The following is a 55415-nucleotide window of genomic DNA, read 5'->3' on the forward strand; positions in this document are numbered from 1 at the left end:
GCTGGCCCGTTCGTTGAAGGCTGACGGCGGGTACTTTGGTTAGCGGCGCTATTGCGTTTTTTTTTGACGATTCCATGGCGGTTTCCCAACACATCTGGCATTGCGGCGCGGGCTTGCCCGGAGACGTGCTGATCGCGGACTTGCGCGCCTATCGCTACGCGCCGCATTTCCACGACGCCTGGTCCATCGGTGCTGTCGAACACGGCCGCTGCGCGTTCACCGTGCATGGCGTGGCGCATTCGGCTGCCGCGGGCGATCTAGTGGTGATCGCGCCTGGTCAGGTGCACACGGGCGGCACGTCGGACGCGCCCTTGGCCTACCGCATGGCGTACATCGACGCCGCCTGGTTCGACGACCACGCGCGGGCCTGGTTTGGCGCCGCCGCGCGCTTGGCCGCGCCGGTCATCACGGCGCCCGCGCTGTGCGCACAATGGCTGGCCGCGCTGACGCCAGCCGCTATCCCCGATAGCGAACGCCGCGAACGCATTTCGGCTGCGTTGTTCGGGCTCTTGGCCGAGCATGGCAACCCCGCCAGCGCGGAGCATATTGGCGGGGCTGATGGTGCTGATGGGGCCGGCAGGACGGACGGGAAGAACGAGGCGGACGTCTGCGCCTTGCTGCGCGAGCGCATGGCCGCCGACCCGGCTTGCGCGCCGGACCTGGAAGCGCTGGCGCGCGCACAGGACCGCCATCGCACCACGCTGGTCAAGCAGTTTGCGCGCCGCTACGGTCTGCCGCCGCAGGCTTGGTTGCGCAACTGGCGGGTGGCACGGGCGCGGGTGTTGTTGCGCGCCGGCCTGCCCTTGGCGCAGGCGGCCCAGGCCGTGGGCTTTGCGGATCAGGCCCACCTGACCCGTGTGTTCAAGCAGGTTTACGGCAGCACGCCGGGCGCGCTGCTGCGCGCGGATTCCCAGACGTTGCGAGCGCGCGGCGTTTCGATCCGGTAATCCGAGTATTTCCGGCTGAAGAACGTGGCGCCCAGTTGCTCGGCCGCCCGCAAGGGCTCACGTGGGTCGGCCGCGATTTCTCCGCGCAGGTTGCCGGCGCCATGCACAAACCCCACGAAATCCGAGTGCGTGTAGCGCGCGTATTCCTGCACCTGGTGCACGATGCCCAGTGCCGCGCCGGGGTAGGTTTCTTCAGACGCCACGGCCAGGCCCAGCCGCTTGCCGGTCATGCGCGCCTTGACCCTTTCTGGTTCCGGCCCGCTGCCCGCGTAGTGCGTGAACGAGCGGTCAAAGAACGCCTTGGTCTGCGCCGACATGCCGTACCAATAGATAGGCGTGCAGATCAGGGCGCCGTCGGCCGGCAGGAAATGCTCAAGGAACAGCTCTGGATAGCGGTCTTCGGGCGCGGGCTGGTGCCGCAGGTCCGACAGGAAGCCGTTGAGGTAGTCGTCAAGAAAGAGCAGCGTGGTGGCAATCCCGGCGGCGTTCGCGCCGCGTTGCGCGGCCGCGCCCAGCGCCGCGCTATTACCGTCGCGGCGGGGGCTGCCCACCAGAATAAGCAAGCGTTGAGTAGGATGATTTGAGTTCATGGAGAGTCCTTCGGGTAGATTCAAAATCAATGCATTACTGTAGGTATCACTCCATCCAGCGACAAATGACGAATCCTTGATTAAGATGAATTCAATTCATCTGAAGGAATGTTCGAATCCATGTTTGCGACCCTGCCCGTCACCGCGCTGCGCACCTTCGAGGCGGCTGCTCGGCTGCGCAGTTTCAAGCTGGCCTCGGCGGAACTGGCCGTGACGCCCACGGCGGTGTCGCACCAGATCAAATTGCTGGAACGCCAAGTGGGCGTGGCGCTGTTTGACCGCGTGCCGCGTGGCGTGCGCTTGACCGACAGCGGCGCGCGCCTGTTCGCCAGCGTGCATGGCGCCTTGCTGGAAATTGCGCAAACGCTGGACGCCTTGCGTCCCGAACCGGCATCGGGCGCGCTGACGCTGTCCACCACGCATTCCTTCGCGGCGCTATGGCTGGTGCCGCGCCTGGGACGCTTTCACCAGGCCTATCCGCAATATCAGTTGAACCTGCAAACCGGCGCGGACGCGGTGGACCTGTTGCAAGACGCCAGCGTGGACGTGGCGGTGCGCTACAGCCGCCAACCGTATCCCGCCTTGCATACGGCGGCTACGTTGCCGGAATGGTTCGGCGTCTACGGTGCGCCGACGCAAATTGCCCAGTTGGAAAAGCGCACGCAACAACGCACGCAAAAGCGCACTGAGAATCGCTCGGAAAATCCGTCGAAAAAACGCACACCGCCGCCCGCGTCCCCACCCAGTCCGGCGTTGGTTACCGTGCGCTGGCGGGATTCCGATCTGTACGACCAAGGCTGGCGGGCGTGGTGCCAGGCGGCGGGTTTGCCGGCATGGCGGGAGCCGTCGGCGGTACATGCCTATGAAGAAGAACACTACGCGTTGCAGGCCGCCATCGCCGGACAAGGATTGGTGCTGGCCAGTTCCGTGATGGTGTCCGACAGCGTGCGCGCCGGCACACTGGCCTCCTACCGGCCTCAGGTACGGGTGCCGGGTGCGGCCTACCAGGCGTTGTGCGCGCCGGGGCGCGAACGCCATCCGCCGGTCAAGGCTTTCCTGGCGTGGCTGACGCAGGAATTCCAGGCATGACATCGGCAGTCTGGCGGCGGGCCGGGCGCGGCAACAAGGGCAGCGCCGCCAGCATCAGCGCACCCGCCAGCACCCAGGCGGCGGGCCATGAACTGGCCGCGACCACGTGCGGAATCGCAAGCGGCGTCAGGAACAAGCCCAGGTAGACACAGCTATTGGCCATGCCCAGCGCCGTGCCGGTGCGCGTGGCGCCCGCCAGCGTGGCCAGTTCGGTATACGCCACGCCGTGCCAGGCGGACGCGCATATGCCTGCCACCGCCAGCAGGCCCGCCATGGCAAACACCGCGCCCGCCGCCGTGGGCGCGCCGCTAACCGCCCACGCCACCGCGCCCAGCGCCGCAAACAGCAGAAAGCTGTATTGCGCGCAGCGGCGCAGATAGGCGCGCCGATTGCCGTGGCGATCGGTCCACCGGCCGCTGGCAATGCGCGCCACCATGGCACCCAGTTGCACCGTCACCATCACCGCGGTCAGTGTGCCGATGCCGGCATGGCCGACGTCGTGCAGGAACACCGTGGCGAAGGTCAGCACGGCGAATTGCGGACAGCACATCAGGCCAATGGCCGCGGCCGCGCGCCAGACGCGCGCGTCGCGCAGGGGCGAGAGGCCGACGCTTTGGTCCTTGGCCGGCAAGCGGTGGCCGGGTATGGCAGGTTGGCTACGCTTGGCCGGCTCGCGCAGCCAACAAGCGGCGAGCAGCGCCGCCACTGCGCACATCAGCGCCAGCACGCCGAACACCGCCGCAAAGCCCGCGTGCGCCGCCAGCCAGGGCAGCAGCAGCGCGCCCAACCCGCCGCCCAAGGGCACGGCGGTCTGGCGGATGCTCATGGCCAGGCCGCGCTCGCCTTCGTCAAACCAGGCCATCACCGCCCGGCCGCTGGCGCCGTTGACACTGCCCCCCAGCATGCCGACCAGCACCAGGCCCACCGCCAACAGCCACAGGCTGGGTACGGTGGCGCCATCCGGCGAGGCGAAGCCGCTCATCCAGGCCAGCGCCGCAGCGGTCGCGCCCAGGCCGGTCAACAGTACCGGGCGGTCGCCCCAGCGATCGGTCAGCAAGCCCCAGGGCAGTTCGAACAGGGCCACGCCCAAGCCCATCAAACCCAGCGCCAAGCCCAACTGATCGTTGTTCAGGCGGTAGCCGGCGCGCATGAACACCGCCGTGGTGGGCAAGCCCGCCGCCGCGGCGGAAAAGGCGGCGTTGGCGGCCACGCCCACTGCCAGCACTTTCCAGCGATGGGTGGGGCGGGGCGCTGGGTCGTGCGCTGAATGGGGCGCCGAGCGAGGCGCGGACTGGGGCAAAGGGGGCAAAGGGGGCACAGACGGCACTGACATGCAGAACTCCAAGATCAGGTAACCAGGACCCATCCAGTTTGCGCATCTGCTATCGTTTTGAAAATCAGGAAATATTGCGTCAATTGTTTTGAAAAACGGGACTATAAAATGCGGCCTGTCACCTTTGACCTGGATGTGCTGCGCAGCTTTGTCGCGGGCGTGGACCTGGGCAGCTTTGGCCGTGCGGCCGACCGCCTGGGCCGCTCGACATCGGCCATCAGCGCGCAGATGAAAAAGCTGGAGGAACAGGCCGGCGTGCCGCTGCTGCGCAAAGCCGGGCGCGGGCTGGCGCTGACCGAGGCCGGCGAGACCATGCTGGCCTATGGTCGCCGCCTGTTGGAATTGAACGACCAGGCCGCGCGCGCCGTGCAGGGCGGCGAGCTTTCCGGCCGGGTGCGGCTGGGCATGCAGGAAGATTTTGGCGAAATGGTATTGCCGCAGGTGCTGGGCCAATTCGCCAGGGCGCATCCCAACGTGCGGATCGAAGCGCGGGTCGCGCGCAATGCCGAATTGCTGGAACGGCTGGCGGTGGGGCAGTTGGACCTGGTCCTGGCCTGGGACCACGACGCGCGTGTGCCGCATGCGCAGCGCTTGCTGGATCTGCCCATGCGCTGGATCGGCCCCGCTCAGGAGGCGCGCGCGGGCACTGGCACTGATGATGGCAATCGCAATCGCGATGGCGATGTGCCCTTGGTGGCGTTCGAGGCGCCGTGCCTGTTTCGCACCTGCGCCACCGACGCTCTGGACCGCGCCGGCCTGCATTGGCTGCCCGCGTTCACCAGCCCCAGCCTGGCCGGGCTGTGGGCGGCGGTGTCCGCGGGCTTGGGGCTGGCCGTGCGCACGCCCTTGGGCCTGCCCGCCGGCGTGCGCGCGTTGGCGCCGGGCGAACAGGGCCTGCCGGCATTGCCGTCGATTGCGCTGTCGCTGTATCTTGCCCAGGCGCAACCCGATCCCGTGACCGCCGCCTTGGGCGATATCGTGCGGCAATGCATCCAGGACAGCGCCGCGGCCTGGGCGGCCCCATCCACTTCCTCCTTCCCATCTTCCCCCTCCGCCTCTCCCTCGTCCTCCCCATTCAACGCCCCGCGCGCCAAGGTCCAGCCATGAATCGCTTTCACGAAATGTCGGTGTTCCTGGCGGTGGCCGAGGCGCAGAGCTTTGCCGCCGCCGCGCGGCGCCTGGACATGTCCGCACCCACCGTGACGCGCAGCGTCGCCGCGCTGGAGCGGCGGCTGGGCGCCTTGCTGTTGGTGCGCACCACGCGCAGTCTGCGCCTGACCGAAGCCGGCCAGCGCTACGCCGCCGATTGCCGGCGCATTCTTGAAGAGGTTGAACAGGCCGACGACGCCGCTGCCGGCGTGATGGCCGTGCCGCGCGGCGCGCTGCATGTCACCGCGCCCGCCTTTTTTGGCGAACTGCACGTGATGCCGGTGGTGCTGGGATATCTGCGCGCCCACCGTGAAGTCTCGCTGCGCACGCTGTTGGTGGACCGCGTGGTCAACCTGCTGGACGAAGGCGTGGACGTTGCGGTGCGCATCGGCGCCTTGCCGGATTCCACCCTGACGGCGGTGCCCGTTGGGCATGTGCGCCGCGTGGTGTGCGCCGCGCCCGCGTTCTTGCAGGAACACGGTGCGCCCGAGCATCCCGATGCGCTGGCGCGTTTTTGCACCATCACCGCGGCAATGGAAGGGCGCAGCGCGCAGTGGCGCTTCATGCAGGACGGGGAGCCGCGGCGGATGAACGTGTCATCGCAATTGACCGTCACGTCGTTCCAGGCCGCCGTGCTGGCCGCGTGCGAAGGGTGGGGGCTGACGCAGGTGGTGTCGTACCAGGTGGCCCGCCACCTGAAAAGCGGCGCCTTGCAGGTGGTGCTGCGCGACTTCGAATTGCCGCCGATGCCGGTGCACGTGGTGTACCCCGAGGGCCGCCGCAGTTCGGCCAAGGTGCGCAGCTTTGTGGAATTCTGCGTGGAGGCCTTGCGCCGCGATCTGGAGGCGCTGCCGGTCTGAGCCGCCGCGCACGGGCGGCGCCGGGGTTTCCCCGTTTTCCTCGCTGTCCTTTCATTTTCGGCAATAGTGTCTTGTTGCGGCTGGCCGTTCACGCGGCGGGCGGGGAGGGCCAACATGGAGCCCTCGTTCACCCACTCTGGAAATCTCCATGTCCGCCGCCCCGTTGACCTTCTATAGCTTCCCCCTGTCTGGCCATGCCCACCGCGTCGCCTTGATGCTGTCGTTGCTGAACGTGCCGCATCAGCGTGTTGACGTCGACCTGCGCGGCGGGGAACAGAAGCGGCCGGCATTCCTGGCGCTGAATGCGTTCGGCCAGGTGCCGGTGATTGATGACAACGGCACGGTGGTGGCCGACTCGAATGCCATCCTGGTTTACCTGGCCACGCGCTACGGCGGCCAGGCCTGGTTGCCCAGCGATCCGGCCGGCGCGGCCGCCGTGCAACGCTGGCTATCGGTGGCGGCGGGGCCCTTGGCCTACGGCCCGGCGACGGCGCGCCTGATCACGGTGTTTGGCGCGACCCACGACGCGGACACCACCATGGCGCGCGCGCATGCCTTGTTGAAGGTCATGAACGGCGAGCTGAGCGACCGCGATTTCCTGACGGGATCCACGCCGACGATCGCGGATGTGGCTTGCTATGCCTATGTGTCGCATGCGCCGGAAGGCAACGTGTCTTTGGCGGATTATCCGCATGTGCGCGCGTGGTTGGACCGTATCGAAAACCTGCCCGGCTTCGTGCCCATGGCGCGTACGGCTGCGGGCCTGCAAGCGGCTTGAAACCGGCAACACCCCCACCGCAAGGACCAGATCATGACGAACGCTGACGCTACGCCGCACAATGCATCCCCCTGGCATGAAGGCGAACGCCTGCTGCAAACGCGCATCGGCGTGGCCGAGCGCATGGCGCAGATCGGCCCCAAAGTCATCCGCGACTACATGCCGGACCAGCACCGGGCGTTCTTCGCGCAGTTGCCCTTTGTGGTGATGGGCACGGTGGACCCGCAGGGCGACCCCTGGGCCGGCGTGCTGGAAGGCGAACCGGGCTTTGCCATATCGCCCGACCCGCACACGCTAAGCGTGGCCGCCGCGCCCGATGCCGACGACCCGCTGCGCGCGGGGCTGGGCCTGGGCCAGTCGGTGGGCCTGTTGGGGATTGAATTGCACACGCGCCGTCGCAACCGCATGAACGGTCACATTGCCGCGTGGGATGGTCAGCGCTTTGACGTGGCGGTCACGCAGTCGTTCGGCAATTGCCCGCAATACATCCAGGCCCGCGACTTCAGTTTTTCGCGTCCGCCGTCGTTGCGCGTGGCCACGGCGCAAGCCGAAACCAGCCAGTTGGACGACGCGGCGCGCGCGCTGATACGCGCGTCCGATACGTTTTTCGTGGCGTCGTATGTGGACGCTCCGGATGTGGGCAGCCGGGCGGTGGATGTCTCGCACCGGGGCGGCAAGCCCGGGTTCGTGCGGGTGGACGGCAATGTGCTGACCATTCCCGACTTTTCCGGGAATCGCTTTTTCAACACCCTGGGCAATTTGACGGCCAACCCGCGCGCCGGACTGGTGTTCATCGACTTTGAACAGGGCGACGTGTTGCAGGTGTCCGGCCGGGCGGAGGTGGTGTTGGACAGCCCTGAAATTCAGACCTTCGCGGGCGCGGAACGGCTGTGGCGCGTGCACGTGCGGCGCGTGGTGCGCCGCCCCGGCGCCTTGGCGCTGCGGTGGCGGTTCCACGACTACGCCCCGACCGCGCTGGCCACGGGGCAGTGGCCGGCTTAGGAGGTGGCGGGCGGCGAGGTCTTCTGCACGACTGTGTCGTCGGGTTCCAGCAGGCGGCCGTCTTGCGCGCGGATTTCCAGGCGCCGCACGGCCTGGCCGCGCTTGCGGTCGATCAGCGTGGAATGGGCTTCGCCGGGGCCGTAGTAGTGGTCTTCGCCCCATTGGCGCAAGCCGACGATCACGGGAAACAAGGCGCGGCCTTTGTCCGTCAGCACATATTCCTGGTAGGCGCTGCCGTCCGATGCGGGGGCCACGGCAAGAATGCCGTGGGCGACCAGCGTGCGCAGCCGGTCGCTAAGAATGTTCTTCGCCACGCCCAGGCTTTTCTGGAATTCGCCAAACCGCCGGATGCCGTCAAACGCATCCCGCACGATCAGCAGCGACCACCAGTCGCCGATGGCATCTAACGAGCGCGCCACCGGACAGGCGGCGCCTTCAAGGCTGGTGCGTTTGACCATGTCGGGTCCTCAAGCAAAGGGATGGGCGTAGGGACGGCGGGAACGACACACGATAGAACGGTTGCATTATAAAACCTAAAGACCTAGCATTCTGGTTTCGTAATAAAACTAGATAAATCCCATGCCAGATCGTTCCCATCCCCCTGCCATGCCCGCTGGCTCAGCGGATTCCGTACCCAACCCCATGCCGACCTCGCTGGTCATGCTGCTGGCCGTTGCCTGCGCCTTGAGCGTGGCCAACGTGTATTACGCGCAGCCCTTGCTGGACGCGATCGGCCGCGAGTTCGCGCTGGACCAGGCGGCGGTGGGCGTGGTGGTCACGGCCACCCAATTGGGCTGCGCGGTGGCGCTGCTATTGGTGGTGCCGCTGGGCGACCTGCTGGACCGGCGCCACTTGATGCTGGGCCAGTTGGGCCTCTTGATGCTGGCTCTGGTAGCGGTGGCGCTATCCGCCAACACGCCGTGGCTGCTGGCAGGCATGGTGGCGCTGGGCCTGCTGGGCACGGCGATGACGCAGGGCTTGCTGGCCTTGTCCGCCGCCCTGGCCGCGCCCGGCGAACGCGGCCGAGTGGTGGGTGCGGCGCAGGGCGGGGTGGTGATCGGCCTGCTGCTGGCGCGCACGGTGGCCGGCGTGGTGTCCGATGCCTGGGGATGGCGCGCCGTATACGGGGTGTCGGCGGTGGTGGCTGCCGTGCTGGCGCTGGTGCTCATGCATCGCTTGCCCCGACGCCGGCTGCCCACGGCAAACCTGTCTTATCTTGCCCTGCTGCGTTCCATGGCGACGCTGCTGGCCACGGAACCCGTGCTGCGTGTGCGCGGCATGATCGCCTTGCTGATGTTCGCGGCCATCAGCGCGTTCTGGACGGCGCTGGTGTTGCCGCTGAGCGCGCCGCCGCATTCCTTGTCGCACACGGCGGTGGGTGCGTTCGGCTTGGTCGGGGTGTTGGGCGTACTGATGGCGGCGCGTGCCGGCCTCTGGGCCGATCGCGGCTTGGGCCAGCGCACCACCGGCGCAGGCCTGCTGTTGCTGTGCCTGGCGTGGGCGCCCATTGCGTTGCTGGACCACAGCCTGTGGGCCCTGGCGCTGGGCGTGCTGGTGCTGGACGTGGCGCTGCAAGCCCTGCACGTGACCAATCAGACGATGATCTTCAGCATCAGCACGCAGGCGCATAGCCGGCTGGTCGGGGGCTACATGATGTTCTACGCCGTGGGCAGCGGCCTGGGGGCGATCGCGTCCACGGCGGTGTATGCCCGCGCGGGCTGGTTGGGCGTCTGCGCGCTGGGCGCGGCCATCAGCGTGACGGCGCTGTTGTTCTGGGTGGCGACGCTGCCCGCCAAGGCGGCGCCGCCACCTTCCGGTCAGGGCTGTACCGCGTAGTCCTTGGACCCCAGCACCACGGCCGCCAGGCCGGGCGCCTGCGTCAGCTTATGCAGGGCATAGGTCTGCACCGTGGCGATCTTGGCTTGATGGAATTCAGGGTCTACACCCTGGTGTTCCAGGCTGGCCAGCAGCGCGCGCGCCATCTGCCAACCCGCCAAGGTGGTGCCGGCCAGCAGCAGATAAGGCACGGCCGAGCCGAACACGGCGTTCGGCGCGCTAGCTGCATTGGCCAGCACGAAGTCCACCACGTTGGCCAGCGCCAGACGGGCCTGCCGCAGCGGTTTGAGCACCAGGCCAGCGGCGGGTTCGCTGCGCGATTCCAGTTCCGTTTCGGTCTGGCGGATGGCTTCCAGCAGGCCTTGCGCCACCGCGCCGCCGTCGCGCAGGGTCTTGCGGCCGACCAGGTCATTGGCCTGGATGGCGGTGGTGCCTTCGTAGATGGTCAGGATGCGGGCATCGCGGTAGTACTGCGCCGCGCCGGTTTCTTCAATGAAGCCCATGCCGCCATGCACCTGCACGCCCAGGCTGGCGACGTCGATGGACATTTCGGTGCACCAGCCCTTGACGATGGGCACCAGGAATTCCTGGATGGCCAGATGGCGTTTGCGCTCGTCGGCGTCGGGGCTGGCATGGGCCAGGTCGGCGTGTCCGGCGGTCACGTAAGCCAGCGCGCGGCCGGCCTCGGTCAAGGCGCGCATGGTGCCCAGCATGCGGCGCACGTCGGGGTGATGAATGATGGTCACGGCCTCGCGCGCGGACCCGTCCACCGGACGGCTTTGCACGCGGTCGGCGGCATAGGCCAGCGCGTGCTGGTAGGCGCGGTCGGCAATGGCGATGCCCTGCACGCCCACCGCGTAGCGCGCGGCGTTCATCATGATGAACATGGCGTCCAGCCCACGGTTTTCCTGGCCGACCAGATAGCCCAGCGCGCCGCCCGCGTCGCCGAATTGCAGCGTGGCGGTAGGGCTGGCCTTGATGCCCAGCTTGTGCTCGATGGACACGCAGGTGACGTCGTTGCGCGCGCCCAGCGAGCCGTCTTCGTTGACCAGGAACTTGGGCACCAGGAACAGGGAAATGCCCTTCACGCCCTCGGGCGCGTCCGGCAAGCGCGCCAGCACCAGGTGCAGGATGTTCTCGGTCAGGTCGTGGTCGCCATAGGTGATGAAGATCTTGGTGCCGGACAGGCGGTACGTGCCGTCGCTCACCGGTTGTGCGCGCGTACGGATCATGGCCAGATCGGACCCGGCTTGCGGCTCGGTCAGGTTCATGGTGCCGGTCCACTGGCCGGAAATCATCGGCCCGATGAAGCGCGTTTTCAGCTCAGGCGAACCGGCCGTCAGCAGCGCCTCGATGGCGCCGTTGGTCAGCAAGGGGCACAGCGCGAAAGACAGGTTGGCGGCATTCAGCATTTCAGAGCAGGGCGAGCCGATCAGGCCGGGCAGGCCCTGGCCACCGTATTCCTGCGGATGCGACATGCCTTGCCAGCCGGCTTCGGTGTATTGCCGAAAAGCCTGCTTGAAGCCGGGCGAGGTGGTGACAGCCCCGTCGCGCCACGCGCTGGGTTCGCGGTCGGCCGGGTGGTTCAGGGGGGCCAGCACCTCGGCGGCGAAGTGGGCGGATTCTTCCAGCACGGCTTGGGCGGTGTCAGGCGTGGCCTCCTCGAAACCGGGCAGGGCGGCAACTTGCGGCAGGCCGGCCAGATGGTTCAACACAAACAGCATGTCTTTCACGGGGGCTTGGTACGTCATGGCCGAAAAACTCCTGGATGAAGGTGGCTGGGGCGCCGGCGTTCAGGCGGCTTTGTTGGGGTTGTCTTGGGCAGGGGCGGCGTCGGCTGAAGCGTCGACCGCACTATCGGCCGACGGGCCGGCCAGATCGATAGCCTGGGTCGCGCCGATGGCGGCGCGCAGTTCAAACTTCTGGATCTTGCCGGTAGAGGTTTTGGGCAGTTCGCCGAAGCGAACCGCGCGCGGCACCTTGAAGCCCGCCAGCAGCAGCTTGCAATGCGCAATGATCTCTTCGGCGGTGGCGGTGCTGCCGGCCTTTAGTTCGACAAAGGCGCAAGGCGTTTCGCCCCACTTCGGGTCGGGCATGGCCACCACGGCCACGGCCGCCACGGCGGGGTGGCGATAGAGCGCGTCTTCGACTTCGATGCTGGAAATGTTTTCGCCGCCCGAGATGATGATGTCCTTGCTGCGGTCCTTGATGCGCACATACCCGTCCGGCGTCATCACGCCCAGGTCTCCGGTGTGGAACCAGCCGCCCGCGAAGGCCTCGTCGGTGGCGCGTTCGTTTTTCAGATAGCCCTTCATGCAGATGTTGCCGCGGAACATGATCTCGCCCACGGTCTGCTCATCGGCGGGCACTTCCTGCATGGTGTCGGGGTTGCGCACGGACACGCCCGCCTGCAAGTGGTAGCGCACGCCCTGGCGCGCGGTCAGCATGGCGCGGCGTTCGTCGTCCAGCGCGTCCCAGGCGTCCTGGCGGGCGCAGACGGCGGCCGGCCCGTAGACCTCGGTCAGGCCATACACGTGTGTCAGTTCAAAGCCGATCTCGCGCATCTTGGCGATGACGGCCGGTGCTGGCGCGGCGCCCGCCACCATGGTGCGCACGGTGTGCGTGATGCCGGCGCGCAGTTCGACCGGCGCATTGGCCAGCGCGCTTTGCACGATGGGCGCGCCGCAGTAGTGGGTGACGCCTTCGGCGCGGATCAGGTCGAATACCGTCTTGGGGTCGAACTTGCGCAGACAGACGTTCACGCCCGCGCGCGCGGCGACGGTCCAGGGAAAGCACCAGCCGTTGCAATGGAACATGGGCAGCGTCCACAGATAGACCGCGTGCTTGGGCATGTCCCATTCAAGAATGTTGCTGACGGCGTTCATATAGGCGCCGCGATAGTGATAGACCACGCCTTTCGGGTCGCCGGTGGTGCCCGACGTGTAGTTCAGCGCAATGGCGTCCCATTCATCGGCGGGCGGCTTCCAGTCGTAGCGGGCGGGGGCGTCGGCCAGAAAGGCTTCGTAGTCGATGGCGCCGGGCAGAGTGGCGGGCGCGCCGTCCAGGTCGTGGACCGAGATGACGGTCAGGTGGGGGAATTCGGCCCGGGCGCGTTGGGCGATGTCGGCGTATTCGGTGTCGATGATCAGCGCGCGGGCTTCGCCGTGGCCCAGCATGAACAGCACGCTGGGCGCATCCAGCCGGGTGTTCAGCGTGTTGAGCACGGCGCCCAGCATCGGCACGCCGAAGTGGGCTTCGACCATGGCGGGAATGTTGGGCAGCATGACGGCGACGGTGTCGCCCCGTTTGATGCCGGCCCGTTCCAGCGCATTGGCCAACCGCTGCGCGCGTTCGTAGGTCTGGCCCCAGGTGCGCCGCACCTGGCCGTGCACCACGGCCAGCCGGTGTCCATAGACTTCCGCCGCGCGCGCGATGAAGTCCACGGGCGTCATGGGGGTGTAGTTGGCGTCGCGGCGCCCCAAACCATGGTCGAACATGCTGCTCATGCCTAGTCTCCGAATGGGGCTCGTCGTGCGGCCCCTGTCTTGTTCGAGGTGTGCTGATGGCGGGAAGCTTGATTCCCGTCGCTTGCGTGAGCTTAGGGGCGGCCGGAAAATACTGTCTGTCGCCTGCATGACAGACCGCCGGCCACCCCCGCAAACTTCCAGTTTTACACGGTTCCGCCCATGTCCGACGTTTCAAACATTGTTTCCGATGCCGAGCTGGCCAGCCTGTTCCGGGCTTGCTCCTGGTTTGGCGCGCTGGAAGCCCGGCACCAGGATCTGGTGCTGGCGACGTCGCGGGCGGAACACGTGGCGAACGGGGCCTGGATTGCGCGGCGCAACGCACCCTCGGACGACTGGCTGGGCGTGCATACGGGGCTGCTGAAGCTGGCCATCTATAACGAATCGGGGCGCAGTTGCACGTTTTCCGGCGTGCCGCGCGGGGGCTGGTTTGGCGAAGGCAGCGTCATCAAGCGCGAACTGCGCAAATACGATGTGGTGGCGATTCAGCCGTCGCTGGTGATGCGGGTGCCGGCCGCGACCTTTCACGCGCTGCTTGCCGCCAGCCTGCCGTTTTCGCATTTCGTCATTGGCCAGTTGAATGACCGCATGGGCGAATTCATTGCGTCCATCCAGAACCATCGTCTGCTGGACGCCGATGCGCGCGTGGCGCAGTCCCTGGCGCAGTTGTTCAACCCGCGCTTGTATCCATCCACCGACCTGACGCTGGCCATCTCGCAGGAAGAGCTGGGCTTTCTGACGGGCCTGTCGCGCCAGCGCGTGAACCAGGCCTTGCAGACCCTGGCGGACGCCGAAATCCTGGCGCTGGCGTACCACCAGATCAAGGTGCTGGACCTGGACCGCCTGCGGCAGTTCGGGCTGGACCAGATCTAGACGCGCTCAGCGCGGCGCCAGGGCACGGGTCAACGCCGCGCGAGCCAGGATGCGGGTGGAATCCAGCGTGGGCAGGGCGCAATTGCCGTCGTTCAGCACCAGCGGCAATTCGGTGCAGCCCAGCACCACGGCGTCGCAGCCGGCATCGCGCAGGCGCTCAACAATGCCTTGCAGCCGCGCCACGGATTCGGGCTTGAATTCGCCATAGACCAGTTCGTCCATGATGATGCGGCCCAGCGTGATGCGGTCTGCGTCGGCGGGGCGCAGATAATCCAGCCCCTGCGCGCCTAGCTTGTCCGGGTAGACGCTGCTGTCGACCAGCCAGCGCGTGCCCAGGATGCCGATGCGCCGGTAGCCGCGCGCACGCGCCTCGGCCGCGACTTCTTCGGCGATATGCAGCCAGGGCAGCGGGGAATCCGGCAGCACGTGGCCCAGCGCCTGGTGGATGGTGTTGTCGGGGCAGATCAAAAAGTCGGCGCCCGCGCGCGCCAGCTTGCCGGCCGACGACAGCATCAACGCGCCCACGCCGGGCAGGTCCTTGTTGTCGAGGCAAACCACGTAGTCCGCCAGCGAATGCGTGTGCAGCGAGATTTCGGGGTGCGCGTGCGGCCCCATGCGCTGCGCGCCTTCCGCGCATAGCGTGCGATAGCACAGCGCAGCGCCCTCGGCGGAGCAGGCGACGATACCGATGTGCAGGGGGGGGCTATTCATGGTGCGGGTTCCTGGTTCATGGCCCGCACGTGGCGGGCGATGTCGACAAAGCTCTTGGCCATGGCGGCTTGTTGCGCGGCCGGCAATCGGGACAGGAACAGCTCGTCGATGGCGGGGCCGTACACCTTCCACATCTCGCGCCGCAGGGCACGGCCCTTGGGCGTCAGGCGGGCATAGGTCGCGCGCCGATCCTCGTCGGAACGAAAGCGTTCGACCAGGCCAGCCGCTTCGATGCGGTCCATCAGGCGCGTGAGGTTGTAGCGCGCGATCACCATGCGCTCGGCCATTTCAAACATGCGCGCCGTGCCCTCCGGCGCGCGCTCCAACGCCCACAGCGCGTCGTACCACGCCAGCGGCGGCAGGTCGGCGGCCGACAGCCGCTTTTCTATTTCTTCCACCACCAGCGCGTGCGCGGTCAGGAAGAGGCTCCATGCGTCGGGCTTGCCCGTGGCCATTCGGTCGTTCCTTTTGATATCGGGAATGCAGCCGCGATTGTAAGAGCGGCTTGGCGGGATGCGTGATCGGAGCGGCACACACTAAGCAAAGATAGTTGCACTTGCAATTGTTATGGCGCCGCCATACGATTGCAATTGCACATGATGCAATTGCAACTCACGATGTGAAACGCAGGTGCCGACGTCTTGCGGCTTGGCGCTGCCCCACCACCAAAGGAACCCATCCATGGACACCCCGATCGATTCAACCGACGCCGACCCGCAAGAAACCCAGGAATGGCTGGAAGCCATGCAGGCCGTGTTGGCCCACGAAGGCCGGCCGCGCACGCATTACCTGCTGGACCAGTTGATCCAGCAGGATCGCGCGGACAATGGGCGCTATGCGGCGCCGGGCGTCACCCCCTACGTGAACACGATCAGCGCCGCGTGCCAGCCCGCCTTTCCGGGCGATATCGGCATCGAGCAGCGGCTGGACGCCTACCTGCGCTGGAATGCCATGGCCATGGTGTTGCGAGCCGGCAAGACTTCGGGCGTGGGCGGCCACATCGCCACCTATGCGTCGGCCACGACGCTGTACGAAACGGGCTACCGCCATTTCTTTCGCGCCGCCACGCCCGACTTCCTGGGAGACTTGCTCTATATCCAGGGGCATTCCGCGCCAGGCATCTACGCGCGCGCCTATCTGGAAGGCCGAATTTCCGAAGCGCAGTTGGACGGCTTTCGCCGCGAAATCGGCGGGGGCGGGCTGGCATCCTATCCGCACCCGCGCACCATGCCGGCCTTCTGGCAATTTCCGACGGTGTCGATGGGCCTGGGGCCGCTGATGGCGGCCTACCAGGCGCGCTACATGCGTTATCTGGAAGACCGCGGCTTGATCCCGGCGCAGGGCCGCAAGGTGTGGGGCTTTCTGGGCGACGGCGAACAGGACCAACCCGAAACGCTGGCCGCCGTGGCGATGGCCGGCCGTGAAAAGCTGGACAACCTGATCTTCGTGGTCAATTGCAACCTGCAACGGCTGGACGGACCGGTGCGAGGCAACGCCAAGATCATCCAGGAACTGGAAAGCGTCTATCGCGGCGCGGGCTGGAATGTGATCAAGGTGGTCTGGGGCGCCGGCTGGGACGCGCTGCTGGCGCAGGACCACGACGGCCGCCTGCGCCGGCGCATGATGCAATGCGTGGACGGTGAATACCAGGTGTTCAAGTCGCGAGGCGGCGCCTACGTGCGCGAGCATTTCTTTGGGGTGGACGAGGTGTTGCTGGAACGCGTGGCCCATCTGTCGGACGAGGAGATCGGCGCGCTGAACCGTGGCGGCCACGACCCCGCCAAAGTGCATGCCGCCTATGCGGCGGCCGTGGCGCATCGGGGCCAGCCCACCGTCATCCTGGCCAAGACCGTCAAGGGCTACGGCATGGGCGCCGCGGGCGAGGCCGCCAACACCAACCACCAACAAAAGAAGATGGCGGACCCGGCCGTACGCGCGTTTCGCGACCGGTTCGCCATTGCCGTGCCAGACGATCAGCTTGAGCAAATTCCCTATATCAAGCCCACGCCCGGTAGCGCCGAACACAACTACTTCCAGGCGGCCATCGCGCGTGCTGGGGGCCATTTGCCGAACCGTTCGGCGGGACCGGGACCCTTGGCCACGCCGCCGCTTGCCGCGTTCGCCGCGCATCTGAAGGGCAGCGATGGCCGTGAATTTTCAAGCACGATGGCGTTTGTGCGCGTGTTGGCGCAGTTGCTTAAAGACCCGGAGATCGGCCTGCGCGTCATCCCCATCGTGCCCGACGAGTCGCGCACCTTCGGCATGGACGGCATGTTCCGCCAGGTGGGCATCTATTCGCACGTCGGCCAGCTTTATACGCCGCAGGACGCGGACCAGCTCAGCGTCTACCGCGAGGATCGCAAGGGCCAGATCCTGCAGGAAGGCATCAACGAATCCGGCGCGATGTCGTCGTGGATCGCGGCGGGCACGGCGCACAGCACGCATGGGCTGGCCACGATTCCCTTCTACATCTTCTATTCCATGTTCGGCTTTCAGCGCGTGGGCGACCTGGCCTGGGCCGCGGGCGACATCCGCGCGCGCGGCTTTCTGCTGGGCGCCACCTCGGGGCGGACCACGCTGGAAGGCGAGGGCCTGCAGCACGACGACGGCCATAGCCACGTGCTGGCGTCGGTCATTCCGTCCTGCCGCGCCTATGACCCCGCCTACGCCTATGAAATCGCGGTGATCGTGCAGGACGGGCTGCGCCGGATGTACCAGGACGGCGAAGACGTTTTCTATTACCTGACGCTGGTCAACGAGAAGACCGCGCATCCGCCCATGCCCGACGACGCACAGGCCGGCATCCTGCAAGGCATGTATCGCCTGCGCCAGGGCGAGCCGGGCGAATTGCGCGTGCAACTGCTGGGTAGCGGCGCGATTCTTGCCGAGACGCTGGCCGCCGCCGATCTCTTGCGGCAGGACTTCGGCGTGTCGGCGGATGTCTGGAGCGTGACAAGCTATTCCGAACTGATGCGTGATGGCCAGGAGGTCGAACGTTGGAACCGCTTGCATCCGCAGGCCCAGGCGCGGCGCGGCCATGCCGAAACTGCCTTGGCCGCCAGTGTGGGTCCGGTGGTGGCCGCGACCGACTATATGAAGACGGTGCCCGAGCAGATCCGTCCCTTCGTGGCGGGGCGGCGCTACGTCACGCTGGGCACCGACGGGTTCGGCCGTTCGGATACGCGGCATGCGCTGCGTTCGTTCTTCGGCGTGGACCGCCATCACATCGCGCTGGCGGCGCTAAAGGCCCTGGCGGATGAGGGGCGGATAGACCCGGCCCAGGCCGCCCTGGCCATCGCCCGATACGGCATCGACGCCGAGGCCGTATCGGCCGCCTTGCCATAGGGAAAGGGTCGAATCGCTGCCGGCATGGGCGTGCTCGCACCGCGTCCCTGCCGCCCGCGGGCGGCAGGGCGCGCGCCGGTGGTGTTAAATACGGTTTTCCCGGACCGTTAACGCGGGCGCTCGGGCTATAGCGAAGGAAACAATATGGCATTCGATTTTGATCTGTTTGTGATCGGCGCGGGCTCGGGCGGCGTGCGCGCGGCCCGTTTCGCGGCGGGCTTCGGCGCGCGCGTGGCCGTGGCCGAAAGCCGCTACCTGGGCGGCACCTGCGTCAACGTGGGCTGTGTGCCCAAGAAGCTGCTGGTCTACGGCGCCCAATACAGCGAAGAGTTTGAGCAGGCCCACGGCTTTGGCTGGACTGCGGGCAAACCGTCCTTCGACTGGCCCACGCTCATCGCCAACAAGAACCGCGAAATCGAGCGCCTTAACGGCATTTACCGCAACTTGCTGGTCAATAGCGGCGTGACGCTGCTGGAAGGCCACGCCCGCATCGTCGACCCGCACACCGTCGAGATCAACGGCCAACGCCATACCGCCGCCAACATCCTGGTGGCCACGGGCGGCTGGCCCAGCGTGCCGGACATTCCCGGCAAGGAACACGCCATCACCTCCAACGAGGCCTTCTTCCTGCCGGCGCTGCCGCGCCGTGTGCTGGTGGTGGGCGGCGGCTACATCGCCGTGGAATTCGCCTCTATTTTCAATGGCATGGGCGCGCAGACCGTCCAGGCCTATCGCGGCCCCTTGTTCCTGCGCGGCTTTGACCAGGGCGTGCGCGAGCATCTGCGTGACGAGCTCACGAAAAAGGGCGTCGACCTGCGCTTTTTCACGGACCTTGCCCGTATCGACAAGCAGCCCGACGGTTCGCTTTCGGCCACGCTGAAGGACGGCTCCGTTATCGAGACGGACTGCGTCTTCTACGCCACCGGGCGCCGGCCGATGCTGGACAACCTGGGCCTGGAGAATACCGGCGTCAAGCTGCGTGAAGACGGCTTTATCGATGTGGACGACGAATACCGCACGGCCGAGCCTTCCATCCTGGCCATCGGCGACGTGATCGGCCGCGTGCCGTTGACGCCGGTGGCGCTGGCCGAAGGCATGGCCGTGGCGCGCCGCCTGTTCCGTCCGGAGGAATACCGCAAGCTTGACTACAAGCTGATTCCGACCGCCGTGTTCAGCCTGCCGAACATCGGCACGGTGGGCATGACGACCGAAGAAGCGCGCGAGGCCGGCTACGAGGTCAAGCTCTTCGAAAGCCGTTTCCGCCCGATGAAGCTGACGCTGACGGAATCGCAGGAAAAGACGCTGATGAAGTTGATCGTGGACGCCAAGACGGACCGCGTGCTGGGCGTGCACATGGTCGGCCCGGATGCAGGCGAAATCATCCAGGGCATTGCCGTCGCGCTGAAGGCGGGCGCCACCAAGCAAGTGTTTGACGACACCATCGGCATCCACCCCACGGCCGCCGAAGAGTTCGTGACGCTGCGTACACCGGTCGCGCAATAAGGCTAGAGCCGTTCGAGCATTGCGCGCGCTGCCGCCGGCGCGCGTTCCTTCGCCCCGTTGATGAAAAAGGCATAGACGTCCTGCGGGCGGGCCGCCCCAGCAGGCGGCTGGCCGATGCGCGGCAGGTCGGCCGGATCGGCCCCGCGCGACCAGGTGCGCAGGCGTTCGGCCCAGGTGTCCAGCACCTTAGGCGCATAACCGGCTTTGAACGCGGTGCTGGCGCGCATCAGGCGTGCGTAGACAAAGTTGGCGGTGCGGTCGGCGATGGACGGGAAATCCTCGCTGTCGGTGTAGACCGTGGCGGCGCGGTGGCGGCGGGCCAAATCCAGGTATTCCTCGCAGGCAAAGCTGGGGTGGCGCACGTCCAGCACGTGGCGCAGCGGCAGGCCATCGACTTCGTCGGGCAGCAGCGCCAGGAACGCGCCGAAATCCTCGGCGTTAAAAGTCTTGGTGGGCGCAAACTGCCACACCACCGGACCCAGCTTGGGGCCCAGTTCGGCGATGCCGCTATTCACGAACCGCAAGATCGAGTCTTTGGCGCCCGCCAGTTCGCGCCGGTTGGTGGCGTAGCGCGAGGCTTTCAGCGAAAAGACAAAGCCGTCCGGCGTCTCGTTACGCCACTTGGCGAAGGTGGCCGGCTTTTGCGTGCTGTAGTAAGTGCCGTTGATTTCGATGGCGGTAAGCCGCTGGCTGGCATATTCGAGTTCGCGCGCGTGGGGCAGGCCTTCGGGAAAGAAAGTGCCGCGCCAGGGCGCGTAGGTCCAGCCGCCGATGCCGACTCGGATGGTGGGGCTTGCCCCCTGAGACTGATGACGATTCGGCATGTTGTGGTGCTCCATGCAGTCGAACGATCGGTTCACTGTATCGCTACGCAGGCGCGCTCGTAAAGGCGCGAGTGCCGATCAAGAGGCCCTATCCACGCGGGTGTGGCATCGGCGATACGAGATGAAAGCGGGTTTGGGAAGTTCAAAAAAATCCCTGTTCCGATACAGTTTTGAGATAACGTGTGCGAATCACTTTTCGACGACATCCGGCGACCGCCGGCTCAACATGCCCGACCTGACTCATCTTCTTGCCTTCGCCCTGGTGTCCTTGGGCATGGTGCTGACGCCCGGCCCCAACATGATCTACCTGGTGTCGCGCTCGATCTCCCAAGGCGCGCGCGCCGGCCTGATTTCGCTGGGCGGCGTGGCGGTCGGGTTCATCTTCTATGTGTGTTGCGCGGCGTTCGGCATCACGGTCTTGCTACTGACGGTGCCCATGGCCTATGACGCGCTGCGCATCGGCGGCGCCCTGTATCTGCTGTACATGGCGTGGCAGGCCATCCGGCCGGGCGGCCGTTCGCCGTTCCAGGTGCGTGAGCTGCCCAAGAGCAGCGCGCGCACGCTGTTCACCATGGGGCTGGTGACGAACCTGCTCAACCCCAAGATCGCGGTGATGTATGTGTCGCTGCTGCCGCAGTTCATCCAGCCCGATCACGGCAGCGTGTTCACGCAGTCGCTGGCCTTGGGCATGACGCAAGTGGTGATCAGCCTGTCGGTCAACGCCGTCATCGCCATCACCGCGGGCTCCATCGCCGTCTTTCTGGCGGGGCGCCCCTTGTGGATGGTGATTCAGCGCTGGCTGATGGGAACCGTGCTGGCCGGCCTGGCCGTGCGCATGCTGATGGACACGCGCCGCTGATGCCGCAGGACGACGGATTCTTCGGGTCGCTGGGCGTGATGCTCGGCGAAGCGCTGCGCGCGGTGGTGGCGGGCATCAAGTGGCTGCTGGGTGGTTTGGGCGGCGCTTTGGGCGACTTCTACGGCGGGCTGTCCAAGGCCATGGGCATGAGCCCATCGATATTCAATTTTGTCTTGCTGGTGCTGGGGCTGATGTTCCTGTGGGCAGCCGTCAAGGCCTTGCTGCGCCGCTCCATCCTGGGCTTTTTGTTCTGGCTGGTGCTGGCCATGCTGGTACTGGGCGGCCTGGTGAATTAGCGCCGCGCCTGGCGCGCGAAGTCCCCCAGACGTTTGATCATGGTGGGGAAGTGGTCGGCACTGGTATTGCCGTAACCGATCACCAGGCCGTTGTCTTCGGGGCGCGGCGCCATGGCAAACGACGATAGCGCGCTGGGGTTCATGCCCACTTGCCGCGCCTGCGCCACGATGGCCTGATCCGGCATGTCGGGCGGCAGGCGCACCGTCAGATGCAGCCCGCTATGCCCGCCCAGCACCTCGTGATCCACGCGAAAATGGGTGGCCAACGCCTCGCGCAAGGCGGCTTGCCGGTCGCGGTACAGGCGCCGCATGCGACCCAGGTGTCGCGAAAACTGGCCGTTGTCGATGAAGGCGGCCAGGGTCAGTTGTTCCAGCCGATGGCCGCCGCGCAGCATCTCGACAACCGAGGGCAGCGCCGTTTGGGCCAGCGCCTCGGGCAGCACCAGAAAGCCCAGGCGCAAGGCGGGGAACAGCGTCTTGCTGAAGGTGCCCACGTACAGCACGGGCGCATCGGACACCAGCCCCTGCATGGCCGCGATGGGCTCACCCTGATGGCGGAATTCACTGTCGTAATCGTCTTCGATGATCCATGCGCCCGCGCGCCGGGCGCGTTCCAGCAAGTCCAGCCGGCGCGCGACAGACAGCACGGCGCCCGTGGGGTATTGGTGCGTGGGCGTGGTCTGGATCAGGCGCGGTGGCTGAGTGCGCCAGGCATCTTCGGGGATGACGATGCCGTCGGCGTCCACGCGCATGGCCACCACGTTCAGGTCGCCACCATGAAAGGCCGACTTGGCGCCGCGATAGCCCGGATCTTCCAGCCAGGCCGTGTCGCCCGGGTTGGTCAGCAATTGCACGCACAAGGCCAAGGCGCCTTGGGCGCCCTCGGTGATGATGATGCGCGAGGCGTCGCAGTGCACGCCTCGCGACACGCGCAGGTATTGGGCGATGGCTTCGCGCAGCGCCGGCTCGCCTATCGGGTGGCCGTAGCCCAGCGTGGTGGCGGGTGCTGCGTGCAGGGCGCGGTCTTGCGCGCGGCGCCAGGCGTTCAAGGGAAATTGGGTCAGGGCCGGCGTGCCGGGCGTCATCGGCAACGAGCTGTCGCTGGGCGCGCGCGTGGCTACGATGCGCGACAGGCGCGTGGCGGTGGCGGGGGGCAAGGCGCGCTGGGCGGTGCGGTTTGCTGATGGTTGGGGGGCCGTGGACAAGGGTGCCGACTGGGGCGCCGACAGGGGAGCAGACAGGGGAGCAACGCGCGTGCCCTGGCGGTCGGCGATGACATAGCCTTCGGCCGTTAACTGCTCGTAGGCGATCAGCACCGTGTTGCGCGAAATGGCCAGGTCTTCGGACAGCGCGCGCGACGATGGCAGCTTGCCGCCGGCCGGCAACTGGCCGGCCAGGATAGCTTGCTTCAAGCGCTGAATAAGCTGGCGCTGGCGGGGCAGCGCGCCGGGGCCACGCGCAAGCGGGCTGGACAGCAGGGCGCTGTCGGCGGGAAGGTTCGGGCTTGGCGTTTGGGTTGGCATTTGGATTGGCGCCGGGGTTGACGCTTGCTATGTTGCTTGGGCTGGTACGTGCAATGGCGCCGGGGTTCGCACTTGCGATGGTGCCAGGGCTGGCATATTCATGGCCCCATTAAATTCCAGGAACGTGGTGCTTTTTATGATGCCACGATTCCGATATCGTGAGGCCATGCGTGTTGCGTCCGCCACGGCCGGCGGCGCGCGCTTACCCCTTGATGAGGCCCCGCCGCATGCCACCCCGCGTCAATGCATTCCAACAACCCATCGGCCCCGACGTACCCGGCTGGACGCCGCGTCCGCGACCCCCGCTGACACCCGCTACCGGCCGCTACTGTCGGCTGGAACCGCTATCGGTCGAGCGTCACGCGGCGGACCTGTACCGGGCCTTCAGCCAGGCGCCGGACGATAGCGACTGGACCTACATGGGCGTTGGCCCGTTCGCTGATGAAGCCGCGTACCGCGCCTTTGCCGAAGCCGCCCAGGCGGGCAACGACCCGCTGCACCACGCCATCATCGACCTGGAAACCGGCCGGGCCATCGGCACGCTGGCCTTGATGCGCATCGACCCGGCCAATGGCGTCATCGAGGTCGGCTTCGTGTCGTTCTCGCGCCAGCTCAAGCGCACCCGCATCGCCACCGAGGCGCAGTTCCTGCTGATGCGCCGCGCGTTCGACGAGCTGGGTTACCGCCGCTACGAATGGAAATGCGACAGCCTGAACGCCCCGTCGCGCCAGGCCGCCGCGCGGCTGGGGTTCCAGTTTGAGGGCATCTTCCGCCAAGCCACGATCTACAAGGGCCGCAGCCGCGACACCGCGTGGTTCTCGATCATCGATGGCGAATGGCCGGCTCTGCGCGCCGCGTACGAGCGCTGGCTGGATCCCGCGAATTTCGATGAGCAAGGCAGGCAACGCCAGGGGCTGTCCGAACTGACCGCCATGGAAAAAGCCGCGTGCGCCTGATCCCGGTGGCGTTGGCCCTGTTCTGGGGCTTGAACTGGCCGGCGGTGAAGATCATCTTGGCGATCTTCCCGCCGTTTACGCTGCGCGTGCTGGGGCTGGGCAGCGGCGCCATCCTGTTGCTGCTGCTGGCGCGCGCCAAGCGGCTGGCGCTGCTGCCGCCTCGCGATGCGTGGTCCGGCATCGTCGTGGGCGGGGTGCTGGCCGTGGCCGTCTTCAACCTGGCGGTGGCCTGGGCGCAGCTCAGCACCAGTACGTCCCGCGCGGCGGTGCTGACCTTCACCATGCCCATGATGTCGGCGGTGCTGGCGTGGCTGGTCCTCGGCGAACGCCTGGACCGGCGGCGCGGGCTGGCGTTGATGCTGGGCGCGATAGGCGTGGCCGTCCTGGCCTGGCCGGTGCTGCACGCGGTGTTCGCGGAACACGATCTGGCGGCAACCAAGGGCTTGATCTTTCCGCTGGTGGCGGCGTTCGGGTGGGCGGCCGGCACCGTCTATCTGAAGCGCAGGCCCGTGAACGGCCATCGCATCGTCATCACGGCATGGCAACTGGCCGTAGGCGCCGCCTGCGCCCTGACCGGCGTGTTGATCGCGGGCGAATCATTTCCCACCCAAGGATGGAACGGCCGCATCGTCGCGGCGCTGTCGTTTCACATCATCCTGGGCACGGCGGTAGCGTATTGGTTGTGGTTCGTGCTGAGCGAGCGCGTCAGCGCCACGGTTGCCGCGCTGACGACGCTGATGGTGCCCGTGGTCGGCGTGCTGGGCGCAATGGCCCTGGTCGGCGACAGACCCGGCACGGCCGACTGGTGGGGGTTCGCATTCGTGCTGGCGGGCGCGGCGCTGATCGTGTTGAACCTGGGGCGCGGGCGTGGCTGAGCGAGATGGGTTACGTGCGCTGGACAGCAGTTCCCAGATGCATGGCATCTCGCACTCCACCCATCCTACGAACGTGCACCCGTAGGATGGCCCGTAGGATGGGTGAAGCGCGGCAAGACCGGCACAAGAACCCCCCCAAAAAATCGCGCGCAACCCATCACCAACCGTCGCCCGTAGGATGGGTGAAGCGCGGCAAGATCAGCACAAGAACACCCCCCAAAATCGCGCGCAACCCATCACCAACCGTCGCCCGTAGGATGGGTGAAGCGCGGCAAGATCAGCGCAAGAACACCACCCAAAATCGCGCGCAACCCATCACCCCCGCCTTCTACGCACCCACTCCCTGACCATCTCCCCGCCGCTCACCAACGTGATGCCGATCAGCACCAGCACGGCCCCGACCGCAAACCCAGGGTCCAGCGGCTCATCAAGAATAAGAACCCCGAAACTCACGCCAAACAACGGCGTCATGAATGACAGGATCGACAGCCGCGATGCCAGATACCTGCGCAATAGCCAGAACCACGCCAGGTAACTCGACAGCGCCACCACCACGGATTGAAACGCAACGCTCAGGATGGCGGCTTGCGTCGCGTGGATGACGTGCTGGCCGGTGGCCGCCGCATACGCCAGCAAGCCGACCGCCGCCACCGCCATTTGATACAGCAGCGTCTTGGACGGCGCGGCCTCTGACAGCGATGTCGCGCGGATGGCGACCGTGGTGGCGCCCCACAGCAGGCCGGCCGCCAAGCCCATCGCGTCGCCCAGCAACATATTGGGGGCGCCGGCCGCCGCGTGTGGCGCGTCGCCCTTGACCAGGAACGCCACCGCGATGCCACCGAACGCCACCGCCACGCCCAGCCATTGCAGCGGCTGCATCCGTTCCTCGGGCAGCAGCCAATGCAGGCCCAGCGCCGCAAAGATGGGTGCCGTGTACAGGAACACCGACATGTGCGAGGCCGTGGTGAGCAGCAAGCCTTGCGCCACGAACAGGAATTCGCCCGCGAACAGCAGTCCCACGATCAGCCCCGGCAGCGCCGTGCCGTCGCGCACGGCGCGCAAGCCTTCGGCCCGCCATACCACCACCGCCAGCACCAGCGCCGCGAAGGTCGAGCGCAGGCCGATCTGCATGATCGGGGCAATGTCGGCCGCGACCAGCTTGATGGCAATCTGCTGAAACCCCCAGCACACGCACAGCACCAGCATGCCGGTCGTGGCCAGCGCGTCCAGTGGCAGGCGCAGCGGTTTTGAAGCAGGGGCAGAAGCAGACCCAGAAGCAGACCCAGAAGCAGACCCAGAAGCAGACCCAGGCGCAGCCCCGGCAGACCCAGACTGGCTCATGGCAATTCGGCGGGGTAGCTGTCCAGTGCCAGGCCGATCTGTTGGCGCAGGTCCCATTCGGCCAGCGTGGATTGCACCGGGCCGAAGAAAGCGCCATCGCGCGTGACGAACATGGCGGGCAGGTGAAAGACCTCGTAGCGCTCCACCAGGCCGCGGTTGTCGCCGGCATCCACCCAGCAGACGCGCTCCACCGGCAGTTCCAGCGCGGGCAATTGTTCCCGCGCGATGCGGCAGGTGCCGCAGGTGCGGCTATGGAAGACCAGCAGCGTAAGACCAGGGGCATCCAGCAGGAAGCGGTCGGCGGTGCTGTCGTTGAGTTCTATCTGTTCCATGGCGTATCAAATCCGGGGCGATGCGGCGGGGCAAGGCAGCCATTATGGCAGCGCGCCGCCCCGGTGCCGCCGATAACCTCGGGGGCGAGATGGACGGGCGCGGTTCAAGCGCCGCGCAGCACCCGGTCCAGTTCCAATACTGATTGGTACAAGACCCGCGTGCCGTCCAGCAACTGCGCGGGTTCGATCCATTCTTCCGGGCAATGGCTGCGGCCGTTCAGGCATGGGATGAAGATCATGCCGATGGGGCCGGTGGGCGCCATGTAGACGGCATCGTGGCCAGCGCCGCTGGGCAGGCGCATCGACGCGTAGCCCAATTGGTCGGCCGCGGCCTTGACGGCGTCCATCACCAAGGGCGAGCAGTCGGTGGGCTGGGCACGGCTCAATGCCGTGAAGCCCGCCGTCAGGCGCAACGCCTTCAGGTCGCTGGCCACGCCGGCCATCAGCGTTTCCGGGAAGGAGTCCAGCACCGCGTTGCTGTCGCTGCGCATTTCCAGGGTCATTTCCACGCGCCCCGGCACCGCGTTGGCGGCGTTGGGCGTCATCGACAGCCGGCCCACGGTGGCCACCACGTAGTGCGGGTTGCCGTTGGCGGCGCTGGCCTGGCGGCTGGCCGCGTCGATGATGCGGGCGGCGCCCACCAGTGCGTCGCGGCGGATGTCCATGGGCGTGGTGCCGGCGTGGTCGGGCTGGCCTTCCACCACGATCTGCACGCGGCGGATGCCCACGATGTTGGTCACCACGCCAATGGGCAGGCCACGGCTTTCCAGCACGGGGCCTTGTTCGATATGCAGTTCGACAAACGCGGCGGTGCCCCCGGGACCGCGCAGCGGCGCGTTCAGCGCGGCGGGGTCGCCGCCGATACGTGCAATGCCTTGCGCCAGCGATTCGCCGTCGGGGTTGCAGGCGGCCAGCATGTCGGCCGTGAGCTGACCGCTGAGCGCGCGGCTGCCCACGCAGGAAATGCCGTAGTCGCTGGGTTCTTCGGACAGGAAGTCGATGACTTCAAACGGGTGCGCCAGTTCGATGCCGTGCTCTTGCAGCGTGTGCGCGACTTCTATGCCGGCCAGCACGCCGATGATGCCGTCAAAGCGGCCCCCGGCCATGACCGTGTCGCAATGCGAGCCGGTGGCGATGGGTTTGCGCGAGGGGTCGCGGCCGGCGCGGGTGCCGACCAGGTTGCCGCCCGCATCCAGCCGAGTCGCCAGGCCAGCGGCTTCGAATTCGCCGCGCAACCAGGCGCGCGCGTCATCGAACAGCGGTGAAAAAGCGCGGCGCGTCCAGGGGACGTCGGGCAGGGTGAATTGGGACAAGGCTTCAACGCGGGCCCACAGGCGGTCGGCGTTGAGCGGCGGGAATGCGGGGGAGGGGGAAGTCGGATGCGGCATGAAGAAATTCCTGAAGATGCGCCAGGGATTATGTCATGCGTGCAAGTGGCGTCCTGCCCAGGGGTGACGTATTCAGCCCGCTGCGGGCTTTGCGAAGCCGCCTGGCAACCCCGCCTCAGGACCCTCGCCGCCAGGAAGGTTCGCGCTTTTCCAGAAAAGCCGCCACGCCTTCGCGCGCTTCCTCGGTGCTGCGACACGCGGCGATGCGTTCGACGGTGTCGGCGATCAAGGCGGCGTCGATGGGGGCGCCGGCAAAGTCGCGCACCAGCCGCTTGCTGGCCTTGACCGCATCGGGGCCGTTGGCGCAGAGCGTGCGGCACAGGGCGTCGACCGCCTCGCCCAGCCGGTCGGCGGGGACCACGTCATGGAGCAGCCCGAGGCGCAGCGCGGTGGCGGCATCAAATCGTTCGGCGGTCAGGAAGTAGCGATTGGCGGCGCGTTCGCCCATGGCGCGAATCACGTAAGGGCTGATGGTGGCTGGCAGCAACCCCAGGCGGGTTTCCGACAGGCAGAAGTGCGCGCTGTCCGCCGCGATGCCGATGTCACACGCCGACAGCAAGCCCATGCCGCCCGCATAGGTGTCGCCGTTCACGCACGCCACCACTGGCTTTGAGCATGCCCAGATGGCGTGCAGCATGTCCGCCAACCGGGTGGCGTCGGCGCGATTGTCCGCATCCGTGTGCGTGGCCATCTTGCGCATCCAGTTCAGGTCGCCGCCCGCGCAGAACGCCTTGCCGGCGCCGGTCAACAGCAGCACGCGCACGTTCGGGTCTTGCTCGGCCTGCCGCACCGCGCTCGTCAGTGCGGCGATCAGCGCTTCGTCGAACGCGTTGCGCATGTCGGGCCGGTTCAGGGTCAGGCGGGTGATGGCGCCGTCGCGCGCGACGTCCAGCGGGGCGTTTGCAGTCATGCGAGTCTCCTGATTCTTTGAATGCTGCTCAATAAATAGTAGGGATCTAGTCAGAAGATTCTATGGGTAAATCTACCTGAATGGGATATGTTGCTTGTAAATATTGAGTTATCCTCAAAAAAATATCGGAGCAAGCCATGGACCCAAAAGCGAACCAAAACGCGGACCCGAAATCGGACCCCCACCCAGGCGACAACACCGCCACCACGCGGTACGCCTCGGTCTTTCGGCCAGGCCTGTTCGACGGCAAGACCCTGGTGGTGACGGGCGGCGGTAGCGGGCTGGGCCGTTGCACCGCGCACGAACTCGCATCATTGGGCGCGAACCTGGCGCTGGTGGGACGCAAGCCGGAAAAGCTGGAAGCGGCAAGCGCGGAAATCGCTCGCATCTACCCCGAAGCGGCGGGGCGCATCAGCTTGCATGCCTGCGACATCCGCGACGAAGCGGGCGTGCGCGGCGCGGTGGCCGATGTGCTGGCGCGGCATGGCGCGATCGACGGCTTGTTCAATTGCGCGGGCGGGCAGTTTCCCGCGCCGTTGGACCGCATCAGCTTGAATGGCTGGAACGCCGTGGTGCAGAACAATCTGCACGGCACCTTCCTGATGGCGCGCGAGGTCTACACGCAGCACATGCGCCAGCACGGCGGGGCCATCGTGAACATGCTGGCCGACATCTGGGGTGGCATGCCGGGCATGGGGCATTCAGGCGCAGCGCGCGCCGGCGTGTGGAACCTGACTGAAACCGCGGCCTGCGAATGGGCGCATGCGGGCGTGCGGGTGAACGCGGTGGCGCCCGGGTGGATCGCTTCCAGCGGCATGGACAGCTACGACGACGATTACCGCGCGGTGCTGCGCGAACTGAAAACCAAAGTGCCGCTGCAACGCTTCGGCACCGAGGCCGAACTGGCGGCGGCGGTGGTGTTCCTGCTGTCGCCCGCGTCCGCCTTCATCAACGGCACGGTCATCCGGGTAGACGGCGGCGTGCCCAACGCTCGCCATTCCTGGACCTTGCAGCCGGCCGAGCGCGGCGAGGTCTATAACGGCTTTCCTCAGTACGTGCCGCCGTCCTTGTTCTCAGAACCTTCCGATTCTTCCGCGGCCTGAAGCCGATGCAAGGCGTCGCGCACTTCGCCGCGAAAGCGGGCCAGCGCCAGCGCATGCTGGCGCGGGGGCTGCAAGGCCTGCCACAAAAAGCCGACCAGTTGCTCGGCCGTGGCGGCCACGTCCACACGCGCGCCCCGCAGAATGGCGTCCCACAGCACATGCTCCATCGGCCCGTAGACGGTGGAACGCAGCAGCCGCAACGGCATGTCCTGGCGGATGTCGCCGTCGGCCTGCCCCTGGGCCAGAATGCGCATCAGCGGCGCGGTATAGCGGCGCTGCAAACCCGCGCAGATTTCGCCGAAATCGTCGTTGCGCGCGCGCCCCTCAGACAGAATGAACGCACACAGGCCCGGCCCTTCGGCCAGCAGGTGCCGCAGGTGCGTATGCACCAGATAGTGCAATTGCGCACGCGCGCCCTGCACGTGCGGCAGGTTGTCTTCCACCTTGGCGATGATTTCGTCATACCAATCGCTGATCACCCGCACGCACAGTTCACGCTTGCCGCCGAAGTAGGTGAAGATGGTGGCTTCGGACACGCCCAGCCGCTGGGCGATCTCGGTCGTCGTAGCGGCCTGGAACCCGGCTTCGGAAAAGACCTGGCGGGCCATGTGCAGAATGTCGCGTATGCGCTGCTCGGACTTGGCGCTGGCCGGCGGGCGGCGGGTCGGGACGACGGGAGGTTTTTCCATGCGGACGGCAACAGGGCGGTGGGGCGGGGCTTATTATTGAGCCAGGGTCAAGCAAGTTGAGCAAGCCCTGGATGATCCATAACAACATCAGAGACAAAACCATGCTGTCCCGAGCCGAATCCTACAAGCAGCTTGTGTCCCAATTCCAATGGCAGGTGCCGGAATACTTCAACATCGGCGTGGACGCCTGCGACAAATGGGCCGACGGCAGTGGCCGCCTGGCCCTGATCTTCGAAAAAAGCGACGGCGCGCAAACGCGCTATTCGTTCGACGACATCAAGGCGCAATCCAACCGCCTGGCGCATAGCCTGACGCGCCACGGCGTGCAGCTCGGCGACCGCGTGGCCGTGTACCTGCCGCAAGCGCCTGAAACCGCGGTCACGCATATCGCGGTCTACAAGATGGGTGCGGTGGCGGTGCCGCTGTTCACGCTGTTCGGCGTGGACGCCATCCAGTTTCGCCTGGCCAACAGCGGCGCGGTGGCGCTGGTGACTGATACCGAAGGCTGCCGCAAACTGCGCGAGATACGCGCCAGCCTGCCGAACTTGAAGGTCGTGTATTGCATCGATGGCGAAGGCGAGGAGGGCACTGTGCCGTTTCACGCGGCCTTGGCCCAAGAGCCTGATGACTACACGCCGGTGAAGACATCCGCCGACGACCCGGCCGTGATCATCTACACGTCAGGCACCACGGGCAAGCCCAAGGGCGCGCTGCACGCGCACCGCGTCCTGCTTGGCCACTTGCCGGGCGTGGAAATGTCGCACGAGTTCTTTCCCGAGAACGCCGCGCTGATGTGGACGCCGGCCGACTGGGCCTGGATCGGCGGCCTGCTGGACGTGTTGCTGCCGGCCTGGCACCACGGCGTGCCGGTGCTGGCCCGCCGCTTTGAAAAATTCGACGGCACGTCCGCGCTGGAATTGATGGCGCGCCACGGCGTCACCCACACCTTCCTGCCGCCCACCGCGCTGAAGATGATGCGCGGCGCGGCCTATCCGGACGGCGCCGGCCCGCTGGCGCTGCGCTCGGTGGCCAGCGGCGGCGAATCGCTGGGCGCCGAGCTCATCGACTGGGGCCGCCGCGTGCTGGGCGTGACCATCAACGAGTTCTACGGCCAGACCGAATGCAACATGCTGGTGTCGTCGTGCTCGTCACTGTTCGACCCGGAAATCGGTTCGATCGGCCGCTCGGCGCCGGGCCATCGCGTGGTTATTGTGGATGACCTTGGCGTTGAAGTGGCCGATGGACAGGAGGGCAACATCGGCGTATTGCGGCCCGATCCCGTCATGTTCCTGGGCTACTGGAACAACCCCGACGCCACCGCCGAGAAATTCGTGGGCGACACCCTGCTGACCGGCGACCTGGGCGTGCGCGATGCGCGCGGCTTCATCCGCTTTGTGGGCCGCAACGACGACGTCATCACCAGCGCCGGCTACCGCATCGGCCCCGCGCCCATCGAAGACTGCCTGATCGGCCACCCCGCCGTGCGCATGGCCGCGGTGGTGGGCGTGCCCGACGAACAACGCACCGAAATCGTCATGGCGTATGTGGTGCTGAACGAGGGTTTCGACGGCGACGACGCCTTGGTCAAGGCCTTGCAGGCCCATGTGCGCACCCGCCTGGCCGCGCACGAATACCCGCGCGCCATCCGCTTTGTAACCAGTTTGCCCACGACCGCCACCGGCAAGATCATCCGTCGAGAGTTACGCGACGGCAGCTACCGTTGAGCTCGTCTCAACCCGTGACAATCTCGTCCATGTGGATGGGTTGACGGGTTGCCCGGCGCTGCAAGTATGATGGCGCAAATTACATACGGCCCCATGCAATCGGGGCCGTATCACCATTTGTCTAAAGCATGGAGATAGCCCCAATGAATAAGCCATTGGATGGGGGTTTGGCTGCGTTGAACGTGCCTGCCTACGTCAAGCATCGCGGCCTGATCGACTGGGTCGCCAGTTTTGTTGCGCTGGCCAAGCCCGATCACGTCGTATGGTGCGACGGCTCGCAAGAAGAATACGACCGCCTGTGCGAACAAATGGTCCAGGCCGGCACGATGCGCAGGCTCAACCCCGCCAAGCGGCCCAATTCCTTCCTGGCCTGCTCGGACCCGTCCGACGTGGCGCGCGTGGAAGACCGTACGTTCATCTGTTCCGACCGCCCCGAAGACGCCGGCCCCACCAACAACTGGGCCGATCCGGCCGAGATGCGCGACACGCTCAATGGCTTGTTCGACGGCGCCATGCGCGGCCGCACGCTGTATGTGGTGCCGTTTTCGATGGGCCCGCTGGGTTCGGACATCGCCCACATCGGCGTCGAACTGTCCGACAGCCCCTACGTGGCCGTGAACATGCGCATCATGACGCGCATGGGCAAGCAGGTGTATGACGTGCTGGGCACCGATGGCGACTTCGTCCCCTGCGTGCATTCCGTGGGCAAGCCGCTGGCGGCGGGCGAGGCCGACGTGGCCTGGCCGTGCAACCCCACCAAGTACATCGTGCACTTCCCCAAGAGCCGCGAAATCTGGAGCTTCGGTTCGGGCTACGGCGGCAACGCGCTGCTGGGCAAGAAGTGCTTTGCCTTGCGGATTGCCTCCACCATGGGGCGCGACCAGGGCTGGCTGGCCGAACACATGCTGATCCTGGGTGTAACGTCGCCCAAGGGCCGCAAGTACCACGTGGCCGCGGCGTTCCCGTCGGCCTGCGGCAAGACCAACTTCGCCATGCTGATCCCGCCGCAGGGCATGGACGGCTGGAAGGTCACCACCATCGGCGACGACATCGCCTGGATCAAGCCCGGCCCCGACGGCCGCCTGCACGCCATCAACCCGGAAGCTGGCTACTTCGGCGTGGCCCCGGGCACTAGCGAACAAACCAACTTCAACGCCATGGCCACCTTGAAGGCCAACGTCATCTTCACCAACGTGGCGCTGACCGATGACGGCGACGTCTGGTGGGAAGGCATGACCGACACGCCGCCCGCGCACCTGATCGACTGGCAGGGCCAGGACTGGACGCCCGCCATCGCCCGCGAAACGGGCCGCAAGGCGGCGCACCCGAATGCGCGCTTCACCGCGCCGGCCGCGCAATGCCCGTCGATCGACCCCGAATGGGAAAACCCCAAGGGCGTGGTCATTGACGCCTTCATCTTCGGCGGCCGCCGCTCCACCACCGTGCCGTTGGTGACCGAAGCGCGCAACTGGGTCGAAGGCGTGTACATGGCCGCCACCATGGGGTCGGAAACCACCGCCGCCGCCGTGGGGCAGCAGGGCGTGGTGCGCCGCGACCCGTTCGCCATGCTGCCGTTCTGCGGCTACAACATGAGCGACTACTTCAACCACTGGCTCAAGCTGGGCAAGCAACTGGAAGCCACCGGCGCCACCTTGCCGCGCATCTACTGCGTGAACTGGTTCCGCAAGGGTCCCGACGGCAAGTTCGTCTGGCCGGGCTTTGGTGAAAACATGCGCGTGCTGCGCTGGATGCTGGGCCGCATCGACGGCGAATCCAAGGGCGTGGACCAGGTGTTCGGCGTATCGCCCAGCTACCAGGACATCGACTGGACCGGCCTGGAGTTCACGCCGGACAAATTCGAACAGGTCATGTCGGTGGACGCGGCCGCCTGGCGCGATGAACTGGCGCTGCACCACGAACTGTTTGGCCAATTGTCCCAAGGCTTGCCCGAAGACCTGCCGGCCACCAAGACCAAGATTGAAGGGCGTCTGGCTGCCTGACGCTGACTTGGTCTGATAAGCCCGCGTGCTCTGTAGGCGCGCGGGCTTTTCTATTTCATGATGGCTCTTTTCATTCGCTTGTTTGAGGAGTTGTCGTGGTATCGAAATGGAATCTGGGCGAACCTCGCTACGAACCCGGCCGGGCGGCGTTTCGCGAACCCGGCCCGGACGGCGACCTGCAAATGGCCGTTATCCGCGACATGGAGACCTTCCTGCTGGAACTGGACATGGGGTTCGCCTTCATTGGCCGGCAGGTGCGTAGCCCTGCCGACGCCGATGACGCTTGCCTGGACCTGCTGTTCTACCACCGCAAGCTACGCCGGCTGGTGGCGCTTGATTTGAAGGTCGATGAGTTCAGGGAGGCCCACAAGGGCCAGATGGAACGCCACCTGCATTGGTTGGACACGTTCGAACGCGAACCCGATGAAGCCGCGCCGCTGGGCATCATTGTTTGCGCGGGCATGCAGAGCGAGAAAATCGAATTGCTGGAACTGGACAAGTCCGGCATACACGTGGCGCAATATCTGGCCGACCTGCCGCCACGCGCAGTGATGGCGCAGCGGCTGCAACAGGCGGCCCGGCGGGCGCGTTCGCGGATCGAGCAACGCGCCATGCGTGATCCAGGCACAATAACCCCATGACACTAGATCCCGAAGACCTGGCCAAGATCACCGCGTTGACCTTGGCGAACTACGAAGAAAACGCGGTGGACTTCGAGGCTGGCACGCGCGGCCACGACGTCAGCCAGAACATCGCCGCCTTGCTGCGGCACATCCGGGGCGAACCTCCTTTTGATGTGCTGGACTTGGGTTGCGGCCCCGGGCGCGACCTGAAGACGTTTGCCGCGTTGGGCCATCGGCCGGTGGGGCTGGACGGCACGCCCAGCTTTGTCGAAATGGCGCGCGCCGCCTCCGGCTGCGAGGTCTGGCAGCAGGATTTTTTGCAGTTGTCCTTGCCTCCGGCGCGCTTTGATGGCGTCTTCGCCAATGCGGTGCTGTTCCACGTGCCAAGCCAGGAATTGCCGCGCGTGCTGCGCGAACTGTGGGCCACGCTGCGCCCGGGCGGCGTGCTGTTCTGCTCCAACCCGCGAGGTGGCAACCAGGAAGGCTGGAACCGCGGGCGCTATGGCGCGTACCACGATCTGGACGGCTGGCGCTCGCTGATGACCGAGGCCGGCTTCGACGAGCTTGAACACTATTACCGGCCTGACGGCCTGCCACGCGAACAACAGCCGTGGTTGGCCAGTGTGTGGCGGCGCCCCGGCTAAAGGCGCAAAGCGCCGCCCCAGCCCGTCAGTGCATCTGCCCGTAGCGGCCGGCGTTGAAGTCCTGGATGGCTTCGATGATCTCGGCTTGCGTGTTCATCACGAACGGGCCGTAGCCCACCACGGGCTCGCTGATCGGCTCGCCGCTCAGCACCAGGAATACCGCGTCGTTGTTGGCTTCGACGGTGATGTCTTCGCCGTCCTGCGAGAACAGCGCCAGTTGCGCATCGCGCGCCACGGATTCGCCATTGATCAGCACCGTGCCGCGCAGCATGACCAGCATGCTGTTGCGGCCGGCTTCGATCGGAAAGCTTGCCGCCTTGCCCGCGTTCAAGCGCACGTCCCACACGTCCATCGGCGTGAAGGTGCGCGCCGGGCCGGCCACGCCCGCGAAGTTGCCCGCGATCACGCGGACGCTGCCTGCGCCGTCGGGCAGGGCGGCCGTGGGGATGTCGGCATTCAGAATGCCCTGATAGCCCGCCGCCGCGGCCTTGTCCTTGGCCGGCAGGTTGACCCATAGCTGCACCATTTCCAGTTCACCACCCGAGCGGGTGAACGCGGGCGAGTGGAATTCTTCGTGCAGGATGCCCGACGCCGCCGTCATCCATTGCACGTCGCCGGGGCCGATGACGCCGCCGTTGCCGGTGGAGTCGCGGTGTTCGACCTCGCCGCTGTAGACGATGGTGACGGTTTCAAAACCGCGATGGGGATGCTGGCCCACGCCGCGCGGACGCTCGGCTGGCTCGAACATGGCCGGGCCCGCGTAGTCCAGCAGCAGAAAGGGGCTGACATTCTGGATCTTGTCGTTGTCGTGATACGAGAACATCGAGCGCACCGGGAACCCGTCGCCCACCCAGTGGGGGCGCGGAGCGGCATGCAGGCCGAGGATCTTCTTCATGGCATCTATTCCTATTGCGCGGCCCCTTCGGGGCCGTTCGTCATGAGGGTAAAGATAGGGGCGTGCCCACGTTTCAGTAGTGCTGGTTTTTGATAAGGACTGTTCCATGAATCGGACGATTGCCAGCCCTTGCTAAAGACGCATTCGGGCCACTTCGATACCACTTCAATTCCGCTTGGGTACCGCTCCGATATCGCATCGATAACGTTCCGATACCGCTTTGATACCGCTTTCAGTCCGTCTTTGAAGCCTTGATCTTGAGCATTGAGGCCGAGATTTTTAAGAATAATCCGATTTTTTGAGCCCGGCTCCTGTCTGACGTATCCTGCCGCCATGGAACATCGCGTCACCCTTGCGCCGACAGAGCGCACCGATCAGGTCTGGGGCTTTGCCCCGGTCGCCGCGCCCGATGCGCGGGTGCTGGTGCTGGGCTCCATGCCCGGCGTGGCGTCGCTCAAGCAAGCCCGCTACTACGCCCATCCGCGCAACGCCTTCTGGCCCATCGCCGCGCAGGTGCTGGGTTTTGACGCGGGCCTGGACTATGCGCAGCGGCTGCAAGCCCTGCAAGCCGCGGGCGTTGCGCTATGGGACGTGCTGCACGCTTGCGAACGGCCCGGCAGCCTGGACGCCGACATCCGCCGCGACACGCTGGTGCCCAACGATTTCGCGTCCTTCCTGGACCGCCATCCGGCCATCACGCGCATCTGCTTCAACGGCGGCAAGGCAGCCGCGCTGTATCGCCGGCATGTCCTGCCCACGTTGGACCGGTCGGTGGACTACGTGGATCTGCCGTCCACCAGCCCCGCCCACGCTGCCGCGTCGTTCGACATGAAGCTCGCGGCCTGGCGCCGCGCTTTGACGGTGTAGGCGCGCGCGGCAAGGCCGCAACCCGAGCGCCCAGCCCGCAGCCCCAAACCCTGCGCCCAGCCCAGCCCAGCCCAGCCCAGCCCAGCCCGCCCATCTCGGCGGGCTTTTTGCCGTCTGTCATCTTTTCTCCGTCCCCGATTTGATTCAGATCAACTGTCTATATAACCAAAAGTGATAAGTTAATAGCAACAAAAAGCTACCCGTCCGGAGTCGTCCGCAATGCCTGCCTCACCCGTCCCCCCCGACCCTGCCGTACGCGGCAAACGCGGTTTTCTCAAAGGGCTGCTTGGCCTGAGCGCCGCCGCCACCATCATCCCCATCCATGCTGAAGCCACCGGCCTGAACGGCCAGCCGCCGCGCCGCCCCGGCATGGCCGGCAAGCGCTATGGCATGGTGGTCGACCTGCGCAAGTGCATCGGCTGCCAAGCCTGTACGGTCAGTTGTTCCCTGGAAAACCTGCCGCCCATCGGGCAATTCCGCACCACCGTCCTGCAATACGAAGTCACCCCCGACGCCGGGGGGCCAAGCGCCATGGTCATGCTGCCGCGCCTGTGCAACCACTGCGACAACCCGCCCTGTGTGCCGGTCTGCCCGGTGCAGGCCACGTTTCAGCGTGAAGACGGCATCGTGCTGGTCGACAACGAACGCTGCGTGGGCTGCGCCTACTGCGTGCAAGCCTGTCCCTACGACGCCCGCTTCATCAACCACGACACGCAGACGGCCGACAAATGCACGTTCTGCGAACACCGCCTGGAAGCCGGCCTGCTGCCGGCCTGTGTGGAAAGCTGCGTGGGCGGCGCGCGCGTCATCGGCGACATGAACGACCCCGACAGCGCCATCTCGACGCTGCTGGCGGAACACAAGGCCGACATCAAGGTGCTCAAGCCCGACATGAAGACCGACCCCCACGTCTACTACATCGGCCTGCCCGACGCCTTTGTCCATCAGGTCGATGGCCAGGCGGGCGTGCGTCTGGCTGGCGGACATTGAGCCATTGAAGGGGACTTTCATGCAGATCTCGGAATTGCTCACGCCGGTCTACGACGCCGCCTGGCTGCCGTGGGCCGTGCAGTATTTCTTTCTTATCGGCATCGCGGCCACCACGGCGCTGACCGCCGTCTTCGCCGCCTTTGGCGAGGCCGGCTCGCCGATGCGCCGCCTGTTGCCGGCCGCGGCCACCGTGCTGCTGGTCAGCGCCATCGCGGCGCCCGTGTCGTTATTGGCCGACCTGCACCAGCCCGGCCGATTCTGGCATTTCTACGCGCACATCACGCCGTGGTCGTGGATGTGGCTGGGCGCTTTGCTGCTGCCCGTGTTCGTGGGCCTGTCGGTGCTGTTCTTCGCCGCGTGGTGGTGGGGCCGCATCGTCTGGCTACGCGTGCTGGGCGTGGGGCTGGCGCTGTCCGCCGTGTCCATCCTGGTCTACACCGGCGCGGAAGTCATGGTGTTGCGCTCGCGGCCGCTGTGGCACACGGCGTTCCTGCCCGTGAACTTTGCCTTGACGGCCTGGCTGGGCGCGCTGGGCGCCATGTTCCTGGTGGGCCGTTGGCTGCCGGGCGGCATGAAGGCCTTGCCGGTGGCGTGCTTGCGGGGGCTGAGCCTGACCGCCGTGATTCTGATGGCGGTGGGGGCGGGCGCCTGGGCGGCGCTGGGACTGTTGGGCGCCGACCCGTCGTTTGACGCGGCCTTGCGGCTGTGCGCGGAATTTCCCATCTGGCGCCTGAGCCTGGCGGGCGCCGTCTTCACGGGCTTTTGCATGATCGCGCTGTTGCAGCGGCCCGCGCACGCGCTGGCCGCGCCGCTGCCCTCGGCCATGTTGGCGCTGACGATGCTGGGCGCCGCCTGGATCTTTCGCTGGGTGGTCTTCATGAGCGTGCAGGGCGTGCCCAAATATGGCGCCGGCCTGTACCTGTACGACATGCCCTGGGGCAGCGATGGGCTGCTGGGCATGGTGGGGGTGCTGGGCTTGTGCGTGGCCCTGATCACCGCGGTGACCTGGGCCCTGGAAGCCTACCCGGCGCGTGCACGCGGCATGGCGGCCTGACAGCAATGGAACACAAAGCAATGAACAAGCAACACGAAGACGACAAGCTGGGCCAGACCACAACCCCGGACACGCCCCAGGACGCGGCGCGGCGCAAGCTGATGGTGCGGGGCGGCATGGTCGCCGGTGGCATGGCCGCCTTTGCGGCCGGCTATGGCGAAACCGTCACGCGCGCCGTCAAGGGCCTGGCCCACGGCACGGCCGGCGTGCCCACGGCGCATGCCGTGCGCGGCAATTCGCTGACGCCGGAGTTCCGTATCGACCCGTTGACGGGCGTACTGAGCCCACAGCCAGGCCAGACGGTCAGCCCGTCCAGTTGCCTGGGCTGTTGGACCCAATGCGGCGTGCGGCTGCGCGTGGACACGGCGGAAAACCGCATCCTGCGCGTGGCGGGCAACCCCTATCATCCGCTGGCCACCACGCGGCCAGCCGCCATGGAAACCCCCGTGCGCGAGGTCTACGCGCAACTGGGCGGCGACAACGGCCTGGAAGGGCGCGCCACGTCATGCGCGCGCGGCTCGGCCATGCTGGAACAACTGCAAAGCCCGTACCGGGTGCTGCAACCGCTCAAGCGCGTAGGCGCGCGCGGGGCAGGCCAGTGGCAGAGCATCTCGTTTGAACAACTGGTGCAGGAAGTGTGCGAAGGCGGCGACTTGTTCGGCGAAGGCCACGTCGATGGCCTGCGCGCCATCTTCGACCGCGACACGCTGCTGGACCCCGCCAACCCCGAGTACGGCGCGCGCGTGAACCAGTTCCTGTTCACCGACGCCTCCAACGAAGGCCGCACGCCGCTGATCCAGCGCTTTGCCGCGCAGTCCTTCGGCACGGTCAACTTCAGCAACCACGGCTCGTATTGCGGCCAGAGCTTTCGCGTGGGGGCGGGCGCCGCGCTGGGCGATTTGAAGGGCATGCCGCATGGCAAGCCTGATTGGGACAACGCCCGCTTTGGCCTATTCATCGGCGCCGCGCCCGCGCAGGCCGGCAACCCGTTCCAGCGCCAGGCCCGGCAGTTGGCCGAAGCGCGCGTGCGTCCGGAAGAAAACAGCTTCACCTACGTGGTCGTGTCGCCCGTGCTGCCCGCGTCCTCGAGCCTGTCGGCCGGGTCGGGCAACGAATGGCTGCCGGTGAACCCGGCAAGCGATCTGGCCTTGGTCATGGGCTTGATCCGCTGGATTCTGGACCACGAGCGCTTTGACGCCAAGGCCTTGGCGCAGCCCGGCCCGCAGGCCATGCAGGCGGCGGGCGAAGCCGCGTGGACCAACGCCACGCACCTGGTCGTGGCCGAACCCGGCCACCCGCGCCTGGGCAGTTTCCTGCGCGGCGCGGACCTGGGCTGGCCGCGCCCGTCGGACGCCGACGACAAATGGCAGGACGTGTATGTCGTGCGCCTGGAAGACGGCACGCTTGCGCCGCACACCGGCGCGTCGCCCGCGACCTTGTTCGTGGACGAACGCATCGCGGCGCCCGGCATGGCGGATGCGCCGCAAGCCTTGCGCGTCTGTTCGTCGCTGGCGCTGCTGCGCGAGGAATCGCATCGTAAAACCTTGGACGAATACGCCGACCTGTGCGGCGTGCCCGCCGACAAGATCGCCCAGCTTGCCCAGCGCTTCACCAGCCACGGCAAGCGCGCCGTGGCCGACGCCCACGGCGGCACGATGAGCGGCGCGGGCTTCTACACCGCCTACGCCATCGCCATGTTGAACACCTTGGTGGGCAACCTGAACGTGGACGGCGGCCTGGTGCTGGACGCCGGCCCGTTCCCGCCCTACGGCCCCGGCCCGCGCTACAACATCGCCGGCTTTGCCAACCGCGCCACGCCCAAGGGTGTTGCGTTGTCGCGCAACCGTTACCCCTACGAGAAGTCCAGCGAATTCAAGCGCAAGCAGGCGGCGGGGCAGCCTGCGTATCCGGCCGCGGCGCCCTGGTATCCGGCCACGGGCGGGCTCAGTTCGGAAATGCTGGCGTCCGCGCTGGCGGGGTATCCGTATCGCGCCAAGGTGTGGTTCAACCACATGAGCAACCCGGTCTACGGCATCGCGGGCTTCAAGTCGGTGCTGGCCGACAAGATGAAGGACCCGCGCATCCTGCCGCTATCGGTGTCGATCAACCCCTTCATCAACGAGACCAACGCGCTGGCCGACTACATCGTGCCCGACACCGTCACCTACGAAAGCTGGGGCGTGTCGGCGCCGTGGGCCGACGTGGTGGCCAAGGCGTCCACGGTGCGCTGGCCCGCCGTCCGGCCGCGCGTGGCGCGCACGGCGACGGATGAACCGGCGTGCCTGGAAACGTTCTTGATTGCCTGCGCCAAGCGCCTGGGCATGCCGGGCTTTGGCGCCAACGCCATCACCGACAAGGACGGCGGCAAGCACGCGCTGGACACGCCCGAAGACTTCTTCCTGCGCGGCATGGCCAACATCGCCTTTGCGGCCGGCCGCCCCGTGCCCGAAGCCAGCGACGAAGACATGGCGCTGACCGGCGTGGACCGCTATCGCGCCTTGCTCGAACACAAGCTGAAGCCGGGCGAGTGGCGGCAAGTAGCCATGCTGATGAGCCGTGGCGGGCGCTTCGACAAGATGGACGACGCCTGGGTGCAAAGCGAAGCCCGCCAAACCCGTCAGACCCGCGCCGCCTACGCCAAGCCCTTGCACGTCTGGAGCGAAGATCTGGCGGCGTTCCGCCATGCCATGACGGGAGAACGCTACAGCGGCTGTCCGACCTGGTATCCGCCACGCCTGGCGGATGGCCGCGATGTGCGCGCCGAGTATCCCGCTGCGGACTGGCCCTTCCTGCTGAGTTCGTTCAAGTCGAACCTGATGAGCTCGATGTCCATCGGCGTGAGCCGGCTGCGCCAGGTCCATCCGCACAACCCGGTGTCGATCAACCGGCAGGACGGCGAACGGCTGGGCATCCGCAACGGCGATGCCGTGCGCATCGTCACGCCGGGCGGCGCGGTGACGGGGCTGGCCTTGCTGCGCGATGGCATCCAGCCGGGCGCGGTTGGCATCGAGCATGGCTACGGCCACACCGAGCTGGGCGCGCGCGCGCACGTGGTGGACGGCAAGCCCATGCCGCATGACGCCACGCTGGCGGCGGGCGTCAACCTGAACGACCTGGGCTTTGGCGACGCCACGCGCGGCGAACACGCCAACGTCTGGATCGACTGGGTGTCCGGCGCGGCGGTGCGCCAGGGCCTGCCGGCGCGGATCGAGCGGGTCTAGCGGGTCTGGCGGGCTTAACGCGCTTGGCGGCCTTAGCGGACCGAGCGAACCGAGCCAACCGAGGGCGGCTACCGGGGGAGCGCTTCAGCGCACCACGGTGTCGGCCACCAGCTCCAGATCGCGTGCGCGGATGTCCACATCGGACAGCACGCCCGACAAATCGCCCGGCTGGGCGGCGGCCTTGCCCGAACGGCTGATGCGGATTTCGACCTGCACGCGGCTGGCCCCAGACAGCTTGGCCTGCGGCGACATGGCGTTGCTGTCATCCAGCACGAAGGCGCGCGGCAAGTCCGACACGCGCCATTGCGTGATGGCCAGCGGCATGCGCGAGCCCGCGACGGGGCGCGCCAGGATGAAGACGGTATCGCCGGGCTGAACCTGATCGCGCAGCGCGTCAGCGATGCTCGCGGTGCCCGAAATGCGGGCGGGAGATGGGCCCGTGGGGGGCGGGGCGTCTTTGGAGGAGACGCCATCGGCGGCGCCGTTCGTGTTGCTGATCGAAGCGCCCATGCCACTACCCGGCTTCGCGTCCGGCGCGCCAGCCGACATGGCACGCGCCTGCGCGATGTTCGACTGGATCTGCCGCGCGGCCTCGGAGTCTGCTGGAAGCAGCGTTTGCAGGCGTTCCCAATGCACCAGCGCCTCGGCCGCGTCGCCACGGCGCAGCGCCATCATGCCGGCCAGCGCCAGGGCCTTGGGTTGGTCCGGGTCCGCCACCAGCGCCTGTGCCACCGCCGCGATGGCGTCGGTGTCCGGCTTGCCTTGATTGGCCGAGAGCAGGGCATCGGCCAGGTCCGCCAACACGACGGGCTGCCCCGGCACCAGCCGCAGCACTTGCCGATACGCCGCTACCGCATCCGTATAGCGCCCCAATGTTTCGTAGGAACGCGCCAGCGTATACCAGCCGTCGGCATCGTCGGGGCTGGCGCGCAGCCGTTGCGCCAAGGCATTGATGGCCACGGCCATGTCGGCGCCATCGCTAGCCGGGCCTGCGGCGTCGGTTGCCGCGCCATTATCCGCGCCATTGCTTGCGCCATTTCCCACGCCGTTACCCGCGATGTTGGCATGCGCGGGCGCCGTGCGTGTGTGCGTCATGTCGGCCACGGCGCGCGGGTTGCCCAGCTTGCCGTACAGCAGCACGGCAGCCACGGGGATCAGCACGGTCAAGAGGCAGGCGGCGGCCAGGCCGGCGCGCTGGCCGCCGACCAGCCCCACGCGGGGTTGGCGCGCCGCCAGGTCTTGCAGCAGTTCACGCTGCAATTCTTCTTCCGCGCGCAACGCGGCCTCGGGGCTCACGCTGCCGGCGCGCAGGTCGCGTTGCAACTGCTCGCGCTGCGCCCGATAGAAGGCGCGCAGGTTCTCGTCGGCAGCGGGCGCGACGGGTAGCGCGCGACGCAGCAGCGGAGGAATCAGGCACAGCAGGGTGGCCAGCAACAACAGCACGACGACAATCCAAAGCGAGGTCATGGGTCGGTGTCCAGAAAGCGGGTGGCGCGGGCGCGCTCGTCGGCCGTCAATGGCGCGCGGGCCACGGCGCGCCGCTTGAGCGTGCGTACCAGCACCCAGAAGCCCAAGGCCAGCAAGGTGAACGGACCCAGCCACAGCAGCCAGGTAATCGGTTTGAAGGGCGGGTCATAGCGCACGAAGTCGCCGTAGCGGTCTTCGAAAAAGCGCATGATCTGCGTGTCGCTGCGGCCCTCGGCCAATTGCGCGTGAATCAGCTTGCGCATGTCTTGGGCAAGCGGCGCGTTGGAATCGGCCAGGGTCTGGTTCTGGCAGACCAGGCAGCGCAGGCCGTGCGCCAGCTTGTCGGCGCGTTGCTGGTCGGTGGGCGACAGGGCGGGCAGGGCGGGCGCGGTGGGTGCGGCGAGTGCGGGCGAGGGCGAGGCGGCCTGCGCGATCGCCGGGCTCAAGGCCAGCAGGATCGCGACCATCAGCATCGGCATCAACGCCTGCCGCAGCGTCAACGGAATCCACCGCCCGCTCATTTCAGCGCCTCGATGATAGGCAGGATCCGCGTGCGGAAAATCTCGGGTGTGATCAGGCCCAGATGCTTGTGGCGGATGCGGCCGGCGCCGTCGATGACGAAGGTCTCCGGCACGCCGTAAACGCCATATTCGATGCCGACGCGGCCGTCCGTGTCGCTGGCCGAGGCCACGTACGGGTTGCCATTGCGCGCCAGCCAGGCGACGGCGTCTTCGGGGTTGTCCTTGTAGTTCAAACCGTACAGCGGGATGGCGTGACGCTGGGCGGCGTCGCGCAGCACCGGCAACTCTTCCCGGCATGGCGCGCACCACGATGCCCATACGTTCAGCAACCACACCTGCCCACGCAGCGCTTGCACGTCCAGTTGTTCGCCGGGCGATTGCAGCACCGGCAGGTTGATGGGCGGGGCCGGCTTGTCGATCATGGCGGACGGCACGGCGCGCGGGTCGCGCGACAGGCCCATCGCCAGGAACACGGCCATTGCCATGAAGACGGCCAGCGGCAGCACGTAGCGCATCAATAGCCCTCCCGCGCCTGGCGCTGCGCCGTGGCCAGGCCTGGTTGGGCCTGACGCGCAGCGGCTTCCTGCTGGCGGCGGTAGCGCTTGTCGCCCGCGGCCAGCAGGCCGCCCAACGCCATCAGCACGCACCCCGCCCAGATCCACATCATGAAAGGCTTGACCTGAATGCGCACGGTCCAGGCCACCTTGCCGCCGGGTTCGCCCACCGGTTCGCCCAGCGCCACGAAGAGGTCGCGCGTGGGGCCGCTGTCGATGTCGGCCTGGCTCAAGGCCATGTCCTGCACGATGTACAGGCGCTTTTCGGGATACAGCGTCACCACCGGCTTGCCGTTGCGCGTGACCTTGAACTCGGCGCGCTGGGCGCTGTAGTTGGGGCCGATGGCGGGCGCGATGCCGGCAAACGTGAACTGGTAGCCGCCCGCTTCCTGGGTGGCGCCCAGGTCCAGGCGGACTTCATGTTTGACTTCATAGCCGTTGGCCAAGGTGACGCCCGCGATGAAGACGCCGATGCCGGCGTGCGCCAGCAGCATGCCGTACCAGGAGCGTGGCTGCCGTCCCAGGCGGCGCAGCCATTGGCCGTCGGCGCCGTCGGTCAGTCGTTGCCATGCATGCGCGCCGGCGGCGGCCACCGACCAGGCGGCCAGCCACAACCCCAGCATGACCAACGGCGAGCCCAGGCGCGCCGGCCCCGGCATGGCCAGCGGCAGCAACACGGCGGTCAACACGCTGACAACGAAGGCGGCGCGCAGCTTGCGCGCCAGGTCGGGCACTTCGGCTTGCTTCCAGCGCGCCACCGGCCCCACGCCCATCAGGAAGATCGCGGGCGTCATCAGCGGTACGAACACCGCTTCAAAGTATGGCGGGCCGATGGAGATCTTGCCCCAGTCCAACACGTCGAGAACCACGGGGTACAGGGTGCCCAACAGCACTGAGCCCGCCGCCACCGTCAGCACGACATTGTTGGACAGCAACAGGGATTCGCGCGACAGCAACGAGAAGCCGCCGCCCAAGCCCACCGAGGGCGCGCGCCAGGCGTACAGCACCAACGAGCCGCCGACGATCACGGTCATGAACGCCAGGATGTACAGGCCCCGACCGGGGTCGACCGCAAAAGCGTGCACCGAGGTCAGCACGCCAGAGCGGACCAGGAACGTGCCCAGGATGCTGAGCGAAAACGTGCAGATGGCCAGCAGCACCGTCCAACTGCGGAACGCGCCCCGGCGCTCGGTGACGATCAGCGAATGGATCAGCGCGGTGCCCGCCAGCCAGGGCATGAACGAGGCGTTCTCCACCGGGTCCCAGAACCACCAGCCGCCCCAGCCCAATACGTAATAGGCCCATGCGCTGCCCAGCAAGATGCCCACGGTCAGAAATGTCCACGCGGCCAAGGTCCACGGACGCACCCAGCGCGCCCACAGCGCGTCCAGCTCGCCCGACAGCAGCGCCGCGATCGCAAAGGCGAAGGCCACGGAAAAGCCCACGTAGCCCATGTACAGCATCGGCGGATGCACGATCATGCCGGGGTCCTGCAGCAGCGGGTTCAGGTCGCGGCCGGCCATGGCGGGCGGCATCAGCCGTTCGAAGGGGTTGGACAGGAACAGCAGAAACAGCAACAAGCCCACGCTGATCCAGCCCATGACCGCCAGCACGCGCCCGGTGAAAGCCAAAGGCAGGCGGCGGCTGAAGACGGCGACGGCCAAGGTCCAGGCAGTCAGCAGGTACAGCCACAGCAGCAAGGACCCTTCATGTCCGCCCCACACGGCGGCAAAGCGGTAGGCGGCGGGCAGGTCGGCGTGCGAGTTGCCCGCCACGTACAACACAGAAAAGTCCTTGTCGACGAACGACCAGGCCAGGCAGCCAAACGCCAGCGTCGTCAGACAGAACTGGCCCACTGCGGCGGGCCGCGCCACGCGCAGGCCCGCTTGCCAGCCGGTAGCGGCGCCGATCAGCGGCAACGTGGCCTGCGTCAACGCCACCAGCAACGCCAGGATCAGGCTGAACAGGCCTATCTCGGGAATCATTGGGCCTCCGGACGCAACGCATTGGTCGCTTTGTTGCTGGCCGTGCCGGTTGGGGCAGCGGGGTTGCCAGTCGCCGCACGCGCGCCACCGGATGCGCCAGCCGCGCGCTTGAGCGCGTCGGCGGCTTCGGGCGGCATGTAGTTTTCATCGTGCTTGGCCAGCACCTGCGTGGCGCGGAATACGCCGTCCGCGTCCAGCTTGCCCGCCGCCACCACGCCCTTGCCTTCACGGAACAGGTCCGGCAACAGGCCCTGGTAGGCGACCTGCACGGTGTGCGCGGTATCGGTCACGATGAAGCGCAAGGTCACGCCGTCCGGCTCGCGGCGCACCGAGCCCTGTTCGACCAATCCGCCCACGCGGAAGCTGCCGCTGGTTGGGGCCTCTTTCGCGGCGATCTGGCTGGGGCTGAAGAAGAACACCAGGTTCGATTGCAGCGCGTTCAGCACCAGCGCCGTGGCCAGGGCCAGCAGCGCCAGCCCGCCCGCGATAGCCCAGGCGCGACGCTTGCGCGGGCTCATGGGCGCCCCGATTCCGCGCGCGGGTCGGACGATATGCGCGTAGCGCGTGAGCCGGATCGCCTGCGCCCGCGGCGCCACAGCAAAAAGACTTCCAGGCCCATCAGCGCCACCGTCACCCCATAGGCGCCCAGGATGTACGGGCCATGGCCTTGCAGCGAAAACAACGCGTCCCAACTCATGGCGCCTCCTGGCGGCCAGGCTGGCCCGCGTGGCCATTGCTACCTTTGTCGCCCGAACACACGGCGCCCGAATGCACGGCGCCCGAACGCACGGGGCCCGAATGCACGGCGCCTGGTTCGCGTTGTGCGATCAACCCGCGCACGCGCGCCAGCGCCACCGCCGCGCTGTACAGCCAGAACGCCGCCACCATCAGCAGCATGGCCGTCAGCATGATGCGCGCCATGCTGGGCGCGGTGGTCAGGTTGATGGATGCGCCCTGATGCAGCGTGCTCCACCATCGCACCGAAAAATAGATGATGGGCACGTTGACCACGCCGGCCAACAGCAGGATGGCGCCGCTGCGGTCGGCCCGGCGGGTGTCGTCGGTGGCCGCTTGCAGGGCGATGAACCCCAGGTATAGAAACAGCAGGATCAGTTCGGACGTCAGCCGCGCGTCCCAGACCCACCAGGCGCCCCAGGTTGGCTTGCCCCACAGCGCGCCGGTCCACAAGGTCAGGAAGGTGAAGAGCGCGCCGGTGGGCGCCAGGGCGCGCATCATCATGAACGACAGGCGCGTGTTGTAGATCAGGCCCAGCGCGGCATACGCGGCCATTACCAGGTACAGGAACATCGACATCCACGCCGCCGCCACGTGGATGAACAGGATGCGATAGACCTCGCCCTGCTGGCTGTCCGGGGGCGCGACGACCAGGCCCACGTACAAGCCGGCAGCGGCAAAAAGGGCGGCGGCCAGCGCCAGCCAGGGAATCAGCCGGCCCGCCAGCGGGTAGAACACGGCGGGCGAGGCATAGCGCATCCAGACAGCTTGCTTGTGCATGGGCCCTCTCAGTCCAGCGCCACGCGCAGCGCGGCGGACGCGCTCCAGGGGCATAGCAGAATCGCCAGGCACAGGCACGCGCCCAGCAGCGACAGTTGTGGCCCCGCGCCCAACCCGGCCTGCGTGGCCGACACCGCGCCCGCGCCGAAGATCAGCACCGGGACATACAGCGGCAACACCAGCAAGGGCAATAGCGCGGCGCCGCGCAGGCCCAGCGTCAGCGCCGCGCCCAGGCCACCCACCAGCGCCAGCGTGGGCGTACCCAGCAGCAAGGACAGGACCAGGACGCCGATGGCGTGCGGCGGCAAATCAAACTGCAATGCCAGGATGGGACTGGCAAGAATCAGCGGCACGCAGCCGCTGAACCAGTGCGCGGCCAACTTGACGCCCACCAGCAGCGGCAGCGGGTGGGGTGATACCAGCAGTTGCTCAAGCGCGCCGTTGTCGTGGTCCTGGGTAAACGGGCGGTGCAGGCTCAGCAAGATGCCCAGCAGCGCGCACACCCACAGCACGCCCGGCCCGATGGCGCGTAGCAGCGCCGGGTCCGGGCCGACCGCCAGCGGAAACAGTGATCCGGCCACCACGAAGAACAAGGTGGCGCCCAGCGTGTCTGCAGGCCGCCGCCAGGCCAGCCGGATGTCACGCAACACCAACTGAGACAGCGTAGCCAGCATCCGCGTAGTCATCCATGTTCAGGGTTTGCAGGCGATCGGGCGCGGTGGCGGGTTGCCGATGGCAGGCCACCACCGCCGCGCCGCCTGCGTCCAGGTGCGTGTCCAGCGCGGCCCACAATTGTTCAAGGCTGGCCGCGTCCAGCCCCGCATCGGGTTCGTCCAGCAGCCATAGCGGCTTTCCGCTCAGCATCACGGCCGCCAGCGCTACGCGACGCGCTTGCCCTTGCGACAGGTGGGCCGCCGGGGTATGCAGGCAGGCGTTCAAGCGCCAGGCCGCCAGCCCCGCCGCGATGGCGTTATCGCCTTGCGGGGCGCCCGCCACATGCAGGCTGTAGCGCAGGTTTTCCAAAGCGCTCAGGTCGGCGCACAGCCCGTTGGCGTGGCCCAGATACGCCAAGCGCGCGAAGTACGACGACGGGTCGCGCGACACGTCGCGGCCCAAGACATGCAGCGAGCCCGCCACGGGCCGCAGCAGGCCGGCCAACATGCGCAGCACGCTGGTCTTGCCGCTGCCATTGGCGCCGTGCAGGTGCAGCAACTGGCCGGCGTGCAGGTCAAAGTGCAACGGGCCCACGCCTTGCCCCGCCATACCACCACGCGGGCAGCAAAGGCCGTGGGCGGCAAGCAGCGGAGGCGGCGCGTCAGCGGGCCGCATTGGCCGGCTCCGCCTTGGCGATTTCCTTGGTCGCGCCGGTGGCCGGCGCCGCGTTCGACGTCTGCCCGGGCGGAATGTGCGGCAAGGTGTGCGCGATGCCCTTGTGGCAATCGATACAGGTCTTGGACTTGTCCGCCAGATAGGTCGAATGCATGTTCTGCGCGCGCACGCTCTGGCGCGTGAAGTCCATGTATTCGTAGTTGTGGCAGTTGCGGCATTCCAGCGAATCGTTTGCCTTGAAGCGCGCCCATTCGTGTTGGGCCAGTTCCAGCCGTTTGTCGACGAATTTTTCGCGCGTGTCGATGGTGCCGAAGATCTTGCCCCACACTTCCTTGGATGCCTGCATCTTGCGCGCGATCTTGTCCGTCCAGTTGTGCGGCACGTGGCAGTCCGAACACAGCGCGCGCACGCCCGAGCGGTTGGTGAAGTGGATGGTGCCCTTCAATTCCGCATAGACGTTGTCGCGCATCTCATGGCAGCCGGTGCAGAATTTTTCGGTGTTGGTCAGTTCCATGGCGGTGTTGAAGGCGCCCCAGAACAGGATGCCGCCGATGAAGCCGCCTATCGTCAGAAAGCCCAGGCTGAAATGCACGCTGGGGCGGCGGATGATGTTCCAGTAGCGCTTTAGAAGCTTGACCATGGCGGCGTCCTGTCCCTTACTTCTTGTCTGTCGCCGGGGCGGTCAGGCGCTTGAGGATCACGTCGATGTCCTGATAGGTGTTGGACACCAGCGGCTTGGCCTCGGCTTGCGGCACATGGCATTGCACACAGAAATACCGGCGTGGCGACACCTCGGCCAGTACATTGCTGTCGCGGTCCATGTAGTGCGTGACGCTTAGCGGTGGCGCCTGGGTTTCCTCGGTGTTCACGCGCGCATGGCAGGCCAGGCAGCGGTTGTAGTTCTTGTCGATCTGATAGCCGTCGATCTTGTGCGGAATGGTGGGCGGCTGCATCGAATACGTTCGCATCCGCTTGATGTCCTTGTTTTCGATGGGGCTGATGAGGGGTGGGGTCGTCTCGTCGGCAACGGGCGTGGGCCCGCGCATGGGGTCTTCGACCTCGAAGGGCGGCGCCGCCCAGGCGGACGAGCCCAACAGGGAACCCGCAACGAGTGCAAGGGCGATGGCGGCGGTGCGCGTGTTCATGGCTGTCTCCCCCAGGCCTTCAGACCTTGACGATCCGGACCGCGCACTTCTTGAAGTCGGTCTGGAACGAGATCGGGTCGGTGGCGTCCAGCGTGACCTTGTTGATCAGTTGGCCGGCGTCGAACCAGGGCACGAACACCAGGCCGCGCGGTGGCTTGTTGCGCCCGCGCGTTTCCAGCCGGGTGCGCATCTTGCCGCGCCGCGATTCGATTTCGACTTCCACGCCGCGTCGCAAGCCCATCGCCTGGGCGTCGTCCGGGTGCATGAAACAGACCGCGTTGGGAAAGGCGCGATACAGCTCGGGCACGCGCCGCGTCATGGAGCCGGAATGCCAGTGCTCCAGGATCCGGCCGGTGGATAGCCAGAAGGGGTATTCCTTGTCGGGCGATTCCGGTGGGGGTTCGTAGGGCAGGGCGTAGATGATGGCGCGCCCGTCGGGGTGGCCGTAAAACTCGAAGCCCGCGCCGGCCTTCACGTAGGGGTCGCTGCCTTCGCGGTAGCGCCACAGGGTTTCCTTGCCGTTGACCACCGGCCAGCGCAGGCCGCGCACCTCGTGGTAGGTGTCGAACGGCGCCAGGTCATGGCCATGGCCCCGGCCGAACTCGGCGTATTCCTCGAACAAGCCCTTTTGCGCATAGAAGCCGAACGCCTTGGCCTCCTGGTTTTCGTATTCCGCGTTCAATTCGCTATTGGGGAATTTGTTGACCTTGCCGTTGGCGTACAGCACGTCATACAGCGTCTTGCCGCGATATTCCGGCTTCTTGGCCAGCAGGTCGGCGGGCCAGACTTCTTCCACCTTGAAGCGCTTGGAAAATTCCATCAACTGCCACAGGTCGGAGCGCGCGTCGCCGGGCGCGTTCACCAGTTGATGCCAGAACTGCGTGCGCCGTTCGGCGTTACCGTAAGCGCCTTCTTTTTCCACCCACATGGCGGTGGGCAGGATCAGGTCGGCCGAAATGGTCGTGACCGTGGGGTAGGCGTCCGACACCACGATGAAGTTGGCCGGGTTGCGGTAGCCGGGCAGCCCTTCGTTCATCAGGTTGGCGGCCGCCTGCATGTTGTTGTTGACCATCACCCAGTAGGCGTTGATGGTGCCGTCCTTCAGCATGCGGTTCTGCAACACCGCGTGCGCGCCCACCTTGTCGGGGATGGTGCCGTCCGGCAGTTGCCAGATCTCTTCCGCGTGCGCGCGATGCTTGGGGTTGGTGACCACCAGGTCGGCCGGCAACCGATGCGAAAACGTGCCGACTTCGCGCGCGGTGCCACAGGCCGACGGTTGGCCCGTCAACGAGAACGGGCTGTTGCCGGGCGTCGAGATCTTGCCGGTCAACAGGTGGATGTTGTAGGCCATGTTGTTGGCCCACACGCCGCGCGTGTGCTGGTTGAAACCCATCGTCCAGAAAGACGTCACGCGGATCTTCGGGTCGGCATACAGCTCGGCCAGATCGCGCAGCTGCTTTTGCGGGACGCCGGTCAGCTTGGACGTGTATTCCAGATCGTATTTCGACACGAACTTGGCGAAATCATCGAAGGTGATGGGCTTGGATCCGCCGGCCTTGTCCGCGTTCTTGGCGGCCTTTTGCAAGGGGTGGTCGGGGCGAAGGCCATAGCCGATGTCGGTATTGCCTTCGTGGAATACGGTGTGCTTGTCGACGAAGTCGCGGTTCACCCGCTTGGTCTGGATGATGTAGTTGGCGATGTAGTTCAGGATGGCCAGGTCGGTCTGCGGCGTGAAGGTCAGCGTCAGGTCGGCCAGCTCGTAAGAGCGGTGCTCGAAGGTGGACAGCACCACCACGCGCGTCTTGGGGGCAGACAGGCGGCGGTCGGTGACGCGGGTCCACAGGATGGGGTGCATCTCGGCCATGTTCGAGCCCCACAGCACGAAGGCGTCGGCGTTCTCGATGTCGTCATAACAGCCCATGGGCTCATCCGCGCCGAAGGTGCGCATGAAGCCCACCGCCGCCGACGCCATGCAGTGGCGCGCGTTCGGGTCCAGGTTGTTCGACCGAAAGCCCGCCTTCATCAGCTTGAGCGCGGCGTAGCCTTCCCAGATGGTCCATTGGCCCGAGCCGAACATGCCCACGGCGGTCGGCCCCTTGTCTTTAAGCACGCGCTTGAACTGCTCGGCCATCACGTCAAACGCCTGGTCCCACGATACCGGGGCGAATTCGCCGTCCTTGGCGTACTTGCCGTCTTTCATGCGCAGCAGCGGCGTGGTCAGCCGGTCGTTGCCGTACATGATCTTCGACAGGAAATAGCCCTTGACGCAGTTCAGGCCCTTGTTCACATCGGCATTGAAATCGCCGTGCGTGGCCACGACCTGGTTGTCCTTCACCGCGACGTTCACGCCGCAGCCGGTCCCGCAGAACCTACAGGGCGCCTTGGACCACTTGAGCTTGGCGGCCTCGGATTCGGTCACGATGTTCTGCGTCATGCCGACGATGGGAATGCCCGCCACGGTGGCGGCGGCCGCGGCGGCGGACTGCTTGATGAAATCTCTACGAGCCATGGACATCGCCAATCTCCTCGTTCATCGCGGCCAGCGTGTCGGCGTGCTGATAGACCAGCGCCGAAGCCAGTACGCCATCCAGGCGCTGGATCTCGGAGATCCGCGCCATCATGTCGTCGGTGGTGGGCGCTTCCAGCGTGACGACCAGCTTGCCGGTGTCGGACGCGCCATGGATGTCCGAACCCGCTATCGCCAGGATGGCGGCGCGCACGTCGGGCAAGCGGTGGGGCAGGGCATGCACAACCAGACTGGCGATGTGCAGCTCGGGTGGCGCCGGGGGCGGCGCGGTGGGGGGAAGCGCGGACATGGCAGGATTTCCGTCGCCTGGCATCAACTGCCCGGGGGGCCGGCGATCAGCTGATAGGCCCAGACGATAAACCCGTAACCCGCCACGATGATGACCGTAAGAACGGGGGCCATGACTGCCGTCAGGAACAGAAAACTTCGCAGCTCCTGAGGCTTGGTGTAGCCATCAGACTCGTTTTGCACACACCACCTCACTTTGACAGTTGGGGTATTGCATTGAACGTGCGGATGTCGAAGTTTTTAGCAGTGCTTTTACATTGCGTCAATGTTGCATGGCGGCGAAACAATATTGCGGCACTGCAATAACGCGGTGGTTGGGGCGGCGCCTGGCAAGGCGAAAAAAAAGTGCCGGATGCGTAGGCCGGATTGATCCGGCACAGCATTCGGCACGCGACACGCGGTCGGTGTTGGTGCGGGGTTGAATCAGGCAATCGCGCCGTAGATGCGGCGCGCATCAGCGGCGGTGGCAATGGGCCGGCCCAGAGCGCGCGCCCCGTCCGCCGCCTGACGGACCAACGCCGCGTTGTCCGGTGCAACGCTTCCATCCCGCAGCTTCAGGTTGTTTTCAAAGCCCACGCGCATGTGGCCCCCAAACGCCGCCGCCGTCGTGACGCAGGCGTTTTCCTCGGGGCCAAACGCGCATACCGCCCACGGCAAGGACTGATCGTAGGCACCCAGGAACGGCAGCAGGTCATACGCCGACGAGGTCTGGCCCGCGCTGTAGCGGCCCAGCACGAACAGCACCGACCACGCGCCCGGCGGCACCAGCCCGCGCGCGCGCAGCGACAGCCAGCGGCGCACATCGCCTTCGTCGTACAGGATGATCTGCGTCATGATGCGGCGCTCGGCCAGCCAGGCCAGGAAGGCCGCCAGTTCCGTCTCCGGAATGTCCGGCACGGCAATCTCGCGCAGGCCGATCGACACGGCTTCCGGCTGCAATTCGCGCACCAGCGCAATCTGTTCGGCTGCCTTGTACACGCCGGCCGCTTCGCTGGTGACCTGCACCAGCAATTCGCGGCCCACGGCGCGGTCCACGGCGGCCAGGGCGTCGCGGTAGGCGGTGGCGTCCAGCAGATGGCTGCCGTCCGGCTTGCGCACGTGCATGTGCATCATGCCGGCGCCCGCGTCCAGGCAGGCGCGCGCTTCACGCGCCAGGTCGTCGGCGGTCAGCGGCACGGCCGGATGGTCGGCGGCTTTCTTGTAGGCGCCGTTGGGCGCCACGGTGATGATGACGGGGGAGTCGGCCAGCGCGGCGCGCGGCAGGGCAGGGGCGTTCAAGGCTGGATCTCCGGCAATTCCGGGTTGATAAGGTCTAGGCCGGCGCGCAGCAGGCGGTCGTAGCGGGCGCGTTCGGCGGTAATCGTTTCAGGCGTCCAGGCGTAGAAGCCTTCGCCTGCCTTCATGCCGTGGCGGCCATCGGCGGCGCGTTC

At 66.7% G+C, this 55415-nt stretch carries 55 protein-coding genes (2 of these 55 running past the window's edge); 24 read left to right on the forward strand and 31 right to left on the reverse strand.

The window, feature by feature from the left end:
- Both P8T11_RS01315 and P8T11_RS01320 read left to right on the forward strand, forming a co-directional pair.
- Positions 1 to 43: the final stretch of a proline dehydrogenase family protein gene (locus P8T11_RS01315; protein ID WP_268078687.1), read on the forward strand. 953 nt of this gene lie to the left of the window's left edge; the window shows 43 of its 996 coding nt (coding positions 954-996); the start codon falls outside the window, past its left edge; it ends in the stop codon at positions 41 to 43.
- A 31-nt stretch (positions 44 to 74) separates the two neighbouring features.
- Positions 75 to 947, forward strand: coding sequence for an AraC family transcriptional regulator (locus P8T11_RS01320; protein WP_268078686.1), 873 nt, complete (start codon positions 75 to 77; stop codon positions 945 to 947).
- On the opposite strand, the gene P8T11_RS01325 is transcribed toward P8T11_RS01320, so the two are convergent.
- Positions 872 to 1537 (reverse strand): flavodoxin family protein, encoded by a 666-nt coding sequence (locus tag P8T11_RS01325; protein ID WP_268078685.1) that lies wholly within the window; start codon positions 1535 to 1537, stop codon positions 872 to 874. The genes P8T11_RS01320 and P8T11_RS01325 overlap by 76 nt on opposite strands.
- A 120-nt stretch (positions 1538 to 1657) precedes the next feature.
- Between P8T11_RS01325 and P8T11_RS01330 the strand changes: the two genes are divergently transcribed.
- The gene (locus tag P8T11_RS01330; protein ID WP_268078684.1) at positions 1658 to 2626 is read left to right on the forward strand and encodes a LysR substrate-binding domain-containing protein; all 969 of its coding nucleotides are present in this window, start codon (positions 1658 to 1660) and stop codon (positions 2624 to 2626) included.
- Here the strand turns inward: P8T11_RS01330 and P8T11_RS01335 are convergent.
- Positions 2583 to 3959 (reverse strand): MFS transporter, encoded by a 1377-nt coding sequence (locus P8T11_RS01335; protein WP_268078683.1) that lies wholly within the window; start codon positions 3957 to 3959, stop codon positions 2583 to 2585. The genes P8T11_RS01330 and P8T11_RS01335 overlap by 44 nt on opposite strands.
- A gap of 108 nt (positions 3960 to 4067) precedes the next feature.
- Here P8T11_RS01335 and P8T11_RS01340 point away from each other — a divergent pair, with 108 nt between their 5' ends.
- From P8T11_RS01340 to P8T11_RS01355, 4 genes are all read left to right on the forward strand, one after another.
- A complete protein-coding gene (locus P8T11_RS01340) occupies positions 4068 to 5066 on the forward strand; it encodes a LysR substrate-binding domain-containing protein (protein ID WP_268078682.1) in 999 nt (332 codons plus the stop codon).
- Entirely contained in the window at positions 5063 to 5968 is a 906-nt protein-coding gene (locus tag P8T11_RS01345; protein WP_268078681.1) for a LysR family transcriptional regulator, read from the forward strand. Before P8T11_RS01340 ends, P8T11_RS01345 begins: the two co-directional genes overlap by 4 nt.
- A 148-nt stretch (positions 5969 to 6116) precedes the next feature.
- Positions 6117 to 6746 carry a glutathione S-transferase family protein gene (locus P8T11_RS01350; protein ID WP_268078680.1) on the forward strand — a complete coding sequence of 210 codons (630 nt, stop codon included), beginning with the start codon at positions 6117 to 6119 and terminating at the stop codon, positions 6744 to 6746.
- Positions 6747 to 6779: 33 nt separating this feature from the next.
- Complete coding sequence (locus P8T11_RS01355; RefSeq protein WP_268078679.1) at positions 6780 to 7748, forward strand: pyridoxamine 5'-phosphate oxidase family protein; 969 nt, start codon at positions 6780 to 6782, stop codon at positions 7746 to 7748.
- Here P8T11_RS01355 and P8T11_RS01360 read toward each other — a convergent pair.
- Positions 7745 to 8206 carry a winged helix-turn-helix transcriptional regulator gene (locus P8T11_RS01360; RefSeq protein ID WP_268078678.1) on the reverse strand — a complete coding sequence of 154 codons (462 nt, stop codon included), beginning with the start codon at positions 8204 to 8206 and terminating at the stop codon, positions 7745 to 7747. The genes P8T11_RS01355 and P8T11_RS01360 overlap by 4 nt on opposite strands.
- Before the next feature lie 121 nt (positions 8207 to 8327).
- On the opposite strand from P8T11_RS01360, the gene P8T11_RS01365 reads away from it, so the two are divergent.
- A complete protein-coding gene (locus P8T11_RS01365; protein WP_268078677.1) occupies positions 8328 to 9584 on the forward strand; it encodes an MFS transporter in 1257 nt (418 codons plus the stop codon).
- On the opposite strand, the gene P8T11_RS01370 is transcribed toward P8T11_RS01365, so the two are convergent.
- Together P8T11_RS01370 and P8T11_RS01375 are read right to left on the reverse strand one after the other, a co-directional pair.
- On the reverse strand, positions 9566 to 11335 hold the full coding sequence (locus P8T11_RS01370; protein WP_268078676.1) for an acyl-CoA dehydrogenase: 1770 nt from the start codon (positions 11333 to 11335) through the stop codon (positions 9566 to 9568). The two genes, P8T11_RS01365 and P8T11_RS01370, sit on opposite strands and share 19 nt — an antisense overlap.
- Positions 11336 to 11377: 42 nt before the next feature.
- Positions 11378 to 13090 carry an acyl-CoA synthetase gene (locus tag P8T11_RS01375; RefSeq protein WP_268078675.1) on the reverse strand — a complete coding sequence of 571 codons (1713 nt, stop codon included), beginning with the start codon at positions 13088 to 13090 and terminating at the stop codon, positions 11378 to 11380.
- Between the two features lie 180 nt (positions 13091 to 13270).
- Here P8T11_RS01375 and P8T11_RS01380 point away from each other — a divergent pair, with 180 nt between their 5' ends.
- Positions 13271 to 13981 (forward strand): Crp/Fnr family transcriptional regulator, encoded by a 711-nt coding sequence (locus P8T11_RS01380; RefSeq protein ID WP_268078674.1) that lies wholly within the window; start codon positions 13271 to 13273, stop codon positions 13979 to 13981.
- A gap of 6 nt (positions 13982 to 13987) precedes the next feature.
- On the opposite strand, the gene P8T11_RS01385 is transcribed toward P8T11_RS01380, so the two are convergent.
- Complete coding sequence (locus P8T11_RS01385; RefSeq protein WP_268078673.1) at positions 13988 to 14692, reverse strand: aspartate/glutamate racemase family protein; 705 nt, start codon at positions 14690 to 14692, stop codon at positions 13988 to 13990.
- On the reverse strand, positions 14689 to 15147 hold the full coding sequence (locus P8T11_RS01390; RefSeq protein ID WP_268078672.1) for a MarR family winged helix-turn-helix transcriptional regulator: 459 nt from the start codon (positions 15145 to 15147) through the stop codon (positions 14689 to 14691). The genes P8T11_RS01385 and P8T11_RS01390 overlap by 4 nt, the downstream gene beginning before the upstream one ends.
- Positions 15148 to 15373: 226 nt before the next feature.
- Here P8T11_RS01390 and aceE point away from each other — a divergent pair, with 226 nt between their 5' ends.
- Together aceE and gorA are read left to right on the forward strand one after the other, a co-directional pair.
- Positions 15374 to 18037, forward strand: a complete 2664-nt coding sequence (gene aceE, locus P8T11_RS01395) for a pyruvate dehydrogenase (acetyl-transferring), homodimeric type (protein WP_268078671.1) — start codon at positions 15374 to 15376, stop codon at positions 18035 to 18037.
- Between the two features lie 144 nt (positions 18038 to 18181).
- Positions 18182 to 19540 carry a glutathione-disulfide reductase gene (gene gorA / locus P8T11_RS01400; RefSeq protein WP_268078670.1) on the forward strand — a complete coding sequence of 453 codons (1359 nt, stop codon included), beginning with the start codon at positions 18182 to 18184 and terminating at the stop codon, positions 19538 to 19540.
- 2 nt (positions 19541 to 19542) lie between these two features.
- On the opposite strand, the gene P8T11_RS01405 is transcribed toward gorA, so the two are convergent.
- On the reverse strand, positions 19543 to 20364 hold the full coding sequence (locus P8T11_RS01405) for a DUF72 domain-containing protein (RefSeq protein ID WP_268078669.1): 822 nt from the start codon (positions 20362 to 20364) through the stop codon (positions 19543 to 19545).
- A gap of 226 nt (positions 20365 to 20590) precedes the next feature.
- Between P8T11_RS01405 and P8T11_RS01410 the strand changes: the two genes are divergently transcribed.
- Together P8T11_RS01410 and P8T11_RS01415 are read left to right on the forward strand one after the other, a co-directional pair.
- On the forward strand, positions 20591 to 21223 hold the full coding sequence (locus P8T11_RS01410) for a LysE family translocator (protein ID WP_268078668.1): 633 nt from the start codon (positions 20591 to 20593) through the stop codon (positions 21221 to 21223).
- Positions 21223 to 21519: a hypothetical protein gene (locus P8T11_RS01415; protein ID WP_268078667.1), complete on the forward strand. Its 297-nt coding sequence runs from the start codon at positions 21223 to 21225 to the stop codon at positions 21517 to 21519. Before P8T11_RS01410 ends, P8T11_RS01415 begins: the two co-directional genes overlap by 1 nt.
- On the opposite strand, the gene P8T11_RS01420 is transcribed toward P8T11_RS01415, so the two are convergent.
- On the reverse strand, positions 21516 to 23042 hold the full coding sequence (locus tag P8T11_RS01420; protein ID WP_268078666.1) for a PLP-dependent aminotransferase family protein: 1527 nt from the start codon (positions 23040 to 23042) through the stop codon (positions 21516 to 21518). The two genes, P8T11_RS01415 and P8T11_RS01420, sit on opposite strands and share 4 nt — an antisense overlap.
- A 227-nt stretch (positions 23043 to 23269) precedes the next feature.
- Between P8T11_RS01420 and P8T11_RS01425 the strand changes: the two genes are divergently transcribed.
- The gene (locus P8T11_RS01425) at positions 23270 to 23998 is read left to right on the forward strand and encodes a GNAT family N-acetyltransferase (protein WP_268078665.1); all 729 of its coding nucleotides are present in this window, start codon (positions 23270 to 23272) and stop codon (positions 23996 to 23998) included.
- Positions 23989 to 24873 carry a DMT family transporter gene (locus tag P8T11_RS01430; protein ID WP_268078664.1) on the forward strand — a complete coding sequence of 295 codons (885 nt, stop codon included), beginning with the start codon at positions 23989 to 23991 and terminating at the stop codon, positions 24871 to 24873. Before P8T11_RS01425 ends, P8T11_RS01430 begins: the two co-directional genes overlap by 10 nt.
- Positions 24874 to 25188: 315 nt before the next feature.
- Here the strand turns inward: P8T11_RS01430 and P8T11_RS01435 are convergent, their stop codons facing one another.
- The 4 genes from P8T11_RS01435 to P8T11_RS01450 form a co-directional block, all read right to left on the reverse strand.
- Positions 25189 to 26079 (reverse strand): DMT family transporter, encoded by an 891-nt coding sequence (locus P8T11_RS01435; RefSeq protein WP_268078663.1) that lies wholly within the window; start codon positions 26077 to 26079, stop codon positions 25189 to 25191.
- Between the two features lie 131 nt (positions 26080 to 26210).
- Positions 26211 to 26546, reverse strand: coding sequence for a thioredoxin family protein (locus P8T11_RS01440; RefSeq protein ID WP_006226863.1), 336 nt, complete (start codon positions 26544 to 26546; stop codon positions 26211 to 26213).
- A gap of 104 nt (positions 26547 to 26650) precedes the next feature.
- Complete coding sequence (locus P8T11_RS01445; protein ID WP_268078662.1) at positions 26651 to 27934, reverse strand: Zn-dependent hydrolase; 1284 nt, start codon at positions 27932 to 27934, stop codon at positions 26651 to 26653.
- A gap of 115 nt (positions 27935 to 28049) precedes the next feature.
- Complete coding sequence (locus tag P8T11_RS01450) at positions 28050 to 28844, reverse strand: enoyl-CoA hydratase/isomerase family protein (protein WP_268078661.1); 795 nt, start codon at positions 28842 to 28844, stop codon at positions 28050 to 28052.
- 137 nt (positions 28845 to 28981) lie between these two features.
- On the opposite strand from P8T11_RS01450, the gene P8T11_RS01455 reads away from it, so the two are divergent.
- On the forward strand, positions 28982 to 29947 hold the full coding sequence (locus tag P8T11_RS01455) for an SDR family oxidoreductase (RefSeq protein WP_268078660.1): 966 nt from the start codon (positions 28982 to 28984) through the stop codon (positions 29945 to 29947).
- On the opposite strand, the gene P8T11_RS01460 is transcribed toward P8T11_RS01455, so the two are convergent.
- Entirely contained in the window at positions 29893 to 30636 is a 744-nt protein-coding gene (locus P8T11_RS01460; RefSeq protein WP_268078659.1) for a TetR/AcrR family transcriptional regulator, read from the reverse strand. The two genes, P8T11_RS01455 and P8T11_RS01460, sit on opposite strands and share 55 nt — an antisense overlap.
- Before the next feature lie 101 nt (positions 30637 to 30737).
- On the opposite strand from P8T11_RS01460, the gene P8T11_RS01465 reads away from it, so the two are divergent.
- The 4 genes from P8T11_RS01465 to P8T11_RS01480 all read left to right on the forward strand — a co-directional run bounded on the left by P8T11_RS01465 (position 30738) and on the right by P8T11_RS01480 (position 35627).
- On the forward strand, positions 30738 to 32360 hold the full coding sequence (locus tag P8T11_RS01465; protein ID WP_268078658.1) for an acyl-CoA synthetase: 1623 nt from the start codon (positions 30738 to 30740) through the stop codon (positions 32358 to 32360).
- A 143-nt stretch (positions 32361 to 32503) separates the two neighbouring features.
- The gene (locus tag P8T11_RS01470) at positions 32504 to 34360 is read left to right on the forward strand and encodes a phosphoenolpyruvate carboxykinase (GTP) (RefSeq protein ID WP_268078657.1); all 1857 of its coding nucleotides are present in this window, start codon (positions 32504 to 32506) and stop codon (positions 34358 to 34360) included.
- A 95-nt stretch (positions 34361 to 34455) separates the two neighbouring features.
- Positions 34456 to 35001, forward strand: a complete 546-nt coding sequence (locus P8T11_RS01475; protein WP_431521705.1) for a PDDEXK nuclease domain-containing protein — start codon at positions 34456 to 34458, stop codon at positions 34999 to 35001.
- Positions 34998 to 35627 (forward strand): class I SAM-dependent methyltransferase, encoded by a 630-nt coding sequence (locus P8T11_RS01480; protein WP_268078656.1) that lies wholly within the window; start codon positions 34998 to 35000, stop codon positions 35625 to 35627. Before P8T11_RS01475 ends, P8T11_RS01480 begins: the two co-directional genes overlap by 4 nt.
- Before the next feature lie 25 nt (positions 35628 to 35652).
- Here the strand turns inward: P8T11_RS01480 and P8T11_RS01485 are convergent, their stop codons facing one another.
- The gene (locus P8T11_RS01485; protein WP_268078655.1) at positions 35653 to 36522 is read right to left on the reverse strand and encodes a pirin family protein; all 870 of its coding nucleotides are present in this window, start codon (positions 36520 to 36522) and stop codon (positions 35653 to 35655) included.
- 333 nt (positions 36523 to 36855) lie between these two features.
- Here P8T11_RS01485 and P8T11_RS01490 point away from each other — a divergent pair, with 333 nt between their 5' ends.
- From P8T11_RS01490 to P8T11_RS01505, 4 genes are all read left to right on the forward strand, one after another.
- Complete coding sequence (locus P8T11_RS01490; RefSeq protein WP_268078654.1) at positions 36856 to 37389, forward strand: DNA-deoxyinosine glycosylase; 534 nt, start codon at positions 36856 to 36858, stop codon at positions 37387 to 37389.
- 219 nt (positions 37390 to 37608) lie between these two features.
- A complete protein-coding gene (gene dsrO, locus P8T11_RS01495) occupies positions 37609 to 38379 on the forward strand; it encodes a sulfate reduction electron transfer complex DsrMKJOP subunit DsrO (protein ID WP_268078653.1) in 771 nt (256 codons plus the stop codon).
- A 19-nt stretch (positions 38380 to 38398) separates the two neighbouring features.
- The gene (gene nrfD, locus P8T11_RS01500) at positions 38399 to 39433 is read left to right on the forward strand and encodes an NrfD/PsrC family molybdoenzyme membrane anchor subunit (protein ID WP_268078652.1); all 1035 of its coding nucleotides are present in this window, start codon (positions 38399 to 38401) and stop codon (positions 39431 to 39433) included.
- Between the two features lie 20 nt (positions 39434 to 39453).
- Positions 39454 to 42654 carry a tetrathionate reductase subunit A gene (locus tag P8T11_RS01505; protein WP_268078651.1) on the forward strand — a complete coding sequence of 1067 codons (3201 nt, stop codon included), beginning with the start codon at positions 39454 to 39456 and terminating at the stop codon, positions 42652 to 42654.
- Positions 42655 to 42738: 84 nt separating this feature from the next.
- Here P8T11_RS01505 and ccmI read toward each other — a convergent pair whose 3' ends face one another.
- From ccmI to P8T11_RS01585, 16 genes are all read right to left on the reverse strand, one after another.
- On the reverse strand, positions 42739 to 44121 hold the full coding sequence (gene ccmI, locus P8T11_RS01510) for a c-type cytochrome biogenesis protein CcmI (protein ID WP_268078650.1): 1383 nt from the start codon (positions 44119 to 44121) through the stop codon (positions 42739 to 42741).
- Positions 44118 to 44642: a cytochrome c-type biogenesis protein gene (locus tag P8T11_RS01515; protein ID WP_268078649.1), complete on the reverse strand. Its 525-nt coding sequence runs from the start codon at positions 44640 to 44642 to the stop codon at positions 44118 to 44120. Before P8T11_RS01515 ends, ccmI begins: the two co-directional genes overlap by 4 nt.
- Positions 44639 to 45160 (reverse strand): DsbE family thiol:disulfide interchange protein, encoded by a 522-nt coding sequence (locus P8T11_RS01520; protein WP_259249008.1) that lies wholly within the window; start codon positions 45158 to 45160, stop codon positions 44639 to 44641. The genes P8T11_RS01515 and P8T11_RS01520 overlap by 4 nt, the downstream gene beginning before the upstream one ends.
- The gene (locus tag P8T11_RS01525) at positions 45157 to 47181 is read right to left on the reverse strand and encodes a heme lyase CcmF/NrfE family subunit (protein ID WP_268078648.1); all 2025 of its coding nucleotides are present in this window, start codon (positions 47179 to 47181) and stop codon (positions 45157 to 45159) included. Before P8T11_RS01525 ends, P8T11_RS01520 begins: the two co-directional genes overlap by 4 nt.
- A complete protein-coding gene (ccmE, locus tag P8T11_RS01530) occupies positions 47178 to 47699 on the reverse strand; it encodes a cytochrome c maturation protein CcmE (RefSeq protein WP_268078647.1) in 522 nt (173 codons plus the stop codon). The genes P8T11_RS01525 and ccmE overlap by 4 nt, the downstream gene beginning before the upstream one ends.
- Complete coding sequence (gene ccmD, locus P8T11_RS01535; protein WP_259249002.1) at positions 47696 to 47878, reverse strand: heme exporter protein CcmD; 183 nt, start codon at positions 47876 to 47878, stop codon at positions 47696 to 47698. Before ccmD ends, ccmE begins: the two co-directional genes overlap by 4 nt.
- Positions 47875 to 48696, reverse strand: a complete 822-nt coding sequence (locus P8T11_RS01540; protein ID WP_268078646.1) for a heme ABC transporter permease — start codon at positions 48694 to 48696, stop codon at positions 47875 to 47877. The genes ccmD and P8T11_RS01540 overlap by 4 nt, the downstream gene beginning before the upstream one ends.
- Positions 48697 to 48704: 8 nt before the next feature.
- Positions 48705 to 49370: a heme exporter protein CcmB gene (ccmB, locus tag P8T11_RS01545; protein WP_259249280.1), complete on the reverse strand. Its 666-nt coding sequence runs from the start codon at positions 49368 to 49370 to the stop codon at positions 48705 to 48707.
- Positions 49336 to 50025, reverse strand: coding sequence for a heme ABC exporter ATP-binding protein CcmA (ccmA, locus tag P8T11_RS01550; protein WP_259248998.1), 690 nt, complete (start codon positions 50023 to 50025; stop codon positions 49336 to 49338). The genes ccmB and ccmA overlap by 35 nt, the downstream gene beginning before the upstream one ends.
- On the reverse strand, positions 50012 to 50665 hold the full coding sequence (locus tag P8T11_RS01555; RefSeq protein ID WP_259248996.1) for a cytochrome c3 family protein: 654 nt from the start codon (positions 50663 to 50665) through the stop codon (positions 50012 to 50014). The genes ccmA and P8T11_RS01555 overlap by 14 nt, the downstream gene beginning before the upstream one ends.
- Positions 50666 to 50681: 16 nt before the next feature.
- Positions 50682 to 51170: a nitrate reductase cytochrome c-type subunit gene (locus P8T11_RS01560; RefSeq protein ID WP_100855252.1), complete on the reverse strand. Its 489-nt coding sequence runs from the start codon at positions 51168 to 51170 to the stop codon at positions 50682 to 50684.
- Between the two features lie 19 nt (positions 51171 to 51189).
- Positions 51190 to 53685 carry a periplasmic nitrate reductase subunit alpha gene (napA, locus tag P8T11_RS01565; RefSeq protein ID WP_259248993.1) on the reverse strand — a complete coding sequence of 832 codons (2496 nt, stop codon included), beginning with the start codon at positions 53683 to 53685 and terminating at the stop codon, positions 51190 to 51192.
- Positions 53669 to 53986: a chaperone NapD gene (locus P8T11_RS01570; protein ID WP_259248992.1), complete on the reverse strand. Its 318-nt coding sequence runs from the start codon at positions 53984 to 53986 to the stop codon at positions 53669 to 53671. Before P8T11_RS01570 ends, napA begins: the two co-directional genes overlap by 17 nt.
- A gap of 23 nt (positions 53987 to 54009) precedes the next feature.
- Positions 54010 to 54168 (reverse strand): periplasmic nitrate reductase, NapE protein, encoded by a 159-nt coding sequence (napE, locus tag P8T11_RS01575; protein WP_127184184.1) that lies wholly within the window; start codon positions 54166 to 54168, stop codon positions 54010 to 54012.
- Between the two features lie 240 nt (positions 54169 to 54408).
- A complete protein-coding gene (locus tag P8T11_RS01580) occupies positions 54409 to 55263 on the reverse strand; it encodes a 3-keto-5-aminohexanoate cleavage protein (RefSeq protein WP_268078645.1) in 855 nt (284 codons plus the stop codon).
- Positions 55260 to 55415, reverse strand: the 3' end of a protein-coding gene (locus P8T11_RS01585) for a 3-hydroxyacyl-CoA dehydrogenase family protein (protein ID WP_268078644.1). The gene runs 807 nt beyond the window's last position; only the last 156 of its 963 coding nucleotides appear in the window; its start codon lies beyond the right edge, outside the window — the gene reads right to left on this strand; the stop codon is at positions 55260 to 55262. The genes P8T11_RS01580 and P8T11_RS01585 overlap by 4 nt, the downstream gene beginning before the upstream one ends.

The organism is Achromobacter spanius (genome assembly GCF_029637605.1).
Lineage (GTDB): Bacteria > Pseudomonadota > Gammaproteobacteria > Burkholderiales > Burkholderiaceae_B > Achromobacter > Achromobacter spanius_E.

Coding starts and splice junctions, on each gene's coding strand:
- nrfD (WP_268078652.1), top strand. CDS start 38,399: ATGCAGATCTCGGAATTGCTCACGCCGGTCTACGACGCCGCCTGGCTG.
- ccmE (WP_268078647.1), bottom strand. CDS start 47,699: ATGAGCCCGCGCAAGCGTCGCGCCTGGGCTATCGCGGGCGGGCTGGCG.
- P8T11_RS01450 (WP_268078661.1), bottom strand. CDS start 28,844: ATGACTGCAAACGCCCCGCTGGACGTCGCGCGCGACGGCGCCATCACC.
- P8T11_RS01460 (WP_268078659.1), bottom strand. CDS start 30,636: ATGGAAAAACCTCCCGTCGTCCCGACCCGCCGCCCGCCGGCCAGCGCC.
- P8T11_RS01555 (WP_259248996.1), bottom strand. CDS start 50,665: ATGGTCAAGCTTCTAAAGCGCTACTGGAACATCATCCGCCGCCCCAGC.
- P8T11_RS01480 (WP_268078656.1), top strand. CDS start 34,998: ATGACACTAGATCCCGAAGACCTGGCCAAGATCACCGCGTTGACCTTG.
- P8T11_RS01410 (WP_268078668.1), top strand. CDS start 20,591: ATGCCCGACCTGACTCATCTTCTTGCCTTCGCCCTGGTGTCCTTGGGC.
- ccmD (WP_259249002.1), bottom strand. CDS start 47,878: ATGAGTTGGGACGCGTTGTTTTCGCTGCAAGGCCATGGCCCGTACATC.
- ccmI (WP_268078650.1), bottom strand. CDS start 44,121: ATGACCTCGCTTTGGATTGTCGTCGTGCTGTTGTTGCTGGCCACCCTG.
- dsrO (WP_268078653.1), top strand. CDS start 37,609: ATGCCTGCCTCACCCGTCCCCCCCGACCCTGCCGTACGCGGCAAACGC.
- aceE (WP_268078671.1), top strand. CDS start 15,374: ATGGACACCCCGATCGATTCAACCGACGCCGACCCGCAAGAAACCCAG.
- P8T11_RS01375 (WP_268078675.1), bottom strand. CDS start 13,090: ATGAGCAGCATGTTCGACCATGGTTTGGGGCGCCGCGACGCCAACTAC.
- P8T11_RS01380 (WP_268078674.1), top strand. CDS start 13,271: ATGTCCGACGTTTCAAACATTGTTTCCGATGCCGAGCTGGCCAGCCTG.
- P8T11_RS01385 (WP_268078673.1), bottom strand. CDS start 14,692: ATGAATAGCCCCCCCCTGCACATCGGTATCGTCGCCTGCTCCGCCGAG.
- P8T11_RS01455 (WP_268078660.1), top strand. CDS start 28,982: ATGGACCCAAAAGCGAACCAAAACGCGGACCCGAAATCGGACCCCCAC.
- P8T11_RS01490 (WP_268078654.1), top strand. CDS start 36,856: ATGGAACATCGCGTCACCCTTGCGCCGACAGAGCGCACCGATCAGGTC.
- P8T11_RS01355 (WP_268078679.1), top strand. CDS start 6,780: ATGACGAACGCTGACGCTACGCCGCACAATGCATCCCCCTGGCATGAA.
- P8T11_RS01390 (WP_268078672.1), bottom strand. CDS start 15,147: ATGGCCACGGGCAAGCCCGACGCATGGAGCCTCTTCCTGACCGCGCAC.
- napA (WP_259248993.1), bottom strand. CDS start 53,685: ATGTCCATGGCTCGTAGAGATTTCATCAAGCAGTCCGCCGCCGCGGCC.
- ccmB (WP_259249280.1), bottom strand. CDS start 49,370: ATGCTGGCTACGCTGTCTCAGTTGGTGTTGCGTGACATCCGGCTGGCC.
- P8T11_RS01425 (WP_268078665.1), top strand. CDS start 23,270: ATGCCACCCCGCGTCAATGCATTCCAACAACCCATCGGCCCCGACGTA.
- P8T11_RS01435 (WP_268078663.1), bottom strand. CDS start 26,079: ATGCTGGTGCTGTGCGTGTGCTGGGGGTTTCAGCAGATTGCCATCAAG.
- P8T11_RS01415 (WP_268078667.1), top strand. CDS start 21,223: ATGCCGCAGGACGACGGATTCTTCGGGTCGCTGGGCGTGATGCTCGGC.
- P8T11_RS01365 (WP_268078677.1), top strand. CDS start 8,328: ATGCCAGATCGTTCCCATCCCCCTGCCATGCCCGCTGGCTCAGCGGAT.
- P8T11_RS01470 (WP_268078657.1), top strand. CDS start 32,504: ATGAATAAGCCATTGGATGGGGGTTTGGCTGCGTTGAACGTGCCTGCC.
- ccmA (WP_259248998.1), bottom strand. CDS start 50,025: ATGCGGCCCGCTGACGCGCCGCCTCCGCTGCTTGCCGCCCACGGCCTT.
- P8T11_RS01325 (WP_268078685.1), bottom strand. CDS start 1,537: ATGAACTCAAATCATCCTACTCAACGCTTGCTTATTCTGGTGGGCAGC.
- P8T11_RS01340 (WP_268078682.1), top strand. CDS start 4,068: ATGCGGCCTGTCACCTTTGACCTGGATGTGCTGCGCAGCTTTGTCGCG.
- P8T11_RS01440 (WP_006226863.1), bottom strand. CDS start 26,546: ATGGAACAGATAGAACTCAACGACAGCACCGCCGACCGCTTCCTGCTG.
- P8T11_RS01330 (WP_268078684.1), top strand. CDS start 1,658: ATGTTTGCGACCCTGCCCGTCACCGCGCTGCGCACCTTCGAGGCGGCT.
- P8T11_RS01525 (WP_268078648.1), bottom strand. CDS start 47,181: ATGATTCCCGAGATAGGCCTGTTCAGCCTGATCCTGGCGTTGCTGGTG.
- P8T11_RS01360 (WP_268078678.1), bottom strand. CDS start 8,206: ATGGTCAAACGCACCAGCCTTGAAGGCGCCGCCTGTCCGGTGGCGCGC.
- P8T11_RS01515 (WP_268078649.1), bottom strand. CDS start 44,642: ATGAGCGGGCGGTGGATTCCGTTGACGCTGCGGCAGGCGTTGATGCCG.
- P8T11_RS01505 (WP_268078651.1), top strand. CDS start 39,454: ATGAACAAGCAACACGAAGACGACAAGCTGGGCCAGACCACAACCCCG.
- P8T11_RS01370 (WP_268078676.1), bottom strand. CDS start 11,335: ATGACGTACCAAGCCCCCGTGAAAGACATGCTGTTTGTGTTGAACCAT.
- P8T11_RS01445 (WP_268078662.1), bottom strand. CDS start 27,934: ATGCCGCATCCGACTTCCCCCTCCCCCGCATTCCCGCCGCTCAACGCC.
- P8T11_RS01420 (WP_268078666.1), bottom strand. CDS start 23,042: ATGCCAACCCAAACGCCAAGCCCGAACCTTCCCGCCGACAGCGCCCTG.
- P8T11_RS01350 (WP_268078680.1), top strand. CDS start 6,117: ATGTCCGCCGCCCCGTTGACCTTCTATAGCTTCCCCCTGTCTGGCCAT.
- P8T11_RS01335 (WP_268078683.1), bottom strand. CDS start 3,959: ATGTCAGTGCCGTCTGTGCCCCCTTTGCCCCCTTTGCCCCAGTCCGCG.
- P8T11_RS01540 (WP_268078646.1), bottom strand. CDS start 48,696: ATGCACAAGCAAGCTGTCTGGATGCGCTATGCCTCGCCCGCCGTGTTC.
- gorA (WP_268078670.1), top strand. CDS start 18,182: ATGGCATTCGATTTTGATCTGTTTGTGATCGGCGCGGGCTCGGGCGGC.
- P8T11_RS01560 (WP_100855252.1), bottom strand. CDS start 51,170: ATGAACACGCGCACCGCCGCCATCGCCCTTGCACTCGTTGCGGGTTCC.
- P8T11_RS01345 (WP_268078681.1), top strand. CDS start 5,063: ATGAATCGCTTTCACGAAATGTCGGTGTTCCTGGCGGTGGCCGAGGCG.
- P8T11_RS01485 (WP_268078655.1), bottom strand. CDS start 36,522: ATGAAGAAGATCCTCGGCCTGCATGCCGCTCCGCGCCCCCACTGGGTG.
- P8T11_RS01465 (WP_268078658.1), top strand. CDS start 30,738: ATGCTGTCCCGAGCCGAATCCTACAAGCAGCTTGTGTCCCAATTCCAA.
- P8T11_RS01320 (WP_268078686.1), top strand. CDS start 75: ATGGCGGTTTCCCAACACATCTGGCATTGCGGCGCGGGCTTGCCCGGA.
- P8T11_RS01570 (WP_259248992.1), bottom strand. CDS start 53,986: ATGTCCGCGCTTCCCCCCACCGCGCCGCCCCCGGCGCCACCCGAGCTG.
- P8T11_RS01405 (WP_268078669.1), bottom strand. CDS start 20,364: ATGCCGAATCGTCATCAGTCTCAGGGGGCAAGCCCCACCATCCGAGTC.